General features: G+C 71.9%; 59 protein-coding genes (1 of these 59 only partly in view). 25 read left to right on the forward strand and 34 right to left on the reverse strand.

All coding sequences use genetic code 11. The features are described from left to right. Positions 1 to 121: 121 nt before the first annotated feature. From ACIBD9_RS28515 to ACIBD9_RS28530, 4 genes are all read right to left on the reverse strand, one after another. Positions 122 to 682 carry a dihydrofolate reductase family protein gene (locus tag ACIBD9_RS28515; RefSeq protein ID WP_396722261.1) on the reverse strand — a complete coding sequence of 187 codons (561 nt, stop codon included), beginning with the start codon at positions 680 to 682 and terminating at the stop codon, positions 122 to 124. Between the two features lie 4 nt (positions 683 to 686). After that, positions 687 to 1,175 carry an SRPBCC domain-containing protein gene (locus ACIBD9_RS28520; RefSeq protein ID WP_396722264.1) on the reverse strand — a complete coding sequence of 163 codons (489 nt, stop codon included), beginning with the start codon at positions 1,173 to 1,175 and terminating at the stop codon, positions 687 to 689. Further along, the gene (locus ACIBD9_RS28525; protein ID WP_396722265.1) at positions 1,175 to 1,585 is read right to left on the reverse strand and encodes an ArsR/SmtB family transcription factor; all 411 of its coding nucleotides are present in this window, start codon (positions 1,583 to 1,585) and stop codon (positions 1,175 to 1,177) included. The genes ACIBD9_RS28520 and ACIBD9_RS28525 overlap by 1 nt, the downstream gene beginning before the upstream one ends. 98 nt (positions 1,586 to 1,683) lie before the next feature. Then, entirely contained in the window at positions 1,684 to 2,613 is a 930-nt protein-coding gene (locus ACIBD9_RS28530) for a LysR family transcriptional regulator (RefSeq protein ID WP_396722266.1), read from the reverse strand. A gap of 127 nt (positions 2,614 to 2,740) precedes the next feature. On the opposite strand from ACIBD9_RS28530, the gene ACIBD9_RS28535 reads away from it, so the two are divergent. Together ACIBD9_RS28535 and ACIBD9_RS28540 are read left to right on the forward strand one after the other, a co-directional pair. Then, complete coding sequence (locus tag ACIBD9_RS28535; protein ID WP_396722268.1) at positions 2,741 to 4,000, forward strand: MFS transporter; 1,260 nt, start codon at positions 2,741 to 2,743, stop codon at positions 3,998 to 4,000. Beyond that, the gene (locus ACIBD9_RS28540) at positions 4,000 to 4,572 is read left to right on the forward strand and encodes a GNAT family N-acetyltransferase (protein WP_396722269.1); all 573 of its coding nucleotides are present in this window, start codon (positions 4,000 to 4,002) and stop codon (positions 4,570 to 4,572) included. Before ACIBD9_RS28535 ends, ACIBD9_RS28540 begins: the two co-directional genes overlap by 1 nt. Positions 4,573 to 4,606: 34 nt before the next feature. Here ACIBD9_RS28540 and ACIBD9_RS28545 read toward each other — a convergent pair whose 3' ends face one another. Beyond that, a complete protein-coding gene (locus ACIBD9_RS28545) occupies positions 4,607 to 5,347 on the reverse strand; it encodes an SDR family oxidoreductase (protein ID WP_396722271.1) in 741 nt (246 codons plus the stop codon). 133 nt (positions 5,348 to 5,480) lie between these two features. Between ACIBD9_RS28545 and ACIBD9_RS28550 the strand changes: the two genes are divergently transcribed. Next, positions 5,481 to 5,963, forward strand: coding sequence for an RrF2 family transcriptional regulator (locus ACIBD9_RS28550; RefSeq protein ID WP_387166595.1), 483 nt, complete (start codon positions 5,481 to 5,483; stop codon positions 5,961 to 5,963). Between the two features lie 7 nt (positions 5,964 to 5,970). Here the strand turns inward: ACIBD9_RS28550 and ACIBD9_RS28555 are convergent, their stop codons facing one another. Further along, positions 5,971 to 7,524 (reverse strand): ArnT family glycosyltransferase, encoded by a 1,554-nt coding sequence (locus ACIBD9_RS28555; RefSeq protein WP_396722273.1) that lies wholly within the window; start codon positions 7,522 to 7,524, stop codon positions 5,971 to 5,973. Positions 7,525 to 7,646: 122 nt separating this feature from the next. Here ACIBD9_RS28555 and ACIBD9_RS28560 point away from each other — a divergent pair, with 122 nt between their 5' ends. The 3 genes from ACIBD9_RS28560 to ACIBD9_RS28570 are packed head-to-tail and all read left to right on the forward strand — an operon-like array spanning position 7,647 to position 9,793. Continuing rightward, entirely contained in the window at positions 7,647 to 8,678 is a 1,032-nt protein-coding gene (locus ACIBD9_RS28560; RefSeq protein ID WP_396722275.1) for an aldo/keto reductase, read from the forward strand. Next, a complete protein-coding gene (locus ACIBD9_RS28565; protein WP_396722277.1) occupies positions 8,675 to 9,181 on the forward strand; it encodes a DinB family protein in 507 nt (168 codons plus the stop codon). The genes ACIBD9_RS28560 and ACIBD9_RS28565 overlap by 4 nt, the downstream gene beginning before the upstream one ends. A 24-nt stretch (positions 9,182 to 9,205) precedes the next feature. Next, positions 9,206 to 9,793 (forward strand): GNAT family N-acetyltransferase, encoded by a 588-nt coding sequence (locus tag ACIBD9_RS28570; RefSeq protein WP_396722279.1) that lies wholly within the window; start codon positions 9,206 to 9,208, stop codon positions 9,791 to 9,793. Positions 9,794 to 9,802: 9 nt separating this feature from the next. On the opposite strand, the gene ACIBD9_RS28575 is transcribed toward ACIBD9_RS28570, so the two are convergent. The 7 genes from ACIBD9_RS28575 to ACIBD9_RS28605 form a co-directional block, all read right to left on the reverse strand. Further along, positions 9,803 to 11,086: an MFS transporter gene (locus ACIBD9_RS28575; RefSeq protein ID WP_396722281.1), complete on the reverse strand. Its 1,284-nt coding sequence runs from the start codon at positions 11,084 to 11,086 to the stop codon at positions 9,803 to 9,805. 145 nt (positions 11,087 to 11,231) lie between these two features. Continuing rightward, positions 11,232 to 12,500, reverse strand: a complete 1,269-nt coding sequence (locus tag ACIBD9_RS28580; RefSeq protein WP_396722283.1) for a hypothetical protein — start codon at positions 12,498 to 12,500, stop codon at positions 11,232 to 11,234. Then, entirely contained in the window at positions 12,497 to 13,018 is a 522-nt protein-coding gene (locus tag ACIBD9_RS28585; RefSeq protein ID WP_387166613.1) for a SigE family RNA polymerase sigma factor, read from the reverse strand. The genes ACIBD9_RS28580 and ACIBD9_RS28585 overlap by 4 nt, the downstream gene beginning before the upstream one ends. Positions 13,019 to 13,158: 140 nt before the next feature. Then, positions 13,159 to 14,052, reverse strand: coding sequence for a hypothetical protein (locus ACIBD9_RS28590; protein ID WP_396722285.1), 894 nt, complete (start codon positions 14,050 to 14,052; stop codon positions 13,159 to 13,161). Next, the gene (locus ACIBD9_RS28595) at positions 14,039 to 15,226 is read right to left on the reverse strand and encodes a hypothetical protein (protein WP_396722287.1); all 1,188 of its coding nucleotides are present in this window, start codon (positions 15,224 to 15,226) and stop codon (positions 14,039 to 14,041) included. Before ACIBD9_RS28595 ends, ACIBD9_RS28590 begins: the two co-directional genes overlap by 14 nt. A 183-nt stretch (positions 15,227 to 15,409) precedes the next feature. Continuing rightward, positions 15,410 to 15,655, reverse strand: coding sequence for a flavin reductase (locus tag ACIBD9_RS28600; RefSeq protein ID WP_396722289.1), 246 nt, complete (start codon positions 15,653 to 15,655; stop codon positions 15,410 to 15,412). Continuing rightward, entirely contained in the window at positions 15,655 to 15,921 is a 267-nt protein-coding gene (locus tag ACIBD9_RS28605; RefSeq protein ID WP_396722291.1) for a hypothetical protein, read from the reverse strand. The genes ACIBD9_RS28600 and ACIBD9_RS28605 overlap by 1 nt, the downstream gene beginning before the upstream one ends. 116 nt (positions 15,922 to 16,037) lie before the next feature. Here ACIBD9_RS28605 and ACIBD9_RS28610 point away from each other — a divergent pair, with 116 nt between their 5' ends. Then, a complete protein-coding gene (locus ACIBD9_RS28610) occupies positions 16,038 to 16,805 on the forward strand; it encodes a DUF5753 domain-containing protein (protein ID WP_387166848.1) in 768 nt (255 codons plus the stop codon). Further along, a complete protein-coding gene (locus ACIBD9_RS28615) occupies positions 16,796 to 16,987 on the forward strand; it encodes a DUF397 domain-containing protein (RefSeq protein WP_396722292.1) in 192 nt (63 codons plus the stop codon). The genes ACIBD9_RS28610 and ACIBD9_RS28615 overlap by 10 nt, the downstream gene beginning before the upstream one ends. A 92-nt stretch (positions 16,988 to 17,079) precedes the next feature. Here ACIBD9_RS28615 and ACIBD9_RS28620 read toward each other — a convergent pair whose 3' ends face one another. After that, positions 17,080 to 18,312 carry an MFS transporter gene (locus ACIBD9_RS28620; protein ID WP_396722294.1) on the reverse strand — a complete coding sequence of 411 codons (1,233 nt, stop codon included), beginning with the start codon at positions 18,310 to 18,312 and terminating at the stop codon, positions 17,080 to 17,082. Positions 18,313 to 18,380: 68 nt separating this feature from the next. Between ACIBD9_RS28620 and ACIBD9_RS28625 the strand changes: the two genes are divergently transcribed. The 7 genes from ACIBD9_RS28625 to ACIBD9_RS28655 all read left to right on the forward strand — a co-directional run bounded on the left by ACIBD9_RS28625 (position 18,381) and on the right by ACIBD9_RS28655 (position 24,490). Beyond that, positions 18,381 to 18,896 carry a MarR family winged helix-turn-helix transcriptional regulator gene (locus ACIBD9_RS28625; protein ID WP_396722296.1) on the forward strand — a complete coding sequence of 172 codons (516 nt, stop codon included), beginning with the start codon at positions 18,381 to 18,383 and terminating at the stop codon, positions 18,894 to 18,896. A gap of 74 nt (positions 18,897 to 18,970) precedes the next feature. Further along, on the forward strand, positions 18,971 to 19,486 hold the full coding sequence (locus ACIBD9_RS28630; protein ID WP_396722297.1) for a DUF2087 domain-containing protein: 516 nt from the start codon (positions 18,971 to 18,973) through the stop codon (positions 19,484 to 19,486). A gap of 278 nt (positions 19,487 to 19,764) precedes the next feature. After that, complete coding sequence (locus tag ACIBD9_RS28635; protein ID WP_396722299.1) at positions 19,765 to 21,450, forward strand: ABC-F family ATP-binding cassette domain-containing protein; 1,686 nt, start codon at positions 19,765 to 19,767, stop codon at positions 21,448 to 21,450. A gap of 30 nt (positions 21,451 to 21,480) precedes the next feature. Then, on the forward strand, positions 21,481 to 21,975 hold the full coding sequence (locus ACIBD9_RS28640) for a GNAT family N-acetyltransferase (RefSeq protein WP_396722301.1): 495 nt from the start codon (positions 21,481 to 21,483) through the stop codon (positions 21,973 to 21,975). A 102-nt stretch (positions 21,976 to 22,077) separates the two neighbouring features. Next, positions 22,078 to 22,503 (forward strand): Hsp20/alpha crystallin family protein, encoded by a 426-nt coding sequence (locus ACIBD9_RS28645; protein WP_396722303.1) that lies wholly within the window; start codon positions 22,078 to 22,080, stop codon positions 22,501 to 22,503. Between the two features lie 71 nt (positions 22,504 to 22,574). Then, entirely contained in the window at positions 22,575 to 23,573 is a 999-nt protein-coding gene (locus ACIBD9_RS28650; RefSeq protein WP_396722304.1) for a tyrosine-type recombinase/integrase, read from the forward strand. Positions 23,574 to 23,644: 71 nt separating this feature from the next. Next, positions 23,645 to 24,490, forward strand: a complete 846-nt coding sequence (locus ACIBD9_RS28655; protein WP_396722306.1) for an LLM class flavin-dependent oxidoreductase — start codon at positions 23,645 to 23,647, stop codon at positions 24,488 to 24,490. A 79-nt stretch (positions 24,491 to 24,569) separates the two neighbouring features. On the opposite strand, the gene ACIBD9_RS28660 is transcribed toward ACIBD9_RS28655, so the two are convergent. Continuing rightward, the gene (locus tag ACIBD9_RS28660) at positions 24,570 to 25,661 is read right to left on the reverse strand and encodes a PQQ-binding-like beta-propeller repeat protein (RefSeq protein WP_396722308.1); all 1,092 of its coding nucleotides are present in this window, start codon (positions 25,659 to 25,661) and stop codon (positions 24,570 to 24,572) included. Positions 25,662 to 25,692: 31 nt separating this feature from the next. After that, positions 25,693 to 27,396: an acyl-CoA dehydrogenase family protein gene (locus ACIBD9_RS28665; RefSeq protein ID WP_396722310.1), complete on the reverse strand. Its 1,704-nt coding sequence runs from the start codon at positions 27,394 to 27,396 to the stop codon at positions 25,693 to 25,695. A 146-nt stretch (positions 27,397 to 27,542) separates the two neighbouring features. Here ACIBD9_RS28665 and ACIBD9_RS28670 point away from each other — a divergent pair, with 146 nt between their 5' ends. Together ACIBD9_RS28670 and ACIBD9_RS28675 are read left to right on the forward strand one after the other, a co-directional pair. Beyond that, on the forward strand, positions 27,543 to 28,001 hold the full coding sequence (locus ACIBD9_RS28670; RefSeq protein ID WP_387166650.1) for a hypothetical protein: 459 nt from the start codon (positions 27,543 to 27,545) through the stop codon (positions 27,999 to 28,001). Continuing rightward, a complete protein-coding gene (locus ACIBD9_RS28675) occupies positions 27,988 to 29,208 on the forward strand; it encodes a low temperature requirement protein A (protein WP_396722312.1) in 1,221 nt (406 codons plus the stop codon). Before ACIBD9_RS28670 ends, ACIBD9_RS28675 begins: the two co-directional genes overlap by 14 nt. Here the strand turns inward: ACIBD9_RS28675 and ACIBD9_RS28680 are convergent. The 7 genes from ACIBD9_RS28680 to ACIBD9_RS28710 all read right to left on the reverse strand — a co-directional run bounded on the left by ACIBD9_RS28680 (position 29,175) and on the right by ACIBD9_RS28710 (position 36,681). Then, the gene (locus ACIBD9_RS28680) at positions 29,175 to 29,891 is read right to left on the reverse strand and encodes a thymidine kinase (RefSeq protein WP_396722314.1); all 717 of its coding nucleotides are present in this window, start codon (positions 29,889 to 29,891) and stop codon (positions 29,175 to 29,177) included. The two genes, ACIBD9_RS28675 and ACIBD9_RS28680, sit on opposite strands and share 34 nt — an antisense overlap. A 56-nt stretch (positions 29,892 to 29,947) precedes the next feature. Beyond that, positions 29,948 to 31,342, reverse strand: a complete 1,395-nt coding sequence (locus ACIBD9_RS28685) for an MFS transporter (protein ID WP_396722316.1) — start codon at positions 31,340 to 31,342, stop codon at positions 29,948 to 29,950. 17 nt (positions 31,343 to 31,359) lie between these two features. Then, a complete protein-coding gene (locus ACIBD9_RS28690) occupies positions 31,360 to 32,127 on the reverse strand; it encodes a glycerophosphodiester phosphodiesterase (RefSeq protein ID WP_396722319.1) in 768 nt (255 codons plus the stop codon). An 80-nt stretch (positions 32,128 to 32,207) separates the two neighbouring features. Continuing rightward, a complete protein-coding gene (locus tag ACIBD9_RS28695) occupies positions 32,208 to 33,410 on the reverse strand; it encodes a serine hydrolase domain-containing protein (protein WP_396722321.1) in 1,203 nt (400 codons plus the stop codon). Positions 33,411 to 33,562: 152 nt separating this feature from the next. Further along, complete coding sequence (locus ACIBD9_RS28700) at positions 33,563 to 34,207, reverse strand: response regulator (RefSeq protein ID WP_396722411.1); 645 nt, start codon at positions 34,205 to 34,207, stop codon at positions 33,563 to 33,565. 2 nt (positions 34,208 to 34,209) lie between these two features. Continuing rightward, positions 34,210 to 35,538 (reverse strand): sensor domain-containing protein, encoded by a 1,329-nt coding sequence (locus tag ACIBD9_RS28705; RefSeq protein WP_396722323.1) that lies wholly within the window; start codon positions 35,536 to 35,538, stop codon positions 34,210 to 34,212. Between the two features lie 369 nt (positions 35,539 to 35,907). Beyond that, the gene (locus ACIBD9_RS28710) at positions 35,908 to 36,681 is read right to left on the reverse strand and encodes a lysophospholipid acyltransferase family protein (RefSeq protein ID WP_396722325.1); all 774 of its coding nucleotides are present in this window, start codon (positions 36,679 to 36,681) and stop codon (positions 35,908 to 35,910) included. 151 nt (positions 36,682 to 36,832) lie between these two features. Between ACIBD9_RS28710 and ACIBD9_RS28715 the strand changes: the two genes are divergently transcribed. The 3 genes from ACIBD9_RS28715 to eis all read left to right on the forward strand — a co-directional run bounded on the left by ACIBD9_RS28715 (position 36,833) and on the right by eis (position 40,636). Beyond that, positions 36,833 to 38,248, forward strand: coding sequence for a cytochrome ubiquinol oxidase subunit I (locus ACIBD9_RS28715; RefSeq protein ID WP_396722328.1), 1,416 nt, complete (start codon positions 36,833 to 36,835; stop codon positions 38,246 to 38,248). Positions 38,249 to 38,262: 14 nt separating this feature from the next. Beyond that, complete coding sequence (gene cydB, locus ACIBD9_RS28720) at positions 38,263 to 39,261, forward strand: cytochrome d ubiquinol oxidase subunit II (RefSeq protein WP_396722329.1); 999 nt, start codon at positions 38,263 to 38,265, stop codon at positions 39,259 to 39,261. 184 nt (positions 39,262 to 39,445) lie between these two features. Beyond that, positions 39,446 to 40,636, forward strand: a complete 1,191-nt coding sequence (gene eis, locus ACIBD9_RS28725) for an enhanced intracellular survival protein Eis (RefSeq protein ID WP_396722331.1) — start codon at positions 39,446 to 39,448, stop codon at positions 40,634 to 40,636. Here the strand turns inward: eis and ACIBD9_RS28730 are convergent. After that, complete coding sequence (locus ACIBD9_RS28730) at positions 40,627 to 41,094, reverse strand: MarR family winged helix-turn-helix transcriptional regulator (RefSeq protein WP_396722334.1); 468 nt, start codon at positions 41,092 to 41,094, stop codon at positions 40,627 to 40,629. The genes eis and ACIBD9_RS28730 overlap by 10 nt on opposite strands. A gap of 96 nt (positions 41,095 to 41,190) precedes the next feature. Here ACIBD9_RS28730 and ACIBD9_RS28735 point away from each other — a divergent pair, with 96 nt between their 5' ends. Next, complete coding sequence (locus tag ACIBD9_RS28735; RefSeq protein ID WP_396722337.1) at positions 41,191 to 41,643, forward strand: MarR family winged helix-turn-helix transcriptional regulator; 453 nt, start codon at positions 41,191 to 41,193, stop codon at positions 41,641 to 41,643. 6 nt (positions 41,644 to 41,649) lie between these two features. Here ACIBD9_RS28735 and ACIBD9_RS28740 read toward each other — a convergent pair whose 3' ends face one another. From ACIBD9_RS28740 to ACIBD9_RS28750, 3 genes are all read right to left on the reverse strand, one after another. Continuing rightward, positions 41,650 to 42,333 (reverse strand): hypothetical protein, encoded by a 684-nt coding sequence (locus tag ACIBD9_RS28740; protein WP_396722339.1) that lies wholly within the window; start codon positions 42,331 to 42,333, stop codon positions 41,650 to 41,652. 83 nt (positions 42,334 to 42,416) lie between these two features. Then, positions 42,417 to 42,878: a peroxiredoxin gene (locus tag ACIBD9_RS28745; RefSeq protein WP_396722341.1), complete on the reverse strand. Its 462-nt coding sequence runs from the start codon at positions 42,876 to 42,878 to the stop codon at positions 42,417 to 42,419. Positions 42,879 to 42,923: 45 nt separating this feature from the next. Further along, a complete protein-coding gene (locus ACIBD9_RS28750; RefSeq protein ID WP_396722342.1) occupies positions 42,924 to 43,757 on the reverse strand; it encodes a patatin-like phospholipase family protein in 834 nt (277 codons plus the stop codon). An 87-nt stretch (positions 43,758 to 43,844) separates the two neighbouring features. On the opposite strand from ACIBD9_RS28750, the gene ACIBD9_RS28755 reads away from it, so the two are divergent. Next, the gene (locus ACIBD9_RS28755; protein ID WP_387166683.1) at positions 43,845 to 44,573 is read left to right on the forward strand and encodes an SDR family oxidoreductase; all 729 of its coding nucleotides are present in this window, start codon (positions 43,845 to 43,847) and stop codon (positions 44,571 to 44,573) included. 64 nt (positions 44,574 to 44,637) lie between these two features. On the opposite strand, the gene ACIBD9_RS28760 is transcribed toward ACIBD9_RS28755, so the two are convergent. The 3 genes from ACIBD9_RS28760 to ACIBD9_RS28770 form a co-directional block, all read right to left on the reverse strand. Further along, complete coding sequence (locus tag ACIBD9_RS28760) at positions 44,638 to 44,763, reverse strand: hypothetical protein (protein WP_274527293.1); 126 nt, start codon at positions 44,761 to 44,763, stop codon at positions 44,638 to 44,640. Then, positions 44,760 to 46,208, reverse strand: coding sequence for an OFA family MFS transporter (locus ACIBD9_RS28765; protein ID WP_396722345.1), 1,449 nt, complete (start codon positions 46,206 to 46,208; stop codon positions 44,760 to 44,762). The genes ACIBD9_RS28760 and ACIBD9_RS28765 overlap by 4 nt, the downstream gene beginning before the upstream one ends. Positions 46,209 to 46,485: 277 nt before the next feature. Next, positions 46,486 to 47,913 (reverse strand): DHA2 family efflux MFS transporter permease subunit, encoded by a 1,428-nt coding sequence (locus ACIBD9_RS28770; protein WP_396722347.1) that lies wholly within the window; start codon positions 47,911 to 47,913, stop codon positions 46,486 to 46,488. 104 nt (positions 47,914 to 48,017) lie between these two features. Between ACIBD9_RS28770 and ACIBD9_RS28775 the strand changes: the two genes are divergently transcribed. Then, positions 48,018 to 48,695 (forward strand): TetR/AcrR family transcriptional regulator, encoded by a 678-nt coding sequence (locus tag ACIBD9_RS28775; RefSeq protein ID WP_396722412.1) that lies wholly within the window; start codon positions 48,018 to 48,020, stop codon positions 48,693 to 48,695. A 31-nt stretch (positions 48,696 to 48,726) separates the two neighbouring features. Here ACIBD9_RS28775 and zwf read toward each other — a convergent pair whose 3' ends face one another. Then, positions 48,727 to 50,106 carry a glucose-6-phosphate dehydrogenase gene (gene zwf / locus ACIBD9_RS28780; RefSeq protein WP_396722348.1) on the reverse strand — a complete coding sequence of 460 codons (1,380 nt, stop codon included), beginning with the start codon at positions 50,104 to 50,106 and terminating at the stop codon, positions 48,727 to 48,729. A 192-nt stretch (positions 50,107 to 50,298) separates the two neighbouring features. Between zwf and ACIBD9_RS28785 the strand changes: the two genes are divergently transcribed. Continuing rightward, complete coding sequence (locus tag ACIBD9_RS28785) at positions 50,299 to 51,918, forward strand: beta-N-acetylhexosaminidase (RefSeq protein WP_396722350.1); 1,620 nt, start codon at positions 50,299 to 50,301, stop codon at positions 51,916 to 51,918. A 118-nt stretch (positions 51,919 to 52,036) separates the two neighbouring features. On the opposite strand, the gene ACIBD9_RS28790 is transcribed toward ACIBD9_RS28785, so the two are convergent. Continuing rightward, on the reverse strand, positions 52,037 to 52,963 hold the full coding sequence (locus tag ACIBD9_RS28790; RefSeq protein WP_396722352.1) for a PhzF family phenazine biosynthesis protein: 927 nt from the start codon (positions 52,961 to 52,963) through the stop codon (positions 52,037 to 52,039). Between the two features lie 85 nt (positions 52,964 to 53,048). Between ACIBD9_RS28790 and ACIBD9_RS28795 the strand changes: the two genes are divergently transcribed. Continuing rightward, complete coding sequence (locus tag ACIBD9_RS28795; protein WP_396722354.1) at positions 53,049 to 53,831, forward strand: alpha/beta fold hydrolase; 783 nt, start codon at positions 53,049 to 53,051, stop codon at positions 53,829 to 53,831. Positions 53,832 to 54,100: 269 nt separating this feature from the next. Here ACIBD9_RS28795 and ACIBD9_RS28800 read toward each other — a convergent pair whose 3' ends face one another. Both ACIBD9_RS28800 and ACIBD9_RS28805 read right to left on the reverse strand, forming a co-directional pair. After that, positions 54,101 to 54,607, reverse strand: a complete 507-nt coding sequence (locus tag ACIBD9_RS28800; RefSeq protein ID WP_396722355.1) for a DUF523 domain-containing protein — start codon at positions 54,605 to 54,607, stop codon at positions 54,101 to 54,103. Then, a protein-coding gene (locus tag ACIBD9_RS28805) for an HAD family hydrolase (RefSeq protein ID WP_396722358.1) crosses the window boundary here: on the reverse strand, positions 54,601 to 54,903 show its 3' portion. 369 nt of this gene lie beyond the right edge of the window; the window shows 303 of its 672 coding nt (coding positions 370-672); the start codon falls outside the window, past its right edge — the gene reads right to left on this strand; the stop codon is at positions 54,601 to 54,603. Before ACIBD9_RS28805 ends, ACIBD9_RS28800 begins: the two co-directional genes overlap by 7 nt.

Raw genomic sequence — 54,903 nt, forward strand, 5'->3', positions numbered from 1 at the left:
GGCGCTGATCGCGCGGGGGGGGGGGGGCGCCGGGCGGCGTCGGGGGGGGGGGGGGGGGGGGGGGGGGGGGGGGGGGGGGCGCCCCCCCCCCGGGGGGGGGGGGGGCCCCCCCACGACCGTCTCAGGTGCGGATGCCGTAGTGCACGTACACCACACCGTTGCTGAGTCGGCGGTTGCCCAGTAGCTCCAGGACGAAGCGCTTGTCGCTGGGCAGCCCGGGCTTGCCTCCGCCGGTGAGGATCGGGTGGATCAGCAGGTGGCACTCGTCGACCAGGCCGGCCCGGAATGCCTGCGCCGCGAGGTGCGCGCCCCCGATGGTGAGGTCACTGGTGGCCGAGGCTTTCATGTCGCGTACCGCGGCGGGGTCGAAGCTCGTTTCGAGCCGGGTCCTGGCGGTCGAGGTCGCGTCCAGCGTGGTGGAGTAGACGACCTTGTCCGCTGCCTGCCAGACGTCGGCGAAGTCGGCCGTGAGCTTCGACTGTGCGGCCAGGGCGGGTTCGGTCTCCCAGAGGGCCATCGACTCGTACAGGCGCCGCCCGTAGAGGTAGGTGCCCATGGGCCGAACCAGGTCGGTGATGAACGCGAGGTACTCGTCGTCGGGTGGGGTCCAGTCGAATCTGCCGTGCTCGTCCTCGATGTAACCGTCGAGGGACACGTTGGTCAGGTAGATCAGCTTGGCCATGGTGCTACACCTCGACGTCGACTGCGACGGGGTGGGCATTCCTCAGTGTGGCGTCCAGTTTGGAGAAGGCCTCGTTCCAGCCCTGGCCGGCGGGAGCGGCAAGCTGCTCGGGGAGCCACTGACGGATCTCGAGTCGCGTCCGTCCATCGGTCTCGTCGTGGAACTCGACCCGCATCCTTGTCTCGTGCGGCTCAATTCCGTCCGGTAGCTGCCCGGTGACGTGCGCGACGCCGTCGAGTAGTTCGCCGTCGACGACGTCGGTGAGGTCGATGTGGACCTCGACCCGAAGGGCGGGTTGGGTCGGGAAGACCTCGGTCCACCGCTGGTAGCCGCCAGGGCGGACGTCGAACTTCATCTCCTCGCGGGGCAGTGAGTTGCCGATCGGCCCCCACCATGCCGCCAGGTGGTCCGGGTCGGTGAAAGCTCGGTAGACCAGTGCCCGTGGCGCGTCCACCACGCGTGAGATGACGATTGGCGGCTTGTCGCTGTCCATCAATTCTCCTTCTCGTGAGCCCTGCCTGGGGATTCCCTGGCGGGGGTCGCCGGGTCGTGGGCCGTTCGGTCCGTTGCCCGCCCGGCTGCCTGCACGGCCGCGAGGTGGGCGTCGAGGCGGGTGAGGGAGGTGTCCCAGAACCGCCGGTAGCGCTCGATCCACTCGGCCGCTTCGCGCAGCGGGGCGGCCTCGATGCGACTCATCCGCAGCTTCCCCGAGCGGGTGCGGGAGATGAGACCGGCGCGTTCAAGCGCCTTCAGGTGCCGCGACACCGCCGGCATCGAAATCGGCAGCGGAGCGGTGAGCTCGGTGACCGTGGCGTCGCGGTCGGCCAGCTCGGCGAGGATCGCCCGCCGAGTCGGGTCGGCGAGCGCCGAGAAGACCGCGCTGAGTTGATCGCTGCCAGCCACCGAGGCCTCCCATCACTTAACCAACACGTTAAATGTAGTGCCGAACGAACGCCTGTCAACACGCCGGGACATCGCGCCGCGACGCCGGAGCCCGCGCGCTAACCCCAGGGCGGTAGCCAGATTTCCATGTCGGGCGTCTGCGCCCGCCGGGACTCGAGGTAGTCGCGCAGTGCGCGCAGCGCGGGGTGCGGGTTGTCGTCACGCCAGATGAGTGACATGGGGTAGATGGGCGCCGGGCCGCGTACCGGGATGCGCCGCAGGTCGTAGCTGTCCGGCCAGAGGTACCGGGTGCGAACGCCAGCGAGGGTCGCCAGCTCCGCGGAGTCGGCGATCTCGGCCAGCAGCGCCTCGTTGCCGAAGACCGGCCCGACCAGGTCGATGGTGAGGCCGAACGCGGCGGCGAGTTCGTCGTAGTAGTCGGCCCACTCGGTGCCGGGGGCCATCCCGGGCATCCAGATGCGGTGCTCGGCGAGTTGTGCGGGCGTGACGGTGCGGGCGTTGGCGAGCGCGTGGCGGGGACCGACGAGCAGTTCGTGGTGCTCGTCGATCACGCGCATGGTTCTGATCGCGGCGGGCAGGTGGCGCGCGGCGACGGTGACGGCGTGGAAGGTGGCGTCGACCGCCCCCGCCTCGACGGCGGCCATCGCGGCGCGCATGCCGGCGTCGAGGGTGACGACGTCCAGCTCGATGCGGGGATGCGCGCGGTGGAAGTCCTGCAGCAGCACCGCCGGTGCGATCCGTCGGCTGTGCACGTCGACGCGCAGTGCCCGTCGACCGGGGCGTACGGAGGCGTCGGCCCGCGCCTCGGCCCGGAGCAGCTCACGGGCGTGCGGCAGGAAGGTCTGACCGTCGACGGTGAGCTGGGTGCCGCGCGCGGTCCGGGTGAACAGCCGTACCCCGAGGTCCTTCTCCAGTGCGGCGATCCGCTTGGAGACGGCCTGCTGGGTGATCGACAGCGCGGCGGCGGCGTCCTGGAACTGGCCGGCGTCGGCGGCGGCGACGAAGGTGCGGACGGCGTCGAGATTCACCCGGCACACCCTACGGACACAACCTCTGGTTGTGACTCGCCCCGGAGTCGGTTGTTTGATCGCGGGTCACCGGCGTTGCTTTGATCCTCGCGGTCAACGGTGGGTTGTTGCGGCGGGAGGTGCGGGCGTGTCCGGGAGGCGATCTTTGGGTCGGCGGTTCGGGTGGTTGTGGGCGTCGTACGCGGTCAGCGCCTACGGCTCGGGGCTGGGGTTCGGGGCGTTGCCGTTGATCGCCGTGCTGGTGTTGCGGGCCAGCCCTGCTCAGGTGTCCGTGTTGGCCGCGCTGGGACCGGCGGTGGGCGCGCTGCTCGCGTTGCCGCTCGGTCCGTGGGTGGAGTTCCACCGCAAGCGGCAGGTGATGATCGCGATGGACCTCGCCCGGTTCGCGGTCCTGCTGACGATCCCCGTCGCGTACGCGTTGGGCCGGCTCAGCTTCGGGCAGTTGCTGGTCGTCTCGGCCGTGGTCGCCACCGCCAAGATCGCCTTCAACGCGGCCAGCGGCGCCTTCGTCAAATCTCTCGTCCGGCCGGACGACCTGCTGGTGGCGAACGCCCGGTTCGAGTCGACGACCTGGAGCGCGATCGCGCTCGGGCCGCCGCTGGGCGGCGCGGCGGTCGGCCTGTTCGGGCCGGTCGTCACCATCGTGGCCGACGCTCTCAGCTACCTGCTCTCCGCGCTGGGCATCACGGCCATCCGTGGCCACGACGAAGACCATCCCCGGCGCACCGGCAGAGCCCGAGTCCGGGCCGGTGAGCTGCTGGACGGCTGGCGGCACCTGCTCACCCACCGTGGCCTGCGGGCGCTCTACCTCAACCAGTTGCTCGTCGGCGGGCTGATCATGGCCACCGAGCCGCTGCTGGCCGTGCTGCTGCTCGGTGAGCTGGGTTTTCCGCCCTGGCAGTACGGCCTCGCCTTCGCGGTGCCGTGCGTCGGCGGCCTCATCGGGTCACGTCTGGCCCGTCGGGTCGTGGCGCGCTACGGCCAACACCGCATTATCCGCACGGTGGGGACGCTGCGGGCGATCTGGCTGATCGGTCTCGCCGTCGTCCAGCCCGGCGTCGTCGGTCTCGCCACGGTGATCGCCGTCGAGTTCGCGATCATCATCAGCATGAGCCTGTACAACCCGGTGCTCGCCACCTACCGCCTGGAACAGACGCCGAAGGATCGCACCGTCCGTACCCTGTCGGCCTGGTCGATCGGCAGCAGCGCGACCATCGCCACCCTCAGCGCGCTCGGTGGGCTGCTCGCCGAGGCCACCAGCCCCCGCACGGCGATCACGGTCGCCGGGCTGGTGATCCTCGCGAGCCCGCTGCTGCTGCCCCGACATCCGGTCGTCGACCGTGGCCGGGCACCGGAGCGCTCCGCGCGGGTCTCTACGATCGCGTGATGCTCCAGCCGACCTACCCGATCCGGACCGCACGGCTCCTCCTGCGTCCGGTCACGATCGACGATCTCGACGACGTGTACGCGTATCAGCGCCGACCCGACGTGGTGCGCTGGATGCTCGGCGCGGAGCCGCGTACCCGTGAACAGTCTCGGGTGTCGGTGCTCGCCATGGCGGGCGAGGACGCGTGGCGCGCGGAGGGTGACTGCCTGACGGTGGCCGCGGTCACCGACGCCGGGCTGATCGGGATCGTGGAGTTGGTGTGGCGCAGCCAGACCGACCGTACCGCCGAACTCGGGTTCGTCTTCCACCCCGACCATGGCGGTCGCGGGTTGGCCACCGAGGCCGCTACCGCCGTGCTGGACTGGGGCTTCACCGAGGCCGGGCTGCACCGGGTCTACGGCCGGTGCCACGGTCGCAACGATGCGTCGGCCCGGCTGATGACGCGACTCGGCATGCGCCAGGAGGCCCGCCATGTCGAGAGTTACCTGTTCAGGGGGGAGTGGGCCGACCAGCTCGTCTTCGCGATCCTGGCGAACGAGTGGCAGGCCGGGACCCGCACGCCGCCGTCGTGATCGTCTGCAACGGCGACGTGCGGGCGTCGACACCTCAGGCCTGGCGGCCGAGCCACTCCCGGTAGGCGGTGGGCGCGATGACGGCGTCGTCGCCTGCGATGAGGACGTCGCCGGACACGGCGGCGAACATGCCGGCGGTGTTGTCGGTGGTGACGGTGCGCTGGTCACCGCGGGCGGCGAGGGTGATCCGCCCCAGCTCGTCGAGGGCGAAGACGTCGGGCCCGGCGACGTTGCGGATGCCCTGCAACGGCGCGCCCATGCTGACCTCGGCGACGGCCTGTGCCACGTCGGCGGCGGCCATCGGCTGAACCGGCGTGCTGGGCAGGCGGACGGTGGTGTCGTCGGCCGTCCAGGACAGGATCGCGTCGACGAACTCGAAGAACTGGGTGGCGCGGACGATCGAGTACGGAACGGGTCCGGCCGTGAGGATGTCCTCCTGGAGCACCTTCGCGCGGTAGTAGTCCAGGTCGGGCACCTGGTCGACGCCGACGATGGAGAGGATCACCGCGTGGCCGACGCCCGCGCGGGCGGCTGCGGCCAGCAGGTTGTCCATGGTCGTCTGGAAGAAGGCGGGCGAGGCCTCGTCGAAGGTCGGCGAGTTGGTCAGGTTGACGACGACCTCGGCGCCGGCGAGCCCGTCGGCCAGGCCCTGCCCGGTGAGCAGGTCCACTCCGGTGGACGGCGAGAGCGGCACCGCCTCGTGACCCGCGGCCTGCAGAATCTTGACGACCTGCGACCCGATGAGGCCGGTCCCGCCCAGTACGGCGATCTTCATGCCCATGCACCTTCCCGTGACTATGTGGTCGTTTGTCCGGCTGGCGAAACGCCCGCCAAACTCGGACCTCTCTTGTCCGGGAACTATACTCGGACATGATGAGTCCGAGTAACGGGGTGACTAGGGTGACGTCATGAAGATGTCTGGCGGGGTCGAGTGGGCGCTGCACTGCTGCGTGGTGCTCACTGCCAGCCACACGCCCGTTGCGGCGGCCAAGCTGGCGGAACTGCACGACGTCTCCAGCAGCTACCTCGCCAAGCAGCTCCAGTCACTGGCCCGCGCCGGCCTGATCCACTCCGTGCAGGGCAAGTCGGGCGGCTACGTGTTGACCCGCGCACCGGAGAGCATCACCCTGCTCGACGTGGTCCGCGCCGTCGACGGGCCCGGCCCGAGCTTCGTCTGCACCGAGATCCGCCAGCGCGGCCCGTTCGCGACGCCGGCCGACGCCTGCACCACGCCGTGCCCGGTCGCCCGCGCCATGTGGGCGGCCGAGGACGCGTGGCGCCAAGCGCTCGCCGCGGTCACGATCGCCGATCTCGCCCGCGACGTCGACGCCACCTCCGGCCCCGAGGCCTTGGTCGGCATCCAGGCCTGGCTGACCAGCGGAGCTGGCTGAACCACGGTCAGCCGGTGTGGCGTACCTCGGTGTCCCAGATCTGCGCCCACGGACGCCGCAGCTCCCGGCACACCAAGATTGGGCCGCCGTTCTCGTCGTTGTCCACCTCGACCCGCTGGTCCACCCGACCGGCGAGTGTGCACTGCTCGAACCAGGTGTTCAGCTGGTCGGGGCGCTCCCACCCGACGGCGATGACCACGTCCGCGTCGGCGGGCGGCCGACCGAAGTCGACCATGCTGTTGTGCCCGGAGTACGCCCGGGGGAGCTCACGGGCCGGACCGTAACGCGCCAGTGCGCCGGCCTCGCCGTAGTTGGCGGTCAGGACGACCGCCCGCGACCGCTCCTCGGGCGGCAGGCCACGATGGACCCTCGCGACCGAGTCGGCGAACTCCGGCCAACCGATCGTCTCGCCGGCGTCGTAGTTGACGTCGACCACGAAACCGGGCAACCGGTCGGCCGGCAGCACCGGCAGCAGCAGCACGACGTTGGGCAGTAGGAACGGCACCACACCCAGCGCGAGCAACCCCCGACGCCACCAGAGCGACCCGCGCGACGCCCACGCCACGGTGACCAACGCACCGGCGGCGGTGAGGACCAGCAACAGCGGCGCGTCGTAGTAACCCTTGCCGCCGGCGACCAGCACGATGCCGACCACCACCAGCCACGCCCAACCCACCGCCCGGTAGGACCGCCACGCCGGTCGGCGCAGCAGCGCGACGAGGCCGGCGATCCAGATCGGTACGGCGTACGGGCTGATGATGACGAACTGGAGGGTGAACGCGTCGAGCCGGCCACTGTAGGAGCTGTCGCCGTCGGAGATGGACGCGGCCACGCCGAGCTGCGGAAAGCCATTGGCCGCCTGCCAGATCAGGTTCGGCGCGGCCAGCAGCACGGTGATCCCGGCGGCGGCGAGCACCCACCGGTCGCGCAGCAGCCGACGCGGCCCGGCGATGAGCACCCCGGCGACCAGGCCCACGGCCAGCAGCGCCGGCAGCAGCTTGCTGAGCATGCCCACACCGAGCGCCAGCCCGATGCCCAGCGCCCAGCGGCTGTCACCGGTGCGCAGCAACCGCACCGCACACCACGCCGCGACCAACCAGACCAGCAGGTCGACGGTGGTGGTGCTGAGCAGGTGACCGCTGGCGAGCACGATGCCGGACAGCGCGGCGAGCACCGCCGCGAGGAGTTGCGCGCCCCGGCCGGCGCCCAGCTCCCGGGCGATGGTGGCGACCAGCAGCACCGCGCCGCCGGCCAGCACCGCCGACGGGGTACGCAGCACCACCAGGTTGCCCGGCGCGATCGTGTCGAGCAGCCGGGCCAGCGCCGGGACCAGCGGACCCTGATCGACGTAGCCCCAGTCGAGGTGCCGGCCGGCGAGCAGGAAGTACAACTCGTCACGGTGATAGCCGTAGCGGCCGGCGAGCAGCAGCAGCGTCCCGGTGGTGGCGGCGGCCACCAGCCACGGGCCGCGGGTGGGCGCACCCGGCGCGGGTGGCACCGACGACGGCGGCGTCTGGGTGGGCTGGTGCGGGCGGTCGATGTCGGTCGCGGGCTCGCTCACGGGCCCATGATGACCGGCGGCGTCGCCGCGCGGGTGCCCGTACGGCGTTCGGCACCGTCCCGAATGCGGGTGGTCAGGACGAGTGCGAAGATCGGCTTTGTCACTCGGACCGAAAGGACGATATGCGCTATCGCACTCTGGGCAGCACCGGCACCGTGGTGTCGACCCTGTGTCTGGGCACGATGACCTTCGGCGCGGAGACCGACGAGGCCGGCAGCTTCGCCCAACTCGACCGGTTCGTCGAGGCCGGCGGCACGTTCATCGACACCGCCGACGTCTACTCCGCCGGCATCTCCGAGGACATCGTCGGGCGTTGGCTGCGCAGCCGACCCGACCTGCGTGACCGCCTGGTGATCGCCACCAAGGGGCGGTTCCCGATGGGTCCGGGGGCCAACGACGCCGGCCTGTCCCGGGTGCACCTCACCCGCGCCCTGGACGCCAGCCTGCGGCGACTCGGCGTCGACGCCATCGACCTGTACCAGGCGCACGCCTGGGACCCGCTGACCCCGCTGCCGGAGACGCTGCGGTTCTTCGACGACGCGGTCCGCGCCGGCAAGATCCGCTACGCGGGGGTCAGCAACTTCACCGGCTGGCAGTTGCAGAAGGCCGCCCTGCTCACCCAGCACCTCAACCTCACCCCGATCGTGACCCTGCAACCGCAGTACAACCTGCTGGCCCGGGAGATCGAGTTCGAGTTGGTGCCGGTCTGCGAGAACGAGGGCATCGGCATCCTGCCGTGGTCGCCGCTGGGCGGCGGTTGGCTGACCGGCAAGTACCAGCGCGACAGCACGCCCACCGGCGCGACGCGGCTCGGCGAGAACCCCCAGCGCGGCGTCGAGGCGTACGCGGGTCGCAACGCCGAGGAGCGGACCTGGCGGGTGCTCGACGCGGTCCGCCAGGTCGCCGAGAACCGGGGCATGTCCATGTCGGCGGTGTCGCTGGCCTGGCTGGCGGCTCGACCGGCGGTCACCTCGGTGATCCTGGGCGCGCGGACCACCGAGCAGCTCGACGACAACCTGACCGCCGCCGACCTGGTCCTCGACGCCGAGCAGATGCGGCTGCTGGACGAGGCGAGCGCCCCGCTGGTGGGCGACTACCCGTACGGCGGCGCGGGTGTGCGCCAGCGCGCCCGTGACCTGCCGACCGGGTCATGACGTCGTTCCCCGAGCCCACCACCCCGGCCGGTAGCCGCACCGAGGTCTTCCTGCGCTACCTGGACTACTTCCGGGAGTCGGTGGTGGCCAAGGTGTCGGCGCTGGCCGAGCCGGAGCTGCGGCGCAGTCGGCTGCCGTCCGGGTGGACCCCACTGGAACTGCTCACCCACCTGCGCCACGTCGAGCTGCGCTGGATCGAGTGGGGTTTCCAGGGGCGGGACGTCGCCGAACCGTGGGGCGACCGCCGCGACGACCGCTGGTACGTCGCCCCCGACGAGACCCGCGCGGATCTGGTAGCGGCGCTGCGGGCGCAGGGCGCGCACACCACCGCCGTGGTGACGGCACACGACCTGGCCGAGATCGGGGCGCCGGGCCCGCGCTGGAGAGGCGCGGACCCGGCGTCGCTGGAGCGGGTGCTGTTCCACCTGGTCCAGGAGTACGCCCGCCACCTGGGTCACCTCGACGTGGTCGCCGAACTCGCGGGCGGCCCGACCGGAGAGTGAGCCCTCCGGCTCGATAATGGGCAAATGCCAGTGCTCGTCGCGCCCGCCCTGCCCGCCGGTAGCCTCGCCGCCCAGGAGCAACCCCACCTTCCGGTACGACCAGGGCTGGCGCTGCGGCCGTGGCGTGACGACGACGCCCCGGCCGTCCGGGCTGCCTTCGACTGTCCGGCGATCCAGCGGTGGCACGTCCGGCGCATCGACGGCGACGACGAGGCGCGGGCCTGGACGGCGCAGTGGCCGAGCCGTTGGCGTGACGAGACAGCCGCCAGTTGGGCGATCGTCGACGCCGACGACCGACCGCTGGGTCAGGTGGGGTTGCGGGGCGTGCTGCTGGACGAGGCGTCGGCGCAGCTGTCGTACTGGTTGCTGCCCCCAGCGCGTGGTCGGGGCATCGCCACCGAGGCGCTGCGGACACTCACCCGGTGGAGTTTCACGCGGGCCGGTCTGCATCGGCTGGCCCTGGAGCACTCGACGGCCAATGCGGCGTCCTGCCGGGTGGCCACGCGGGCCGGCTTTCCGGCGGAGGGTGTGCTCCGGGGGTCGGTTCGCCACGCCGACGGCTGGCACGACATGCACCTGCACGCACGGCTGCGCACCGACGGCCCGATCTGACCACCCGAGCTACTCGATGGTCGGCGCGGATGGTGTCGGCGTCGCGCCAACCTCGTCGCTGCGTCGCATCGCCCTCGGCAGTCGCAGCGCGACGACGCCAGTGGCCAGCAGGCCGCCGACGCCCGCGACTATCAGGGTCACCGGGGCGGACGTGGCGTCCAGCAGGACACCGCCGGCGAGGTAGGACGCCGCGGCGGCGACCCCGATCGCACCGTACAGATTGCCGAAGACCCTGCCGAGCATGCCCGCTGGCACCGTACGTTGCAGCAGCGTGCTGGAGGCGACGTCCATGGCCGCCAACCCGAACCCACGGATAGCTTGCAGGCCGATCGCGGCAGCGACGGCCCAGGCGAACCCGGTCAGCAGGTTGCCGACACTGCTGACGGCGAAGCCCGCGATCAGCAGCAGTGGCATCGACGCCCGGGTGCCCCACCTGGACAACATGGCGTAACCGGCCACCAGCCCGACACCGACCGCCCCCAGCAGCAGGCCGACCGCGGATTCGCCGACGTGAAAGGTCTCCTGGGCCAGCAGCACCAGGGCCACGTCGTCGACCCCGTTGAATGCGACCACCGCAGTGAAGCCAAGGAAGATCACCCGCACCGCCGGAACACTCAACAGATAACCGATGCCCGCTCCGGCCTGTCGCAGCAGGGACGGCTGGTGCCCGTCGCCGGCTGCCGCCGGAAGTGCGGGGAGCGTCGCGAGCAGCACGGCCGAGACCAGGAACGACACGGCGTCGACGAGCAGCACACCACGCAGTCCGACCAACGGGAACAGGGCCGCGGCGAGCAGGGGGCCGACCGCCTCTGCCGCGTTGGAGCCGAACCCGAGGGTGGAGTTGGCGGTTTCCAGGTCACTGTCACCGACCAGTGCGGGCACCGCCGCCCGAGACGCCGGTTGGAAGAGCTGCGACGCGGTGGCGCGAATTGCGACGAGAGCCAGCAGCATCGGCAGCGCGGGCATTGTCAGCACGATGACCAGCAGGACCACAGCTTGGATGAGTTCGCAGACGACCATCAACCGTCGGAGATCGAGCCGATCAGCGAGGGCGCCGGTGAAGGGACCCAACAGGGATGGAGCGAAATCTCCGACAAGGAGCAGAAGCGCGACCGCCAGACCCTTACCCGTCGTCTCGGCGACGTGGAAGATCAGCGCGACAAGGCTGAGTGAATCGCCCGCGTACGAGACGAGCCTCGCCGAGAAGAGGGCTCGGAATGGCCTGTTGCGGCGAAGCAGCTGGGTGGGACGCAACGGTGCAGCGTCTGCCGTGGCGGACGCTGCACCGGACATCTCGAATCTCCTCACTGAGGGCTGCGGTGAGGCGTCGTGCTGCCGATACACGGGACGGGTGACACCGTTCACCCACCAGCCCGTAGGTGAAGGTAGCCATCACAGCGTCGGTGAGCGCGGTATTTACGGTTGTCGGGGAGCTGATTCAGGAAGCGACCGGGACGTTGGTGGTGGTCCCGTTGGCGTCGGTGACCCGTACGTCGGTCGCTGTCGCGGGCAGGAGTGCCGCGTTGCGGCCGGCGGCCTGCCACTGGCCGTCGCCGATCCGGTAGCTCAGCGCCGAGCCCTCGGCGGCGACGAGAACGCCCTGGTCGTCGGGTAGTCGTAGCCGCACAGGCAGGGGTGCCGACCAGTCCGCGGTCGTGCTGGCCACCGCTTCGAACGGGAGATACTTGCGGGCGAGCAGCGCGATGACGCGGGACGGGTCGTCGTCGTACTGGACGGTTTCCACGAGGAGCCGCCGCCCGTCGGGGGTTGCCCCGTAGACCCACAACAGTGGAGAGCCGTTGTGCGTGTGCACTCCGACAGGGTCGATGTATTCGGCGAGGGCTTCGGTTGGCGCGTTCACCTCCTTCACAGCCGGGTCGGTGCCCCAGACCTGCTCCGCGCCGGGCAACGTGTGGCGAAGAAGCGGTGGTGCCGGCCGATCCTTGTTGTCGGGGAAGTAGATCTCGCTCGTGCCGTCGATGTGAATCGAGTTCTGCCGTTCAACGGGAAGCCTGGAGAGCGCGACGGTGAGCTTGGTGCGCTGTGGCGGCACCGACAGCACCGCCGCACCGTCCTGGAATGCCACCGGCTCGAAGGTCCGCTTGACCTTGCCATCGGGCATGGACCGCAGTTGCGCGCTGAACTGCACCGGTTGCCCGAAGTCCAGCACGAGGAGCACGTCGCGCTGCGGTCCGAGTAGTGCCGCCTGCTCGAGGCCGTCTGTTTCGGTGTCGGTGGCCTGCGTCAGGGTGCGGACGCGCGGGCCGCCGGCGGTGGGTTCGACGAACCCCACGGTCGTGCCGTGCGCGGTGGCCTGGGCGACGTAGGCGGCCGGGCCAGCAGGCGTACCGCCTGCCCACACGACGTGCGGCTCACCGCGCGTCCGATCTCCGACGTCCTCGATCCGGCGCTGCCACACCTCGCGGACCTGCCGCAGATATCCCTCGTCGGCGGCCAGATCACCGCGAGTGGGCTGGTCGAGCAGCGGGGATGCGACAGGTGCATCTCCGGCGGTGCCGGGCAGGTCGAGGACGCCGGCCACGGGCACGGCCACCACGGCCGCGCAGACCGCCGCCAACACGGCCCGTCGACGCACCACCCGCCGCCGCCCACCCCGACGCACCTCGGCGAGCAGGCCCGGTGGGCTGACCAGGTCATCCGTCACGCGATGCAGGATGCCGCGTACGTCACTGTCGTTCATGGTCATCGCGAACTCCCGGTTCCAGTGATGGGCATGACGAGGCTCGATCCGGCCAGCACCTCTCGCAGCCGAGCCAACCCACGAGAGGCGTGACTCTTCACCGCACCCTCGGAGCAGCCCATCGCCGCAGCGACGTCGACGACCGGCAGGTCTTCCAGGTAACGGAGCACGACAGCGGCCCGCTGCCGAGCCGGCAACGCCCGCAGCGCCCCGACGACCAGCTCGCGAACCGCCACCGCGTCGGCGTGGTCCCGGGCAACCCCGTCGTGGTCGCCCAGCGACTGTTCCGGACGCCGGGCACGCCAACGCCACCGGTTGATCGACCGATTGACCAGCGCACGTCGCGCGTACGCCTCCGGGCTGCTCTGCACCCGACGCCAGCGCACGTACATCTGCTCCAGCACCTCCTGAAGCAGGTCCTCGGCGGCGTGCCGGTCCCCGGTCAGCAGGAAGGCGACCCGCAACAGCACCGCCGACCGTGTGCGAACGAAGTCGTCGAACTCCGCCCCGCGCGAATCCCTCATCTGACCTCCCGGCCTCGTCAACCAGCAAGACACCACGTCGGCTCGCGAGGTTTACCGGTCCGGCAACTTCGCCCAGGGTCGGACCCGGTGGAGGGCGCTGGCCGGTGATCCGGGCGGCGCAGCTGGCGGACGGCCGGCTGTCAGTAGGGGCAGGTCCGCCCGTCGCGCACCATCTGCGCGTACTCGGCGCCGGTGATGCGTAGCCGGTCGGTCTTGGTGCCGTCCTTGGCTCGACAGCCGTTGAACGAGCTCAGGTAGACCCAGGTGTGGGCCGAGTCATCCGCGCGTCCGGTCACCTCGAACGGCTTGTCGCCGGGTGCCGAGATCACCATCGTCTGGCGTCGTCCGTCGGCGAGGTAGTCCAACTCCAGTCGCCACCGGCAGTGTTGCTTGGCGCTGAGCGCTCGTACCTGAATGACGTTCTTCTCGCCCTTGGGCAAGGTGATCTTGTGGGTGGCGAAGAACGGGGCGCCGGCATCCTTGCCGCCCCGATCCTCGACGAGCATGCGGGGATTCGGTCGATCCACGCGGGTCACGAGGACGACCTTCTCCGAGTCGCCCTGGGATTCGTTGGGCTCCTGGATCCCGGTGAGCGGGGGGCGGCAGGGCTCGACGAGGACGGGCCGGAGGTCGACGGCCTCGGCGGCCTCGTCCCGGGTGCCCACGAGTGTGATCTCCCAGGTGCTCCGTTCGATGTCGACCGCGCCGGCCTCGACGGTCGGGTCGTCCGGCCGCTTGGCGTCCAGGCGAGCCAGGTCGGCGCCGGCGGGGTAGACGTAGTCGAGTGCACCCTCCTGCGGGTAGGGAACGTGCTTCAGGTCGAGGACGACGACTGGCCCCCGGCCGGCCAGCTGCTCGGCCAGCTCGTTCGCCGGCTTCCACTGGTTGATCATGCCGAGAACGACGGCGCCGAGCCAGGCGGCGACGGCGCCGACCACGATCGTCAGCAGCCAGGTGACGGGCCGTTTCCACCAGGCGACAGGTGCCGGCGCGGGGACTCTACGGCGACGCGGACGCTTGTTACGTGGACTCATGGACCGGAGTCTCCTGCGCATCGATAGACGTGTCGGTGGACGTGTCGGTGTCGAGGATCCGACGGGCCAGCAGCACGGGTAGCGCGACGACCCAGCCCCAGGCCGCGCCGAAGCGCAGCGCGGAGGTCAATTGCAGGCCCAGGGACTCCCAGGGCGCGCAGACGGTCGGGGAGTCCGAGATGGCGCAGCCGACCACAACGTCGGACGTCGCGGTCAGCCCGGCCGCCGCGATCGTGGCGCCCCAACAGACGACGACGAGCCCGAGGCGGTGCCCGGAGTTCGACAGGCCGGCGAGCAGCGCCCACAGCAGGAGCCACAGCACCACCAGCAGGGCGAGGGCGAGCACCGACCTGTGCACCCACACGTCCATTGACAGGGGGTTCGGCTCGATCTCGTGGGTCAGCCGGTATCCCAGGTCATCGCGTACCCGTGGCGGCGGCGACAGGGCGGGGCGGTACAAGAACTCCCTGAGCAGTCCCAGGAAACCTCTCCCGGTGTAGCTCTCCCACACCGCCTGGGTGCCGTTGACCAGCAGGAGCACCAGCACCGGAAGGACACCGGCCAGGGCGAGGTTCGCGCTGCGTCCCCGCACGTCGCCGATCAGCGCGAGGCGGGCCGTCGGCTCCGCATCGTCAACCGCGTCCTCGCCCTCGTCCGTGTCCTGGGCCTTGTCCGCACCTTCGTCGGTGTCTTTGTTCAGCCGGTCCAGCAGCAGCATCGCCAGGCTGGTGCCACCCACCAGGGATGCGTTCGTGAACGCCAACAGGCAGCCGAGAAAGAGGGCGTCGGACGTCCAGCCGGTCAGCGTCAGGTGCGCGCTGGCGAGGAGCGTGGAATGGTCCAACGCCTCGTTGGCGTACCAGCCGGCGGGGGCGGTGTGCACACGGACCACGAGGGCGGCCCACCAGAGCAGGTCCCCGATCGCCGTGGCGGTGAGGGCGGCGGCCGCGCCGGTCATCGCCGCGACGAACGGGCGTGTCCGCTGGGTGACGAGGCCGCAGGCCAGGTACGTCGACACCGCGATCAGCAGGATCACGACCCAGCGGATCAGTGGTGTCACCGCGTCCATCATGGGAGCGGTCGTGGCGTCGAGAGGTGCGAAGAAGACCATTCCCTTCCCGAGGAACGTCGGAAGGTCGACCGCGGTCCGCGCGACGGTGAACGAGTCCGTCATGGCCCGAGTCTTGGCGGTGACCACCACATACAGGCAGATGGGGCCCGCCGTCGAGAACACGGCGACGAATATCCTGAATGGCCGGCTCATCTTGCCGGCCTCGTCCCGGTGCGGGTCGTCACGCCGTCAGTCTCTCGCATCGCACTGACTCGTACAGACCCGTGCAGGCGGCTGACGACCGCCTCAGCGGGTCTGCGCCCAGCCGACGAAACGCGGGGTCAGGTCGGGCAGCGCCACGTCCGGGTTGAGCTTGGCGAGATCGGCGTTGGCTTCCTCCTGGACCTTGGCCAGGTGGATCAACAGCCCCGGCCGGTCCCCGCGGTACTCGGCGAGCAGGCGCAGCTTCGCTGCCGAGCACGGCCACAGGATGCCGCAGACCGGGCAGCGCCACGACGGCCGCAACGGGGAGTGTTTCGGACGCTCGGGCATCAGCCCACCCCCACGGTTGCGCAACGAGACTGGCGGGCCTCGACCCGCACCCCGGCGCGCATCACGAACAACTCGCGCCGGGCGACCGCTACGCCCTTCCTGCCCAGCTCGTACGCGTCGAGCCAGAGCCAACCGTCGTAGGTGTACCGCTCGGGCAGCTCGCGGATGACCCGAACGACTATCGGTTTGCGGAATTGCACGCTCGCGGCGGTGGTCAGGAGGACCACGTCCCCGGCCCGGAGAGTGTCCGGTACCTCGTTCTGCACAGCTTCCTCCTCGTTGCGGTGGCGTCTACACCGCACTGTGCCGGGGGTTGCTGGACAAACACACAGCGTTAACTAATCTCTTCAGGGCAGTGGATTTGTTCCAGGGGAGGGACGGCATGAACCACGCCTTTGTCGCAGCGCTGGCTGCGGCGGGTCACACCGCCGAGAGCCTCGCAGGTCAGCTCGGCGTGCACCCGAAGACCGTCGCCAGGTGGGCAAACCCGGGGCACATTCCCCAGAGTCGACACCGGGCGACGGTGGCAGGGCTGCTGGCGAAGGACGCCGACGCGCTGTGGCCGGACGTGGTTCGTCGCCGTGAGCCGGTGTGGTTCCGGCCGTGGGTCGACCTCGAACGCGAGGCCGTGACGCTGCGGTCGTTCCAACTCGCGTGGGTGCCCGGGCTACTGCAGACCGAGGCGTACGCGCGGGCGACCCTGGCCGGTGGGGTGCTGACACCGGAGGCGGTCGCCGAGTTCGCCGAGGCGCGGATCAACCGGCAGGCGATTCTCGGCCGGGGTGGCGGACCCCTGCTGATCGCCGTGCTGGACGAGGGGGTGCTGAGGCGGCGGGTCGGCGACGACCGGGCGTTGATGGCGGTGCAACTCGCGCGTCTGCTCGGGCACGCCGAGGCGGGCACCGTGCAGCTGCACATCGTCCCGGCGGACGCGCCCAGCTACCCCGGGCTCGACGGACCGTTCACCATCGCCGACATGCCGGACGGGTCGCGGGTCGCGCACGTCGACAGCGCGGCACAAGCGCAGATCCTCGATCAAACGTCGGATCTTGTTAGCCTGGAGCGGCGGTGGGAGCGTATTCGCGGCGAGGCCCTGCCCCGAGGGCGTTCGTTGGACCTTCTCAGAGAAGCGGCAGCCTCATGGACATGACCGGTGCGCGGTGGCGGAAGAGCACGAAGAGCGGCGGCAACGGTGGTGACTGTGTCGAGGTTGCCGACAACCTTCCGGGCGTGGTCCTGGTCCGTGACACGAAGGACCGTGACGGCGCCACGCTGACCTTCAGCCCGCAGTCGTGGCGTGGCTTCGTCGCCATGGCCCGCGACGCCGGCTGACCGACCACATCGCACAGAGGCTCCCGGCGCTGGTCGGGGGCCTCTGTCGTGGCCGGGCCCGGCCGTCGGCCGCGCACCGGCGATCGATCCGATCAACGGATGGCGGCGGGCTCGGCCGGTTGCGGTTGCGGGGTCGCCGGCCAGGTGAGTCGGCGTACGCCGGGAACGAGGGCGGTGCCCGCGCAGGAGGCGAGGACCAGCACGCCCGCGACGGCCAGCGGCACGGGTGCGCCGAACGCGTCGGCGGCCAACGGGGCCAGTGCGTAGCCCAGCGGCATGGCGCCCAGCGACACCAGCCAGTCGTACGAGGTGACCCGGGCCAGAACCTCCGGCGGGAAGTGGTGCTGCACGACTGTCTCCCACACCGGATTGAGGTAGCCGAGGGCGGTCAGCGCCACCGCGTACGCGGCGATCACCGCTGGCGCGGGCGCGGCGACGGCGAGCAGGAACAGCGGCGCGGCGTAGCAGGCCAGCCCGAGGTTGGCCAGCAGCACCGGCCGGTGCAGCCGAACCCGCCCGGCCAGCAGCGAGCCGGTGAGCATCCCGATCGCGCCGGCCTGCAACAGCAGCACCCAGGTCGTCTCGCCGCCCAGGCGGTCGATGGCGACGGCAGGCCCGAGGGTCATCAGCACGGCGGCGGCGCCGTTCCACACGCCGTGCCCGAGCAGGCTGGTCCAGAACCAGTCGCGGGCGCGCACCTCGCCGAAGCCGTGCCGCAGGTCAGCGAGGACGGAACGGCGGGGCACCGGCACGTGGCGGACCCGTACCAACGCGAGCAGCGTGGCGCTGAGCGCGAACGACGCACCGTCCAGGATGAACGCCCAGCCGGGGCCGGCGGCCCAGATCAGCGCGCCGGCCAGCGCCGGCCCGGCGAGGCGGCTGGTGTTGGCGGTGACCCCCATCAGGGCGTTGGCCCGCTGCCGCTCGGCCGGTTCGACGGTGCCGGCGACCAGCGGAGACGCGGTCGGAATGGCGAACGCCGACGCGATGCCGCCGAGCGCGGACGCCACCACCACGGTGGTCAGCGACGGGTCACCGCCGAGCAGCTCCACGCCGACCGCGACCTGGGTCGCACAGCGGACCAGGTCGGCCAGGAGGGCGACCCGGCGGGCGTCGAACCGGTCGGCCACCACCCCACCGAACGGCAGCAGGAGCAGCCGGGGGACGACCGCCGCGGCGAGGACGACGGCCAGCGCGCCGGTGGAGCCGGTGGCCCGCAGCACGGCCAGCGCCAGGGCGGCGGGCACCACCGCGTCGCCGAGAGCGGAGATGGTGCGACCCAGGAACAGCAGCCGGAAGGAGTGGTCGCGCAGTGGGTGAGCCATGACCACAACGTACTTCGACATCGAATATTTCGGCAGCGAATATTTTGGTGCCGAGGTAAGCTGGCGCGGTGACCACCACTCCGGACGCCGTCGACCGGCACATCGAGCGCTGGCTGCCCGTGGTGCCCGACCTCGACGCGGACGTCGAGGGGGCGGTGACCAGGATGATCCGGCTGACCCGGCATCTGCGGGCCGTCAAGGAGCGGGTCCTGGTCGACCTCGACCTACCGGCCCACGAGTACGACACGCTGCACGCCCTGGCCGGCCGCGGTGGTCGGGCGGCCCCCTCGGACCTGGCCGCGGACCTCGCGATGGCCCCCGCCTCCATCACGGCGCGGGTGGACGCGCTGCTGCGGCGGAACTTCGTACGCCGGATTCCGTCGACAGTCGACCGTCGGCGCGTCGACGTGGAACTCACCGAGGCGGGTCAGACCGCGTGGCGCGGGGCGATGGAGGTCCAGGGCGCCGAGGAGCACCGCCTGCTCGGTGCCCTCACCGCGACCGAACGGCGACACCTCTCCGACCTGCTGCGCCGGGTGCTGCTCGTCGCCGAGCAGCCGGAGAGCGCGCCGCAGCCCGACTGAGCGGACCGCCGATCGACCGGGCGGGCCGAAAATCGCCTGGCAGCCCGCGTACCGCCTATGCGAGGGTGACCGGCGTGACTGCGCATGCGCTGGCCGGGGCCCTGGCCGACGACGGACGGCGACGCATCTTCGCGGCGATCGTGCTGGGTGCGACAAGCGCGACCGAGGTCGCCGAGCGGACCGGCCTGCCGGCGCGGGTGGTGCTCACCGGGGTCCGCCGGCTCACCGACGCGGGCCTCGTCACCGGCGCGGACGGCGCGCTCGCGGCCGACGAGGTGTCGCTGCGGGCCGCCGCGCGCGAGAGCCGCCCGGCCGACGACGCCGAGCCCGGCGTCGACCCGGTGCTGCGGACCTTCCTGCGGGCGGGCGTCCTGGTGGGTCTGCCGGCGCAGCGGGGTCGGCGAAGGGCCCTGCTCGCGCACATCGTCGAGCAGTCGTTCGAGCCGGGCACCCGCTATCCGGAGCGGGCCGTCGACGACGCGCTCAAGCCGTGGTGCGCCGCGGGAGGGTCGGATCACGCGACACTGCGCCGGTATCTGATCGACGAACAGTTGCTCACCCGCGAGCACGGCATCTACCAGCGGCTCTGATCGTCCGCCGCGCGAACCGCCCCCGCCGGTAACCGCCTGCTGGTGTTGCCGCGCGCCCACCTCGTGTCGCGCCTACCCCCGGGTGGGCGAAACCCTTGGGAGTTGGTGCGCCGAGGTTGCTAGCATCGCCGTCATGGCACGGGGTATCTGGTCGCAGAAGGTCCGCTCCGCCCGCTGACGGCGGCGCCCTTCCTCTGCTGATTTCGCGCTCGCCGTCCCGGTTCCCGCCGGGCGGCCGTTAGCTGCTGCCCGGCTCCATCGCGAGCTGCGGAGCACCGTTGAACCTCACCCCGAACCCCGAAACCATGTCCCGGCCCGTCGAGGCCGGCAGCGCACACGTGCGCGCCACCGACGTCACCGTGACCCGCGGGTCCCGTCGCGTCCTGACCGGCGTCTCGGTCACCGTCTCCGCCCGGTCGCGGGTGGCGGTCGTCGGCGAGAACGGTCGCGGCAAGACGACGCTGCTGCACGTCCTCGCCGGGCTGATCACGCCGGACGACGGCACCGTGCAGCGGGCCGGCACGATCGGCCTGGCCCGCCAGGAACTGCCCGCCCGCGACGGCGAGACGGTCGGCACCCTCACGTCCGAGGCGCTGGCCGCGTCGCTTGCCGCCCTCGCCGCGCTGGACGAGGCGACCCTCGCCCTGACCGCTGGCGATCCGAGCGCCGCGGACCGCTACGCCACCGCGCTCGACGCGGCCACCCGGCTCGACGCCTGGGACGCCGAACGCCGCGTCGACGTGGCACTGGAGGCCCTTGACGCCTGCACCGACCGCGACCGTCCCCTGACGACGTTGTCGGTGGGGCAGCGCTACCGGGTGCGGCTGGCGTGCCTGCTGGGCGCGCGGCACGACGTACTTCTGCTCGACGAGCCGACCAACCACCTCGACGCCGACGGCCTGGACTTCCTGACCCGCCGGCTACGCCAGCACGACGGCGGTCTCGCGATCGTCAGCCACGACCGCGCGCTGCTGCGCGACATCGCCGACCGGTTCCTCGACCTCGACCCCACCCACGACGCAAAGGCGCGGCTCTACGCCGGCGGTTACGACGCCTGGCAGGACGCGCGGCGCCGGGAGCGGGAGCACTGGGAGCAGGAGTACGAGCAGCAGCAGGCCGAGCATCGACGGCTACAGGACGCGGTGTCGAAGGCCCGCGACCGGCTCTCCACCGGCTGGCGGCCGGACAAGGGGACCGGCAAGCACCAACGCCAGTCCCGCGCGCCGGGCGTCGTGCAGGCCCTGAACCGGCAGCAGGACGCGCTCCAGGCACACCGGATCGACGTACCGAAACCGCCACCGACGCTGCGGCTGCCCGACCTCGCCGTACGGCCGGGCGCGCCGCAGGTACGCGCGCAGGGCGTCGCCGTCGACGGGCGGCTCGCCGGTCCGGTCGACCTCACCATCGACGGCAGCGACCGGCTGCTCGTCACCGGACCCAACGGTGCCGGGAAGTCCACGCTGCTCGCGGTGCTGGCCGGAGCGCTCGAACCCACCGACGGGTACGCCTGGACGGCGGGGGAGGCCCGGGTCGCCCGGCTCACGCAGGAGACCGCCGGGCAGGCCCCCGACCTCACCGCCGACGAGGTGTACGCCCGCCACGTGGGAGGCCTGGTGTCGCGGGAGGTGCTGCCCGCCGCCGAGGCCGTGTCGCTCGGATCGCTCGGGCTGCTGGACTCCGCCGCGACGCGTACGCCCGTCGGGCGGATGTCGCAGGGGCAGCAGCGCCGTCTCGACCTGGCGCTGGTGCTGGCCGGGCGGCCCACGCTGATCCTGCTCGACGAGCCGACCAACCACCTGTCGTCGACCCTGGCCGACGAGCTGACCGCCGCGATCCGCGCCACGAGCGCCGCCGTCGTCGTCGCCACCCACGACCGGCAGTTGCTGCGGGACCTGGCCGACTGGCCGCTGCTGCGCATCGGCGAGCCCTCGGGACCGGGTGCGCGAACCCGGGCGACCGGGTAAAGCCGTTGACCGGGCGGTGATGATCAACAGGTGACCACTACCGCCCGGCCCACCTGGACGACCAGCACCAGCCGGCCCGACCACCCCGACGCGGTGCTCCTGCTACGCGAGTACATGAACGAGATGGTGGTCCGCTACCACCGTCGCCCGGCCCTGCCCGGCGAGGTCGACGCCGCCCTGGCCGAGATGCCCAGCGACGACTTGACCGAACCGAGCGGGCTGCTCCTGCTCAGCCACCACGGCCCCGACCTGGCCGGCTGCGCCGGACTGCGCTGGCGACCCGGCTGGGCCGAGCTGACCCGGGTGTTCCTCCGCCCCGAGCATCGCGGCGCCGGCGGGGGTGCCGTCCTACTGGCTGCCGTCGAGGAGCGGGCCCGCGCGGCCGGAGCGGACCGGATCCGGCTCGACACCCGGCACGACCTGGTCGAGGCCCGCGCCCTGTACGCCCGGCACGGCTACGTCGAGATCCCCGCGTACTCACAGGGCCCCTACGCCGACCACTGGTTTGAGAAACGGCTGCACTGAGCAGTTGACGCCGGCGGACGGACGCGCTAAATAAGAAGAGGAAGTTGAGTCACCCCGACTCAACCCATCACCTTCGGCCAGGAGAACCGAGGAGGCATGACGATGTTGATGCGTACCGACCCGTTCCGCGAGATCGACCGGCTCGCCGAGCAGTTCTTCGGTACGGCGGCCCGTCCCGCGACGATGCACCTGGACGCCTACCGCGACGGCGACCACTTCTACGCCGCGTTCGACCTGCCCGGCGTCGATCCGGACAGCATCGACTGCACCGTCGAGCGCAACGTACTCACCGTCCGCGCCGAGCGTCGCCGGCCCGCTGGCGACGGCGTCGAACTGGTCGCCGCCGAACGCCCGATGGGCACCTTCACCCGGCAGCTGTTCCTCGGCGACACGCTGGACACCGACAAGTTGGAGGCCGGCTACGAGAACGGGGTGCTGACGCTGCGCATCCCGGTCGCCGAGCGCGCCAAGCCCCGCCGGGTGACCATCCAGTCCAACGGCGCCGCCCGCCGAGAGATCAACGCCTGATCCGACACGGTGACGGGTGGGACCGGCGCGCCTGCACGCCGATCCCACCCGAGGCTGAGAGCCTTTTTCACATGGTGTTCTCCGACGCTCCGGTGCTCGCCCGCCCGTCCGCGCCACCGGCGTTGCCGAGCGGGCCGGTCGAGGTCACCGAGGCGTGGCTGCGCAACCGGCGGCTGTCCGAGCACACCCGCGACGCCTACCGACGCGACGTCACCGGCTGGCTCAACTGGTGCGCCGGCCGTGACCTGGACCCGCTGCGGGCCACGTTCCTGCACGTCAACGAGTACGCCCGCGTCCTGGAGAGCAGCGTCGGCGCCCGCAGCGGTCGCCCACTGACCCCGGCGACCGTCGCACGCCGACTCTCGGCGCTGTCCAGTTGGTACGACTTCCTCGTCAAACTGGGCGCTGTGCCGGCCAACCCGGTCTCCGGCGCCGACCGCCCCCGCGTCGACCGGGACCACTCCGCCACCGTCGGGCTCACCCCCGAGGAGGTGGACGCCCTGCTCAGCGCCGCCGACGCGGACACCGGCGCGACCGCCGTACGCAACCGGGCGGCGCTCGCGCTGCTCGCCGACCTGGGTCTGCGGGTCGGGGAGCTGATCTCGCTGGACCTGACCGACCTCGGCACCGAACGCGGCCACCGCAGCGTTCGCTTCGTCGGCAAGGGCGGCAAACAACGTCGCCGCGCCCTCACCCCCGGCACCGGGTACGCCCTGGACGCCTACCTGGCCCAGCGGGCCGCCACCACCGGGGTGCCGGTGCCGCAGCTCACCGGCCCGCTGCTGGTCACCGCCAGCGGCGCCCGGCTGGACCGGCACTCGGTGTTCCGGATGGTCCGTCGGCTCGCCCGCGCCGCCGGCATCCCGGCCTGGGCGAAGCTGTCCCCCCACTCGCTGCGGCACGCCTTCGCCACCACGGCCCGCTCGGAGGGCGTGCCGTTGGAGGACGTGCAGGACGCCATGGGGCACGCCGACCCGCGCACCACCCGCCGCTACGACCGGGACCGGCACAACCTCGACCGCGACCCGGCCTACGCGGTGTGGGCGGCCCGCTCGCGTCGTCGCGGCTGAGCAGCGCGTGCGCGTCGGCCCCGCGACACTCACCGCGACCGAGTGTCGGGCCCCCGTCCTACGGTCCGGGGATGAGACACGGTCTGGAGATTTCCTGCGGCGGGGCGACGGTTGCGGTGTCCACCCTGGTCGAGCTGGGTGAGTTGGCCGAACGCGCCGGCTGGGACGGTGTGTTCCTGGAGGACTATCTGATCCACTACTCCGGCGACGAGCCGTTCACCTACGACCCGTGGCTGGTCCTCGCCGCGATCGCCGGGCGCACCGACCGGGTGCGACTTGGCACCACGGTCACCGCCCTGCCCCGGCGTCGCCCGGCGAAGTTGGCGCGGGAGGTGCTCACCCTCGACCACCTCAGCGCGGGCCGGGCCACCGTGGCGGTCGGTGTCGGCGACCCCGGCGACCGGGGCCTGGCCGCCTTCGGCGAACAGACCGAGGTGTCCGTGCGGGCCGCGATGCTCGACGAGGGTCTCGACCTGCTGACCGGGCTGCTCAGCGGGGAGCCGGTCAGCCACCGGGGCACCCACTACCGCGCCGACGGGGTGGCGCTGCGACCTGCGCCGGTGCAGTCACCACGGGTGCCGGTGTGGGTCGGCGGCAGCACCCAGGCCGGGGCGGTGCGCCGACGGGCGGCCCGCGCCGACGGCATCGTGCCGTACAAGCTCACCGACACCGACGGGTGGTCCGACTTCACCCCGGACGAGGTTCACGACCTGACGAACGCCCTGCCATCGACGCGCGCCGACGGTCAGCCGTTCGACGTGGCGGTCGGCGGCCGGCGGCGCCGCTCCGACGAACACACCGAACGGGCCTACCTCGGTGAGCTGGCCGCCGCCGGCGCCACCTGGTGGCTGGAGTTCGTCCCGGCCGGCGATCCGGCGACGATGCGCGCCGCCGTTGCCCGAGGCCCCCTGCGCTGACCCGGGTTCAGGGGGCGTCGAGGGGCCAGAACGTCACGCGGGCCGTGCCGTCGCGGCAGACCAGGCCGGCGCCGACCCGTCAGCAGTCGGTCAGCCCCGCCGGAAGCACCCCGGACACCCGACGACCGTCACGTCCCACCGTGGCGACCAGGGAGCGCTTGCCGTCCGCCGCCGTCCCCAGCACCACCAGGGGTTCCGCGGCGACCCGTGGGCCCGCCACGGTGCGCCAGCGCGCCCCGGCCGGCCACGTCCACACCCGTGCCCCGGTGCCCGCGTCGATCGCCCAGCGCCCCTGCTCGTCCTGGCCGCAGATCAGGCCCTGGCAGGGCCGCAGGGTCAACTCACCCGGTGGCGCCGGCGCCTGCCAGCGCGGTGCCAGCCCGGGCAGGTCGTACCCGGTCAGCGCCACCGCGCCGCCGCTCGGGTGACGCAGCACCAGGTGGCCGCCGACGACCTGCGGGTTGTCCGGGCCGTAGTCGGCCGGCGGAAGCTGTCCCCGCCCGCGCTCGGTGCCGTCGCGGGCGTCGAGCAGCCGGGCCAGCCCGTCGTCCTGCACCAGCAGCACCCGCCCGGGCAGCGCCCGCAGCACCGCCGTGGAGGGCAGCGGAACCGACCACCGGGTCGCGCCGGTGGCCGGGTCGACGCCGTGCACCGTGCCCTCGACCCGCCGTCCCGGTTCGGAGGCGCTGCGCACCTCGCTCACCGCGACCGCCGCGTTCCCGGCCGCGTACACCCGCTCGGGTCGCCGCCACACCGGCTGGCCGGTACGCATCGACCGCGCGGTGGTCACGCGCGCCCCGCGCGCCTGGTCGCGTTCGACCAACAGCAGCAGGTCGCCGGCCACCTCGGCGGACCACCCGGAGGCGGGCGGCACCGGCACCTGCCACCGCGGAGGGCCGGCCGGCGCGGCCGAGTCGTACGCGCTCAGCGTCGGCGGGGTCGGGTCGGGGTCGACGACCAGCAGCAGCGGCCCCGCGCCGAGCACTGTCGCCCGGGCGGGCACCGCCGGCCCGACCTGGGGCGTCAGGCGCGCGGCCGGGGCGGCACCGCCGAGCAGCGCACAGACCGCCACCAGCACCGCCACCCACCAGCGGCGGGACACCTGCGGCGGTGGCCGTCGCTCGTCCAGGGGCGCGCCCCGGTCGTCACCCAGCTCGATCAGCACCGACATGGGCGCCCACCCGTCCGCTCGCGTCGGCCGTTCAGCAGAGCAGGTCGAGGTGGTGGTGGGCGTCCTCGGCGATCTCCTCGTGCCGCAGCCAGCGGCGCGCCCACAGCCGGGCGGCCAACTCCGCCTGCTCGTCACCCCACGCGGCGTGCTCGACGAGCAACGCGGTGGTCAGCGCGTACGCCAGGCGCAACGCCAGACCACGGGCGCCCGCGAGCACCGTCGGCGCACCCGGGTCGAGGGTCACCGCGCTGATGGTCTCCGCCAACTGCGCGGCGGCGGTGGCCAGGGTGTCGGCCAGCACCGGCGACAGCGGCCGCGCCAGGTCGACGGCGGCGGCGAGCCGGCTCAGCAGCGGCGCCCCGGCGTCCTCCCGGGTCAGCGCGCGCAGCACGTCCAGGGCCAGCACATTGGTGGTGCCCTCCCAGATCGGCAGCACCTGGGCGTCGCGCAACAGCCGGGGCACGCCGGTGTCCTCCACGTAGCCGGCCCCGCCGAAGCTCTCCACGTACTCGCTGGCGGAGCTGACGGCGAGCCGACCGGTGGCCAGCTTCGCCAACGGCGCCACGATGCGCAGCTCCGCCGCGGCCTCCGGGTCGGCGCCGACCTCCACCCGACCGAGCAGGGCGAAGGCGTGCCCGGCGAGGGCGAACGCGCCCGCCGCGTCGACCGCGAGGGTGCCCAGGGTGGCCCGGTGCAGCGGCGAGGACACCAGCGGGCCGCCGGCGACGTGCCGCACCTCCGCGTACGCGCGGGCGTAGGCCAGACCCCGTCGCATTCCACCGGCCGCCGCCGCCGCGTTGTGCACCCGGGTCACCACGACCAGGGTCATCGCCCGGACGAGACCGGGCACCGCCGGGTCACCCAGCGGAAGGGCGTACGCGTCGCGCAGGCCGATCTCGGCGGTGGGCAGCGCCCGGGTGCCGAGCTTGTCCTTGAGGCGGTGCACGGTGACACCCGGTGCGGGTGCGCCCGGCGCCGCGCCGTCGGCCAGCGGTGAGTCGACCGCGTACCGGGGAACGAGGAACGGCGCGAGCACCCGGCTGCCCCGCCCGGCGCCCTCCGGCCGGGCCAGCGCCACCGCCATCGCCGCGTCGGCGGCGGAGCAGAACCACTTCTCCCCGGTCAGCCGCCAGGAACCGTCCGCGGCGGGTCGGCCGAGCGTGCTGGAACGGCCCAGGTCGGAACCGCCCTGCGACTCGGTCATCCACTGCCCGCTGGTGATCGCCGTGGCCGGGTCCGTGGAGATCAGCCGGGGCAGCCACGCGTCGCGGACCGTGGCGTCGACGTCGGGCATGCTGAGCAGCGCCGCCGCCCCGTCGGCCATCGCCACCGGGCAGGAGAACGTCGCCGACTCCGGCCCGTACAGGTGCAGCAGGGCGTGTTGCACGACCCGCGCGGCGGCGCCCCAGGTGCCCCGGGCGTCCGGCAGGTAGGGCAGCGCGACCACGGCGTGTCGGGCGGCGGCGGCGCGCTGCGCCTGCCAGCCGGCGGAGGTGTCGATGCGGTCGATCCGGGCACCCCACGGGTCGTAGCGGACCAGCGTCGGCGGGTGCGCCTCCGCGTCGGCGTGCGCCGCACGCAGCGGCCCGGTGACGTCGGCCGCCAGGTCGGCGAGACGGCCCTTCGCGGCGGCGTGCCCGCCCGGGCCGAGGTGACGCTCCAGCCAGGACCGCAGCAGGCCATCGCCGGCGTACGGGTCGACGGGGGGTGGTACCGGCTGCACGAAGCGGCTCATCGATCGACTCCTGGCACTGCTCGGGGGTGTGCGCCGACGGTAGACGATGCGGGGCCACCGCGAACAGGGCACACCCGCCCATCGGGCGCACCCAGTTTCCGGCTTGTCGCCCGTCGGAGCGAGCGTGTTCTCTACGGTCGGTAGTCGTGGGTGCGGGCCAGCCGTGGAGCCGACCGGCCCGACGGCACCGCCCGATGCGCACCGGGTTGGCGTTCGCCGGGTTCGGCGTGGCGCTGTGCTGCGTGGGGGTGGCCGGGCTGGGCGCCTGGAACCTGCAGACCGTCCGGCAGGCCGCCGGACCGATCCGGGAGACCGCCGACGGTTTCCTCAACGAGGTGACCCTCGGCGACAGCGACCGGGCGTACGAGCGGCTCTGCGAGGACGCGCGCAGCCGGTGGAGCGCGATCGGCTTCACCAGTTGGGTGCGGACGCCGCCGATGGTCACCGACTACGAGATCACCGACGTGTCGGTCGCCACCCGCAGCGGACGACCGCACGGCACGGTGACCGTGAAGGTGACCCGCGACGGCGGGCTCAGCGAGGAACGTCGCCTGCCGGTCGTCCGCGAGGACGGAAACTGGCGGGTGTGCGGTGACCCCTTCTGAGGCCCCGGTCGTCCGTCCGAAGCGGCCCTGGTTGCTGCGCGAGCGTCGGGGGGTGGAGCCCACCACGTCGATGGAGCTCTTCTTCGACCTGGTCTTCATCTTCACCACCACCCAGTTGGCGCACTATCTGATCGCGCACCCGGACTGGCGTGGCGCCGGGCGCACCGCGCTCCTGCTGGCGCTGGTCTGGTTCGTGTGGATCTACACGGCCTGGGGGACGAACTGGCTGCGACCCGACCAGGCACCGGTGAGGGCCCTGCTGATCACGCTGATGCTGGGCAGTCTGCTCCTCTCGGCGGCGATCCCCGAGGCGTTCGCCGGCGCCGGGCTGGTCTTCGCGCTGGTCTACGTGACGTTGCAGGTGGGCCGCACCGGGTTCGCGATCTGGGCGGTGCAGGGCCAGCCGTGGCTGGTCGACGGGTTCCAGAAGACGCTGCCGTGGTTCGTCGGAACATCGCTGCTCGTGGTGCTCGGCGCCGTGGTCGGTGGCGCCTTCCAGGAGGCGCTGTGGGCGGCGGCGATCGTGATCGAGGTGATCGGCCTGTCGGCCGGGTTCCCGGTGCCCGGTCTGGGCCGTAGCCCCGCCGAGCGGTGGATGGTGGAGGGTGGGCACCTGGCGGAGCGGTGCCAGGCGTTCATCCTCATCGCCCTGGGTGAGTCGATCCTCGTCACCGGGAACACACTCGCGCAGCACCTGGACCTGAGGATGGTCGGTGCGTTCGTGCTGGCGTTCGCCGGTTCGGTGGCGTTGTGGTGGGTGTACTTCGCCCGGTCGGCCCCGGCCGCAGCGGAGGTCATCGCGCGCGCCGGTGAGCGCACCGGCGCGTTGGGCCGGCTGGCGTTCAACTACCTGCATCCCGTGATGGTGGCCGGCATCATCGTCACCTCGGCGGGCGACGAGCTGCTCCTGCGCGAACCCGGTGCCCCCGCCGGCACGGTCGCCGCGCTGTTCACCCTGGGCGGCCCGGCGCTGTTCCTGGCCGGGCACGCCGGGTACAAGGCGGTGCTGTGGCGGACCCTGCCGACCAGCCGGATCGCGGCGGTGCTGCTGTTGCTGGCCTTGATCCCGTTGTGTGTCGGGCTGGGAGTGCCGGTGGCGGCGTGCGCCACGGTGGCGGTGGCGGTGACGGTCGCCGTGATCCTGGCCGACCGGGTGACCCGGGAACGGGCGTCTCAGTCGCGGGGGCCGAGGTCGCCGCTGCGGTAGTGCCGGCGGCAGAGCACCTGGTAGCGCACCTCGGCGGTGTCGACGGTGTCGCCGATGACGACCTGGGCGCCCTCGCGGACGACCCGCCCGTCGACGACGCGGGCGTTGAGCAGCCCTTCGCGGCCGCACCAGCAGAGCACCTCGACCTGGATGCGGGCCACCTCGTCGGCCAGCTCGAACAGGCGTTGCGCGGCGGGGAACAGCCGCGACCGGAAGTCGGTGGCCAGGCCGAACGCGAACACGTCGACGTCGTAGCTGTCCACCAGCTCGGCCATCTGCTCGACGTGCTCGACGGTGTAGAAGCACGCCTCGTCGCAGATCAGGTAGTCGACGCGTACCCCGTCGGCCCACCGGCCGCGCACCAGGGCCCGCAGGTCCAGGTCGTCGGTGACCTCGATGGCCTCGTGGGCCAGGCCGATACGGGTGGTGACCTGCGGTCCCAGCGACCGGTCGATACGGGTGGTGACCAGCCCGCGCCGGCCCTGCCGGGCGTGGTTGTAGTTCATCTGCAACGCCATCGTGGACTTGCCGCAGTCCATCGGCCCCCAGAAGAACTTCAACGCCGCCGCGTGCACCGGACGCCCGTCGAGCCCGCGCGCGGCCGCGCACCCGGCCGGGGCGTGTGGCTGGCCGGGGAACGGGTGGGCCAGGCAGGTGGGTGCGGCGGGGGCGTCGTCAGTCACGGTCGGGCAGCCTAGCCGATCGACCGCCCCTGATCTGCCTGGTCCGGGACCCGTGCTCAGAGCACCCGGGGTGGCGTGTTACCCGCGGCCACGATGGCACGGCGGATCGGCACGGCGGCCAGGAGCAGGAACCCGACCACGAAGAAGATCAGCAGTGAGACCAGGCCCACCCGGTACGAGGCGGTGAGTTGGAACACCAGGCCGAAGGCGAGCGGGCCGAGCCAGCTGGTGCCCTTGTCGCTGATCTCGTAGAAGCCGTAGTACTCGCCCTCCTTGCCGGCCGGTATGAGCTGGCTGAACAGCGACCGGCTCAGCGCCTGGCTGCCGCCGAGAACCAGGCCGATGGCCGCGCCGAGGACCATGAACGGCACCGGCGCCTCGGCCGGCAGCCGGAACGCGCCGATGATCACGCCGGTCCAGAGCACCAGGCTGAGCAGCACGGTCTTCCAGGCGCCGATGCGCCGGGCCAACGCGCCGAGGCTCAACGCGCCCCCGAAGGCGAGGAACTGCACCAGCAGGATGGTGATGATCAGGGTGCTCTGTTCCAGGCGCAGTTCCTCGGTGCCGTACTGGCTGGCCAGGGTGATGACGGTCTGGATGCCGTCGTTGTAGACCAGGAACGCCAGCAGGAAGAACAGCGTCAACGGGTACGCCTTGATCTCCCGCAGGGTGCGGCCCAGCTGCCGGAACCCGTCGGTGAGCACGTTGCCCTGCCGGGCCAGTGCCACCGCCGCGCTGGGGCGTTCCCGCAGCCAACGCAGTGGCACGAGGGTGAACACCGCCCACCACACCCCGGCGGAGACGATCGACCAGCGGGCCAGGTCCAGGGTGCGCTGCGGGTTGTCGTCCTCGCTGAACAGGGTGACCGCGACCAGGTTGAACGCCAGCAGGAGACCGCCGCCCAGGTAGCCCAGCGCCCAGCCGCGGCTGGAGATGCCGTCACGTTCGTCCGGGCCGCCGAGCTGCGGCAGGAACGAGTTGTAGACCACGAGGGCCGCGCCGAAGGAGATGTTGGCGATCAGGAAGAGTGCCCCGCCGAGCAGGTAACGGTCTCCGGTGACGAAGACCATCGCGATGGTCGCGCCGGCGCCGGTGAACGCGGCCCCGCCGAGCAGCCGCTTCTTGTGCGCCGACCGGTCGGCGATCGCCCCGATCACCGGCAGCACGAACACGGTGAGGAACACCGACAGCGAGATCAGGTACGGGTAGTAGGAACCGGCCGCCACCCGGATGCCCAGCGGGTGCACGTACCCGTCGCAGGTGTCCGCGCCCAACTCGCAACCGGCGGCCAGCTCGGCGACCGTGGTGATGAACGGGCCCAGGAACACCGTGATGACCGTGGTCTGGAACGCCGAGTTGGCCCAGTCGTAGATGTACCAGCCGCGCCGCTCCCGGCGAGTGCTCGCCGGAGGCGGGGTGTCGTCCACCGTGGGGGTCACGGTCTCGGCCATCGGGGGTCCTTCGACGCTCAGGCGGCCCAGTGGCCGCGGCTGCGGTAGACGTCGCGCAGCACGCCGACGTGATCGGTCATGATGCCATCCACGCCACGATCCAGTAACTCGTGCATCTGGGCTGGTTCGTCGATCGTCCAGACGTGCACCTGCAGGCCGATGCGGTGGCAGTAGTCGAGGAACCGGCGGTCCACCACCGGCACCCGCCCGTAGCGCGGCGGCACCTGCGCGGCGACCACCGACGGCGGCAGCCGCAGCGGACGCCCGTGCAGGGACGCCAGCCGCAGCCGGGCGACGCCGCGCATGCCCAGGCTGGTGGCGACCCGTCCCTCGGTGAGCGCCCGCAGCCGGGTCAGCCGGGCGTCGCTGAACGAGGCGAGCAGCACCCGGTCGGCGGCGCCGACCCGGGTCACGGTCGCGACCGTCGGCTCGACGCCGCCGTCGGCCTTCACGTCGATGTTGAAGCGGACCTGCGGCCACGCGCCCAACACCTCGTCGAGCCGGGGTACGACGGCAGCGCCGCCGACGCGTACCGAGGCGAGGTCGGCCCAGCTCATCTCGGCGATGCGCCCCGCCTCACCGGTGACCCGGTGCAGCGTCGGGTCGTGGAAGATCACTGCCACGCCGTCCGCGGTGGCGTGCACGTCGGTCTCCACGTACCGGTAACCCAGCCCGATGGCCCGGGCGAACGCCTCGGTGGTGTTCTCGTCGCCCTCGGCGGCGCCGCCACGGTGGGCGAACGCCAGCGGCGCGGGTGCGTCGAGGTAGGCGAATCGGGTCAACACGCGACGCAGTATGCCCGCGGTTGATGGCCGGCGGGTGGCCGGGCGGCGTCTGTCGCCCGCTCGCGCCGCCGCGATGACCGTCAGCCGCAGATCAGGTCGTCCAGCAGTGTCATCTGCCGTTCGATGATCGCCACTGCCGGGCCCGGGTCGGCCAGCTCGCTGGCCAGATACAGGACCGTCGAGCGGCGCCCGTCCAGGCTGACGGCGGCGAGGGTGCTCATCCCGGGCATGGAGCCGACGTGCGCCCAGGAGCCGCCGCACCGGTTGGGTATCCACATGATGCCCAGCCCGTAACGGATGCCTGGCCGGATTCCCTGGAACCCGTCGGCCAGCACGGTGTGCTGCAGTTCGGCCACCTGTGCGGGTCGCAGTAGCTGACCGCGACCGACCGCCTGCCAGAAGCGGACCAGGTCGGTGGGGGTGCTGACCAGGCCGCCAGCCGAGGCCGTCACGGTCGGATTGAACACGGTCGTGTCGACCATCGGCCCGCCGGGTGCGAACTGCCGGTACCCGTTGGCGTGCGGCCGAGGCAGGGTCGGCTGGTCACCTGGGTAGAACGTGTGGGTCAGGCCCAGCGGCCGCAGGATCCGCGACCGCACCTCGGCATCCCAGCGATGCCCGGTAACGCGTTCGATGAGCATCCCGGCCAGCAGGTAGTTGGTGTTCGAGTAGCTCCAGCCGGTGCCGGCGACGAACAGCGGCGAGTGCCGCATCGCGGTCGACACCTGCTGCGCCTCGCTGTAGTGGTCGAAGCGGTGCGCCAGGAACCCGTCGGCCGACTGCAGGGCGACGAGGTCGCCGGTGGCGTCGTAGAGGCCGCTGGTGTGCTGCAAGACCTGGCGGATGCTGACGTTCCGGCCGTCGTTGCCACTGCCGGTGACGATGCCGGGCAGCCAGCGTTCGATCGGGTCGTCCAACCGGATCCGGCCCTCGCCGACGAGTTGGAGCACCACCACCGACACGAACGTCTTCGTGGTGCTGCCGATCCGGAAGTACCCGTCGAACGGCACCGGCGCGCCGGTGACCAGATCGGCCACGCCGCTGCGCGCCACGGTCACCCGGCCTCCGTCGCGGACCAGTCCCTGCGTCCCGGACACGCCCAGGCCGTGCAGTTCATCCAGGCCCTCCTGGAGCACCGTGGCGATGGACCGGTGATCCGGGTTGGGGGGCGCCGTCGACCCGGACGCCGGGCCGACCGTGGTGGCCAGCACTGCCGCGACGGTCGCGGCCGCCACGACGCCGCGCCATCGCACCGCCTGCCGCACTGCGAAAACTACGCTCACATCAACGCTCCCGTCTGGATGACGACCATGCCCCGAAACGGTACGAAGATCTTCGATGTCCGCACCAACCGGAAAACCTCAGAATTGGTGTGGGGGTTAGCCCCCAGCACCGGAGAAGGAGAGCTTCGGCGTTGGCGCGTGTCGGCGCGGACCTACGGACTCAGGTATCGCAGGACCGCGAGGACGCGGCGGTTGTCGGCCTCGTCCTGGGGCAGCCCCAGTTTGTCGAAGATGCTCGCGACGTGTTTCTCCACGGTTCCGCCACTCACCACGAGCGCGTCGGCGACGCCGGCGTTCGAGCGCCCCTCGGCCATCAGCGCGAGCACGTGGCGCTCGCGCGGGGTCAGTGCCGCCACGCCGTCGGCGCGGCGGCTGACGCGCAGCAGTTGACCGACGACCTCCGGGTCGAGCGCCGTGCCACCGGTGGCCACCCGCTGCAGCGCGTCGGCGAACTCCGCGACGTCGGCCACCCGCTCCTTCAGTAGGTACCCGACGCCCGCCGCGTTGCCCTCCAGTAGTCGGGCCGTATACCTGGTCTCGATGTACTGCGACAGCACCAGCACCCCTGTGCGGGGGTACCGGCGGCGGATTTCGAGTGCGGCGCGCAGCCCTTCGTCGGTGTGCGTCGGCGGCATCCGGATGTCGGCCACCACGACGTCGGGCTGGTGCTCGGTCACCGCGGCCAGCAGTATGTCGCCATCGCCCACGGCGGCGCACACCTGATGGCCGTGGTCCTCGATCAGGCGGGCAAGCCCCGCCCGGAACAGGGCCGCGTCCTCGGCGATCACGACGCGCACACTCATGCGCGCAGCGGAAGCTCGACGGTGACCGTCGTCGGGCCACCGGGCGGGCTCGCGATGGTGAGCGCCCCGTCGACCACGGCGACCCGCTGCGCCAACCCGGACAGGCCGGTGCCCCGGGTCGGATCGGCGCCGCCCGTGCCGTCGTCGGCGACGCTGAGCCGCAGCACTTCCCGCCCCCCGGCCACCCGGATGACGATGGTGTTCGCGAAGCTGTGCTTGGCGGCGTTGGCCAGCAGTTCTGCGGCGCAGAAGTACGCGATGGTCTCGATCGCGGGGGTGGGCCGAACCGGGATGCCGATCTCCAGCTCGACCGGGATCGCACCGTCGGCGGCCAGCGAGGCGAGGGCGTCGGCCAGCCCGTTGTCGAGCACCGGCGGGTGGATCCCGCGGGTCAGGCTGCGCAGTTCACCGAGCGCGTCCTTCGCGCCGCGCAGCGCGGCGTCGACCAACTCGCGGACGGCGGCGGCGTCCGCGACCTCGTCGCCGTCACCGAGCTTGCGGCGGGCCATGCCGAGGTTCATGGCCAGGGTGGCCAGCCGGATCTGCGCGCCGTCGTGCAGGTTGCGTTCGAGCCGGCGCAGCAGGGCGGCGGAGTCGTCCACGGCCGACGCCCGGCTCAACTCCAGGTCGTGGACCCGCTGCGCCAGCCGCCCTGGCCCTAGCAGACCTCGGATCAGCCAGGCGTCGGCGGACGTGACGAGTCTGGTCACCCAGGGCGCGGCCAGCAGCATCGCCGCTCCCGCCGCGGCGGCGGCGAACGTGCCGCCGAGGGTCGCGACGCGGAAGGTGCCGTCGCCGAACAACCCGAACGGCGTGAACACCGGCACCGGGTCCAGCCGGGCTCCCGGCGGGTGGTTGCGGAAGGCCCCCCACAGGAGCGGGTAACTCAGGTTGACCAGCCCGCCGATCCAGAAGAACACCGCGTACAGCTCGATCAGGCTGACCGGCAGCTTGGCCAGCAGATACCCGATGACCCGCCAACCGGCCCCGTCGCGGAAGCCGGGCCGGGCCCGACCGGCATGGCTCGACCGCATCGGCGGCGGCGCCGCGACTCCGACCCCGAGCAGCCGAGTCGCGAGCGTGCGCTGCAGGGCGCCGAGCCTCCGGGCCGCCGTCGTCGACACCAGCAGCACGAGCAGCAGCCCCACGCTGACAACGGCGATGGCCACGTCGCTCGGGGCGGGGTTACCCCGCGCGTCGCTGCTGACCAACCAGCTCAGGTCCACTGCGGCAACGACGAGTGCCACCGGGTTGAGCACGAGAAACGGCAGCCCGGCGAGGCAGAACACCAACTCGCGGCCCGCGCGCTGGCTGAACGGGGCCACGCCCGCCGCGTGGGCGCCCCTCCACAGGCGCCTGCCCCGACTCTGGACGCCCGGCGGCGGGTCCGCGGTTGGCGTGCGCAGCGCAAGGCCCATGCCGTCATCCTCCTCCCCGCCCACCAAGCGCCTCTGCCCACGCGTCCCGCTTGGCCAGCAGCCAACCGCCGATGGCCGGTGCGAGCACGGCGTACGGGCACAGCACGCCGCGCCCGGCCCACGCTCGCTACGGAAGATCACGCTAGGCGCGCGGTTGTCCGGGCGGAAGCTGGCTGACAGCCGTCTCCCGCTGGGGGATTTCCCCCAGGCCGGCCGGCTGGGGTTACGCGAGCGGCTGGTGGTCCACCGGAACGGGAGTTGATCTCGACGCCGACCTCAGGCTGAGTGGCGGTGGTGAGTTCGGCTGGGGTCGGTGGGGCGGCCGGGGTCGACGTGGCGGGGCAGGTCCGGCTCGTCGGGGCGCAGCGGGGCCAGGGTGTCGGTGATCGCGTCGATGATCCGGCCGGTGGCCCGGCGGGCCGCGCCGGGGTTGGCGGCCGACGTCTCGCCCAGGTCGACGGGGGTGCCGAAGTGCACCCGGATCACCGGCCGACGCCACAGCGAGCGGGCGATGCCGCGCAGCATTCCGCGGGGCGCCTGGTAGGGCAGCACCTCGTGCGAGCCCCACTGGGCGACCGGGACAACCGGGGCACCGCAGGCCAGGGCGAGGCGGGCGGCGCCGGTCTTGCCGCGTTCGGGCCACAGGCCCGGGTCCAGGCCGATGCGCCCCTCGGGGTAGATGAGGATCACCGAGCCGCGGGCGACGGCCGTGGCGGCGTCATCGAGGGCCCGGTGCACGGCGCTGGTGCCCCGGTCGACCCGGATGTGCCCGGCGTGGCGCATGGCGGCGCCGAAGACCGGGACGCGGAACAGTCCGGCGGTCGCCATGATCCGCGGGGCGACGCCGCGGGCCCGGCAGGCGGCGGCCATGACCACCGGGTCGAACGGGCTGATGTGGTTGGCGGCGAGCACCAGCGGGCCGCGACGCAGGTGCGCCGGGACGTCGCCGGTGACCTCGAGGCGGGCGAGCAGGCCGACCAGGCCCCGCGCCAGCAGCAGGGCTGCGCGCCAGATCAGCGGCGGCTGCCAGGTGGTGTGTGCGGTGTTCATCAGCGCGCCATCGTCGCACGCGCCAGCGGTGCCGCGAGGGCGGGTCGGGTGATCAGGGTCATTGGTCCCGGGAGGGTGCGGGCCGGCCAACCATCTACGACGAGCAGTAGTATTTACTACGTCTCGTAGTATGGATGGTTGGGGGTTTCAGGTGGACGCGTTGGACGTTGCCCGCTGGCAGTTCGGTGTCACCACCGTCTACCACTTCCTCTTCGTACCGCTGACCATCGGCCTCTCCGTGCTGGTGGCCATCCTGCAGACGATGTGGCACCGCACCGGTAATGAGCGCTACCTCAAGCTCACCAAGTTCTACGGCAAGCTGTTCCTGATCAACTTTGCCATGGGTGTGGTCACCGGCATCGTGCAGGAGTTCCAGTTCGGCATGAACTGGAGCGACTACTCCCGCTTCGTCGGCGACGTCTTCGGCGCGCCCCTGGCCATCGAGGCGCTTGTCGCGTTCTTCCTCGAGTCCACCTTCATCGGCCTGTGGATCTTCGGCTGGGACCGGCTGCCCAAGCGGGCGCACCTGGCCAGCATCTGGGCCGCCGCGATCGGCACCAACCTCAGCGCGTACTTCATCCTCGCGGCGAACTCGTTCATGCAGAACCCGGTCGGCTACCGGATCAACCCGGACAGCGGGCGCGCCGAGTTGACCGACTTCCCGGCCGTGCTGACCAACAAGGTCGCCCTGATCACCTTCCCGCACACCCTGGCCGGCTCGTTCCTGGTCGCCGGGTCGCTGATCGTCGCGGTCGGCCTGTGGCACGTCATCCGCAACCGCGACTCCGCCGACACCGGCGCGTACCGCTTCGCCACCAAGTTCGGCTCCTGGGTGGTCCTGGTCGCCTCCGCCGCCGTGCTGTTCACCGGCGACATCCAGGGCAAGATCATGACGGACGTGCAGCCGATGAAGATGGCCGCCGCCGAGGGCCTCTACACCACCGAGAGCCCCGCCTCGTTCTCCGTGCTCACCATCGGCAGCCTGGACGGCACCCGCGAGGTGTTCGCCCTCAAGATCCCGTACCTGCTGTCGTACCTGGGCACCGGCGACCCGAACGGCACCGTGCACGGCATCAACGACCTGCAGGCCCAGTACGCCACCCAGTACGGCGCGGGCAGCTACACCCCGATCATCCCGGTCACCTACTGGAGCTTCCGCTTCATGATCGCCTTCGGGATGGCGGCCGGCGCGATCGCCCTGCTGGTGCTCTGGACCCAGCGCAAGGGCCGCACCCCGAGCAGCAAGTGGCTGCTGCGCGCCGGGCTGGCCATGCCGGTGCTGCCGTTGCTCGCCAACTCGTTCGGCTGGATCTTCACCGAGATGGGCCGCCAGCCGTGGATCGTCTTCGGCGAGATGCTCACCCGCAACGGGGTGTCCCGCAGCGTCTCGCTGACCGAGGTGCTCACCTCCTTCACCGCCTTCACGCTGATCTACGCCACCCTCGCCGTGATCGAGGTCAAGCTGCTGCTGCGCTACGCCAAGGCCGGCGTGCCCGACGTCAGCGAAGAGCATCCCATCGACGACACCCAAGACGACGCCGAGCGCCCGCTCGCCTTCGCCTACTGACCCCGGAGCCCATCGTGGAACTGACCACCATCTGGTTTCTCCTCGTCGCCGTGCTGTTCACCGGGTACTTCATCCTGGAGGGCTTCGACTTCGGCGTCGGCATGCTGCTGCCCGTGCTCGGCCGCGACGACCGGGAACGCCGCGTCCTGATCAACACGATCGGCCCGGTCTGGGACGGCAACGAGGTGTGGCTGATCACCGCCGGTGGCGCCATGTTCGCCGCGTTCCCCGAGTGGTACGCCACCCTCTTCTCCGGCTTCTACCTGCCGCTGCTGCTGATCCTGCTGGCCCTGATCGCCCGGGGAGTCGCCTTCGAGTACCGGCACAAGCGCCCCGAGGCGTCCTGGAAGCGCCGCTGGGACACCGCGATCGTGGTCGGCTCTCTGCTGCCGGCGATCCTGTGGGGCGTCGCCTTCGCCAACATCCTGCGCGGCGTGCCACTGGACGCCGACCACGAGTACGTCGGCGGCCTGCTGGACCTGCTCAACCCGTACGCCCTGCTGGGCGGCGCGACCACCCTGGCGCTGTTCCTCACCCACGGCGCGGTGTTCCTCGCCCTGAAGACCACCGGCGACATCCGCGAGCGCGCGGGCGCCCTCGCGGTGCGCCTGGGTGTCGGCGCCGCCGTGCTCGCGGTCGGGTTCCTGACCTGGACGCTGAGCATCCGCTCCAGCGCGGCCGCCGTCGTGCTCGCCGTCGGCGCGGCCCTCGCCCTGCTCGGTGGTCTGGCCGCCGCCCGGGTACGCCGGGAGGGCTGGGCGTTCACCGGCACCGCCGTGGCGATCGGCTTGGCCGTGGCGACCCTGTTCGCGGCGCTGTTCCCGAACGTGCTGCCCTCCACCCTGGACGCGGCCGGCACGCTGACGGCCACCAACGCCGCGTCCACCCCGTACACCCTGAAGATCATGACCTGGGTGGCGGTGATCTTCACTCCGGTGGTGCTGGCCTACCAGGGGTGGACGTACTGGGTGTTCCGCAAGCGCATCGGCGTCGCCAACATCCCGCAGCACTGACCGCCGGGGGCGTGCCGCGCGGCCAACCCCGTCGATCATGGACTTGTGGTGCCCAACTTGCGGTGCCGAGGGTCATTTGTCGCCCACCACAACTCCATGATCGGCGCGGGGTGGGCTGGGCCGGCTACCGCCCCCCGGCGATAAATCGGCTGTCGGTGCGGACCCGCCTCGCTACGGTGTGCCGATGCCCGCCACCGTGCACGTACGCGAACTCACCGCCGACGACCTCGACGCCGCCTGGGAGCTGGGACGGTTCGCGTTCGGCTCCGACCCGCAGCCCCCGGCCACGCCCGCGTCCGCGGCGGCGCCCGGCCGGACCCGTTACGGCGCGTTCGACGACGCCGGTCGGCTCGTCGGCAAGGCCGTCGACCTGCACCACGACCAGTGGTGGTCCGGGCGGGCGGTGCCGGCCGCCGACGTGGCCGGGGTGGCCGTGGCACCCGAGGCCCGTGGTCGGGGTGTGGCGCGCTCCCTGCTCACCGCGCTGCTGCGGGGCGCCCGCGACCGTGGGGCGGCGATCAGCGCGCTCTACCCGACCGTCGCCGCCCCCTACCGGGCCTGTGGGTGGGAGGCCGCCGGGGTGCTGCGCACCGTCGACCTCGCCACCGCCGCGCTGCCCCGGCACCGGCCCGCGTCGCACCTCACCGTCCGGGCCGCTACGCCCGCCGACCTGCCGGCCGTCGCCGACGTGTACGAGCGGGTCACCCGCCACCGCAACGGCATGCTGACCCGCCGGGGTGAGCTGTTCGACACCGCCGACCGGGGCCTGCCCGGCGACGGGGTCACCCTCGTCGAGGCCGACGGTGAGCTGGTCGGCTACGCCACCTGGCAGCGGGGCCGGGGCTACGGGGCCGACTCCGTGCTCACCGTCGACGAGGCCCTGGCCGTCACCGCCGAGGCCGCCCGGGAGCTCGTCGGGGTGCTCGGCAGTTGGGCCAGCGTCGCGCCTACGCTGCGGGTGTGCCCGCTCGACGGCGACGCCGTCAGCACCGTCCTGCCGTTGGAGTCCGCCCGTGACCACGAGCGGGACCTGTGGATGCACCGACCGGTCGACGTCGCCCGGGCGGTGAGCACGCGGGGGTGGCCCGCCCACGCCCGGGGCGCCGTCGACTTCCACCTGACGGACTCGCTCGCCGACTGGAACAGCGGCACCTGGCGGTTGGCTGTCGCCGACGGCGCCGCCGAACTGACCCGCGTCGACGGGGAGGCGGACCTGCGGTTGGACGTCCGCGGTTTCGCGCTGCTGTACGCCGGGGCGGCGCGGGCCCGGTCGGTCGCGCAGACCGGTCTGCTGCACTGTGCCGGTGACGCCGACCCGGCCGCTCTCGACCTGCTGGGCGTCGGAGGCCCGGCACAACTTCTCGACTACTTCTGACCGACCGGACCCCGCACGCGGGCCGCGGCCAGTTCGGCGTTCGCGCGCTGGGTCACCAGGGTGAGCGCCCGAGCGGCGGCGCTCGCCTCGTCGGTGGGGATGCCCGCGTAGAGGCGGGCGCTGATGTCCGCGACGGCGTCGGCGATGCGGGCCTGCACGGCGTGACCGGCGTCGGTGAGCCGCAACCGTGGCGCGCCGGCGTCGTGGTCGACCTGGGCGAGGTTCGCGTCGACGAGGGTGGCGAGCACCCGCTGCACCTCCGGTTCGTCGACCTTGAGCGTGCTGGTGATCCGCTGGGTGAGTGGCGCGGGTTCGACCGGGCCGTTGGCGAGGACGTTGAGGGCGACCACCTGCTTGAAATCGACGCCGAGGGGAGCGGTGGCCCGTTCGAGCAGGGCCCGGGTGGCGTAGTGGGCCTGGCCGATGACCTGGCCGTTGAGGGTGGGGACGGTGGACATGACGCCTCCTTCAATACGTTGGCTCAGCCAACGTTGGTCGCACCAACGTAACACCTAATCGTGGGTCGCGCCAACGATTCCTGATAGGCTGCGCCCATGGACCACGCAGCCCCGCAGTCACCCGCCGGGCTCAGCACCACAGCGAGCTGGCTGCTCAACCAGACCGCCAGTCACGCCACCCGTCTGCTCAGCGAGGGCTTCGCCGCGCACGACCTGCGCGGCTACCACTACCGGCTGCTCGCCACCCTGGCCGAGGACGGACCCGCGAGCCAGGCCGACCTCGGCCGGCGCTGCGGCATCGACCGCAGCGACGTGGTGGCCGCCATCAACGACCTGGCCGGCCGAGGGCTCGTGGTACGTGCCCCCGACCCGGCCGATCGCCGCCGCAACGTCATCAGCGCCACCGACGCCGGCGCCGACGAGGCCCGCCGGATGGGCGCGACCCTCGAACGCGTCCAGGACGACCTGCTCGCCCCGCTGTCCGCCAGCGAGCGCGAGCAGCTGATGCGACTGCTCACCCGACTGCTGGACCACCACAGCCGGCACTGACCCGCCTCAGCGGGCCTCGCGCAGCTCCGCCAACCGGGCCTCGATCTCGGCCAGCTCGGCGCGCAGCTTCTCGGCCTGCTGCTCCGCCTCGGCCCGCTCGGTGCCGAGGATCTGCTCCACCGCCTCCTGCACCCCCGGCACGTCGACCAACGCCACCATCTTCAACGCCTCCGCCGGCTTCACCACGTACGGCTTCGCGAGGGCCTTGCTGCCCTGCTGCGCCGCGACGGTCCACTCACCGTCGGCGTACGCCAGGGTGACGGTGAGACCGGCGGGGCCCTTGGGCTTGACGGCCTTGACCGCCCGCCGCGCCGGCGGCTTCTCCGTCTGCTCCACCTTCGGTTCCTCCTGTCGCTGCGCGGGCACCCGCGGCGTGTCCAACACGAACTCCGGCGCCGCCACCGCGGGCGGCTCGGGCTCGGGCTCCGGCTTCGGCTCCGCCACCCGACGAGTGACGCCCTTGGGCGCCACGGCCAGGTCGGCGGGGGAGAACGGCAGCTCGTCGCGGCCGAAGCGCACCACCACGAACTCGTCGGACACCTCGGGGTCGGTCAGCTCGATCACCTGACCGACCTGACCGGCGATCTGCCCCGCCGCCGCGGTGAACACCACCCGCGGCTTGCGCCCGGCCGCCAACGACTCCCGGATGCTCTGCACCTCGCTAGTGGACAAACCCTGGCCGGCATCCATCACAACCCTCTTCCGTACACCTGTTTGATTGCTGTCTTGATACCAGCCGGCTGCGACACCCGCCGCACGGGGTTCACGCCCGCTCAGCCGCCCAGTGCCCGCAGCGCCCGGTCCGCGTGCTCGTTCATGCTGACCTCGCTGTGGATCACCTCGATGACCCGCTGGTCGGTACCGATGACGAAGGTCATCCGCTTCATGCTCAACGGCCCCAACGGCACCCGCCGCTTGACCCCGAACTGCTGCGCCACCGCGCCGTCGGTGTCCGAGAGCAGCGGATAGTCGAAGCCGTGCAGTTTGGAGAACTCGGCCTGCTTCGCCACCGGGTCGCGGCTGATGCCCACCCGCGTCGCGCCCAGCGCGGTGAACTCCGCCGCGAGGTCGCGGAAGTGGCAGCTCTCCGCCGTGCACCCCCGGGTCATCGCCGCCGGGTAGAAGAACAGCACCACCGGCCCGGCCGCCAAAAACTCCGACAGCCGCCGCGGCGTGCCCGTCTCATCCGGCAGCTCGAAATCCCGCACCACGTCGCCGACACCCACACCCGCCACCGCGCACCTCCGTCGTCTGATCGACCGCGCGGTGAGCGTAAGCGATCACGCCCAGAGCGCCGCCACCTCGTCGGCCACCACGTCGGCCTGGGTCCGCCCGGCCCGCGCCGCGCCCGCCCGCCGCGCCGGGTCCAGCACGTTACGGCCGATCGCCGTGCGCGCCGCCGCGTCCGGCGTCAGCACCACCACCCGCGACCCGGCCGCCCGCAACGCGTCCACCTGCGCCGCCAGCCGTGGCATCGGCCCGAACGCCGCTGACGTCGGCGCGAGCACCAGCACCCTGCGCGCGTCCGCGGCCAGGTCCGCGTTCACCGTCGAGCGCATCCCACCGTCGACGAAACGGCGCGCGCCGATCGTCACCGGCGGCCACACCCCGGGCACCGCGCAACTCGCGCCGACCGCGTCCACCAGGGACACCCCGCTGTCGCGGTCGAACACCACGAACTCACCGGACGACGCGTCCACCGCCGTGACCAGCAGCCGCCGCCGCGGCCACTCCCGGTCCGGCAGCCGGGCCTCGATCACCGCACGCCGCGACGCCTCCGACGGGGTACGCGCCGCCACCGCCATCGCCCCGATCCGCGCCCGCGAGCGCACCGCGTCACGGGTCCGACCACCGGCCCAGATCAGCCGCGCCAGCGTCGCGAAGCCCAACCGTGCCGCCAGCTCACTCGACGGCGGCGCCAACTGCTCGGCGTAGAAACGCTCGACGGGCAACCCGGAGCACACCTGCGCGCCGACCACCGAACCCGCCGACGTGCCCACCACCAGATCCGCCTCGGTGACCGGCACGCCCCGCTCGACCAGCCCGGCCAGCAGCCCCAACTCCCAGGCCACCCCGGTCACCCCGCCACCGCCGAGCACCAACGCCCGCTGCATGTGACTCTCCTCTCGACGACCGCCCCGCGCCGGTCACGGTAGCGTCGGAACGACCAACGCGCAGCCGTCAGTTTCCCGGGAGGCACCGTGGCACCCGTCACCGTCATCACCGGCGGCGGCCGGGGCATCGGCGCGGCCACCGCCCGCCGGCTCGCCGCCGCCGGTCACCACGTCGCCCTGTGCTACCGCCGCGACGAGGCCGCCGCCACCGCTGTCCTGGCCGACCTGCGGGCCGCCGGCGCACAGGCCATCGCGGTACGCGCCGACACCACCGACCCCGAGCAGGTGCACGCCCTGTTCGACGCGGCCGCTCAGCTCGGCCCGCTCACCGGCCTGGTCAACAACGCCGGCGTCACCAGCCTCATCGGGCCCTTCACCGAGCTGCGCGTCGAGGACCTGCGCCGGGTCGTCGACGTCAACCTCGTCGGTTACGTCCTTTGCGCCCAGCAGGCCGCCCGGCGGCTCACCGACGGCGGGGCGATCGTCAACGTCTCGTCGGCGGCCGCGACCCTCGGCAGCCCGGGGGAGTACGTGCACTACGCCGCCGTGAAGGCCGCCACCGACACCCTCACCGTCGGCCTGGCCAAGGAACTCGCCCCGAAGGGCATCCGGGTCAACGCCGTGGCTCCCGGCATCGTGCGCACCGACATCCACGCCGACTCCGGGGTGCCCGACCGCGCCGAATCCGCCGTCGGTCGGATCCCGCTGGGCCGTGCCGGCGAACCCGACGAGATCGCCGCCGCCATCGCCTGGCTGCTCGGCCCGGACGCCTCGTACGCCACCGGGACCGTGCTGCGGGTCGCCGGCGGCCTCTGACCACGCGGTTCGCTCGGTCAGAGACCGCCGGGCGTTCACCCGGTCGGAGACCGCCGGACCCGACTCAGTGGGTGAACAGTTTCGCCGCGGTCATCACGGTCTGCGCGACCCCGTAGCCGAGCAGCGCCGCCACCACCAACCAGGAGATCCACAACCGGGCCTGCTGCCCGGGTCGGCTGTCCTCGCTCATCGCGTCCCACTCCTCTGCGCCGTCGTGTCCTCGTCCACGTCCCGATCCCGGTTCTCGTCCGCGCTCTGTTCCGCGTTCTGTTCCGCCGCTGGTTCGTGGTAGCGCTGCGGCACCGGCCGCACCAGCAGGTTCGCCACGAAGCCCACGGCCAGCACCCCCACCATCGTGAACAGCGCCGGCCGGTACGCCGCGGCGGTCAACGAGCCCGGCTCGCCCTGCGCGTCGAGGAACCCGTTGACGATCAGCGGACCGGCGATCCCCGCCGCCGACCAGGCGGTCAGCAGCCGGCCGTGGATCGCGCCGACCTGGAAGGTGCCGAACAGGTCCCGAAGGTACGCCGGCACGGTCGCGAACCCACCGCCGTAGAACGACAGAATCACGCAGGCCAACAGCACGAACAGGGCCGTCGAGGTCTGCCCGACGAGCGCCAGCAGCGCGTAGAGCACCATGCCGACACCCAGGTACACCAGGTAGATCGGTTTGCGGCCGATGACGTCCGAGGTGGACGACCACGCGAACCGGCCGGCCATGTTGAACAGCGACAGCAGACCGACGAACCCGCCGGCCGCCGCGACGGTCACCGCCGAGGTGCCGTTGTCGCGGAAGAAGTCCTGGATCATCGGGCTGGCCTGCTCCAGGATGCCGATGCCGGCGGTCACGTTGCAGAACAGCACCACCCACAGCAGCCAGAACGAGCGGGTCTTCACCGCGTTCGCCGCCGACACGTTCGCCGTGGTGACCAGCGGCTTGGCCGCCACGCTGGCCGGGTCGAAGCCGGCCGGCCGCCAGCCCTGCGCCGGCACCCGTACGTTCGCCACCCCGAACATCATGATCACGAAGTAGCCCAGGCCGAGTGTCACGAACAGCCACACCAGGGCGCTGCCTGACGCGGTCGACCCCGCGTTGGCCGGGTCGTAGCCGGCGTCGTAGAACGACAGCAGTTGCCGCGACAGGGGCGAGGCGACCATCGCCCCACCACCGAACCCCATGATCGCCAACCCGGTGGCCAGCCCCGGCCGGTCCGGGAACCACTTGATCAGGGTGGAGACGGGGGAGATGTAGCCGATGCCCAGCCCGATGCCGCCGAGCAGCCCGTAGCCCAGGTACAGCAGCCACAGCTGCTTCGTGGCGATGCCCAGCGAGCCCACCAGGAAACCCGCCGCCCAGAAACAGGCGGACACGAACATGGCCTTACGCGGCCCGTTCGCCTCCACCCACGTCCCGGCGACCGCGGCGGACAACCCGAGCATCACGATCGCGATGCTGAAGATCACCCCGATCGCCGTCTGGCTGGTGTCGAAGTGGGCGATCAGGGAGTTCTTGTAGACGCTTGTGGCGTAGACCTGACCGATGCAGAGGTGGATGGCCAACGCCGCCGGGGGGATGAGCCAGCGGCTGTAGCCGGGCGGCGCGACGGTGTGCCGACGATCGAGTGCGGAAAGCATGCGCTGCTTCCTCTCCGATGAGGACGAGAAACGTCGCACCCAACGTGCCCCCACCACTCGTGCCCGGCAAACCTCACCGTCGCCGGACGGTCGCCCCGCTGAGCTGAGCGGTCAGTCAGCGCGCCGCACGACGCGCACCCCGTGCGACGTGATCGACTCGGCTTCCTGAAACTCGGGGTGTCACGGCGGGCCGGACGCCCCTACGTGCGGGGAAACCGAGTCGATCACGCCGGCGCCGCAGGCCGGCGCGTGGCGTCCCGGCCTCCAGCGTGCCGGCTCAGGCGGCGACCGCCGCCTCGGCGACCCGCTCGGCGTCGGGGCGCAGTTGCGGGGTGGCCAGCGAGATGACCAGGTTGACGATCGCGAAGACGGCGGCGATCAGCAGCCCACGGTGGAACCCGTCGACAAGCGCCTGCTGCTGACCGGCCCCGCGACTGAGCGCCTCGGTGACGTGGGTGACCGACAGCGTGGTGACGATGGCCAACCCCAGGGCGCCGCCGACCTGGTACACGGCGGTGACCACACCGGACGCGGCGCCGGCCTCATGGTGTTCGACGTCGGAGATCGCGGAGATCTGGGCGGGTACGCCCAGCGTGGTGATGCCCAGGCCGAACAGCAGCAGGCCGGGCAGCAGCTCGCCGGCGTAGGAGCCGGTGGCGCTCGCCCCGCTGAGCAGCAGCAGGCCGGTCACGCTGAGCAGCGCGCCGACGATCTGCAGGGTGCGGGTGCCGAGTCGGTGCACCAGTTGGGTGGCGAGGGCGGCGCCGGCGATGGCCGTCGCGCCCATCGGCAGGAACTGCAGGCCGGCGGTCAGCGGCGAGGCGCCGCGTACCTGCTGCAGGTAGATCGCGGTGAGGAAGAACATCGACAGGAACGCGGCGCCGTTGAGCGCCAGCGCCCCACTGGAGACACTCAACGCCCGGGAGCGGAACAGTCGCAGCGGCACCAGCGGCGCGGCCGAACGCGCCTCGACACCGACGAAGACCGCCAGCAGCGCGACCCCGCCGATGAGGGTGGCGAGCACCTGCGCCGAGCCCCAGCCGGCGGACTCGGCCCGGACCACGCCGAACACGACGGCGAGCAGGCCGGTGGTGCCGAGGACCGCGCCGAGCGCGTCGAAGGTCCGGGGGCCGGGCTGGGAGTGCCGCACGGCCGCCACGAAGGTCGGCACGATCGCCACGAGCGCGATGACGATGGGTACGTTGACGAAGAACACCCACCGCCAGCTCAGCGCGTCGACGAGCAGGCCGCCGGCGACCACGCCCAGGGTGCCGCCGAGCCCGGCGAGGGCACCCCAGATGCCCATGGCGATGTTGCGCTCCCGTCCGTGCGCGAAGGTGATGGTGAGGATGGCCAACGCCGCGGGGGAGAGCAACGCGCCGCCCAGGCCCTGCACGGCGCGCGCGGCGATCAGCAGGCCGGGCGAGGTGGCGAGCCCGGCGAGCAGGGACATCGCCCCGAACAGCACCAGGCCGGCGATGAAGACCCGGCGGGCGCCGAGCAGGTCGGCGGCGCGACCGCCGAGCAGCAGGAAACCACCGAAGAGCAGGGTGTACGCGCTGATCACCCATTGCAGGTCGTCAGCGGTGAAGCTCAGGTCGGTCTGGATGTTGGGCAGTGCCACGTTCACGATCGTCACGTCGAGGATGACGATGAACTGCGCCACCGACAGCACCGCCAGAGTTGCCCAGGGACTACGTCGCATGCCTACCCCATCGGGAGAGAAGACGTCACGCACAGCGCGGTATACGCCGTACATCTACAACGTATACGTAGATGTGTACGTAGTACACTGGTCTCGTGGCCAGTATGAGCAAGGACACCCCGCAGCGTCTCGACCCCACCGCGATCGTCACGAGCGCGCTGCGCATCGCCGACGCCGAGGGCCTGTCCGCGATCACCATCCGCCGGCTGGCCCAGGAGCACGGCGTCACCCCGATGGCGCTCTACCGGCACTTCCGGGACAAGGGCGACCTGCTCGACGCGCTCGCCGCACGCCTGCTCGCCGACATCCGCCTGCCCGAGCCGAGCGCCGCACCCTGGGACGAGCAGGTCCGCGCCATCCTGGCCGCCTGCCTCGCCGTGCTGCGCCCACACCCCACCGTCGCCGGGCTCGTACCCACCCGCATCCTGCTGTCCGAGCCGGGCCTGATCCTGGTGGAGCGCATCCTCGCCCTGCTCGACGGGGCGGGCTACCCCCCGGAGCAGGCCACCGAGATCGGCAGCCAGGCCCTCTGCTCCCTGGTGACCCTCGTCGCCACCGAACCGGGCGCCATGGGCAGCACCGACCCGGACACCCGCGACGACGCCATCCGCGCCAAGCGGGCGGCGCTGCAGGCGTTGGCGCCGCAGCGCTTTCCGCACGTCCTCGCCGCCGCCGACGCGCTCACCCTCTGCGGGGACCGGGACGGCTACTACGACCTGGGCATCGAGTTCGCGGTCGCCGGCATCCGCGGCATCCGCCCGGCGACCCGTACCACCGGCTGACCCCACCGCCCGCGAGCGGTGCGGCCCGCCGCTACCGCAGGTCGGGCAGGTGCCAGCCGCCGGCCAGCGCGTCGGCGTCCGCCGGACCCCAGCTGCCCTTCTCGTAGGACTGCACCGCCGCCGCCAGATCCAGGATCGGCTCGACGATGCGCCACTCCTGCTCGATCGTCTCGGCCCGCGCGAAGCGCAGGTGCTGCCCGTCCATCGCGTCGTCGAGCAGCCGCTCGTACGCCTCCTGCCGGCGACCGAGAGCCGAACCGAAGTCGACGGACAGGTCCACCGGACGGCTCGCCACCTCAGCACCCGGGCTCTTCGCCTGGATCGACATCGTGATGCCGTCACCGCGGCCGAGGCGGAAGCGCAACAGGTTCGCCGCGGTCGCCGTGCCCCCCTCGGCGGGGATCAGTGAGCGCTGCGGCTGCTTGAACTCGACCACGACCTCCGTCGCCGTGCCCGGCAGCGACTTGCCGGTGCGCAGGTAGAAGGGCACGCCCGCCCAGCGGGGGGAGTCGACAGTCAACCGGGTCGCCACGAACGTCTCCGTGTTCGAGTCCGCCGCCACGCCCGGCTCCTCGCGGTAACCGGCGTACTGCCCCCGGACGGTGGACTCCGGCGACAGCGGGGCGATCTGCCGCAGCACCGCGGCCTCCGCCTCCCGGAACGCCGCGGTGTCGTCGCTGGCGGGCGCCTCCATCGCGATGAGCGCGACGACCTGCAGGATGTGGTTCTGCAGCACGTCCCGGGTCGCGCCCACCGTGTCGTAGAAGCCGGCCCGGCCCTGCGTGCCGAAACCCTCGGCGAGGGTCACCTGGATGTTGTCGATGTGCTCGTTGTTCCACAGCGGCTCGAAGAGTCGGTTGGCGAACCGGAAGGCGTAGAGGCTCTCGACGGCTTCCTTGCCCAGGTAGTGGTCGATGCGGAACACCCGCTCCGGCGCGAAGGCCACGCCCAGCGTGCGCTCCAACTCGCGGGAGGACTCCAGGTCACGCCCGAACGGCTTCTCCACGATCACCCGACCCCGGTCGGCCAGACCCACGGCCGCCAGGCCCTCGACGACGGAGCCGAACACCGCCGGAGGGATCGCCAGGTAGAAGACCGGCCGCTCGGCGTCGCGCAGCCGCTCGGCCAACCGCTGGTACGTCGTCGGGTCGGCGTAGTTGCCGGAGATCATCAAAAGGTTGTCGGCCAGCCGGTCGAACGTCTCGTCGTCGATCTCGTCATGGGCCTCGGTGACCGACTTGCGGGCCATGGTGACCAGCTGCTGATCATCCCAGGGGGAGCGGGCCACGCCGATCACCGGAACGTCGAGACGGTCGCGCCGGGTCAACTCGTACAGCGCCGGGAACAGCTTCTTCGAGACAAGGTCTCCGGTGACGCCGAAAAGCACTACCGCGTCTGAGCGCACGTGCATGGCACTTCCCATTCGATCATCCGAACCTGATCTTCCGAACGGACAACGGCACGACCCACTCCAGGAATTCCCCAGCGTGTGGCGTACGTGAGGTCGGCGACAACACTGTCTCGACGAGGCCTTATGTTAAGGAAGGTTTACAGTACAGGCGGAACGCCGGTAGCCTGCGACTCTAATCGACGAAGGTCGATCATGACGAGGCCTGGAGGTACCGTGCGTCGCCGACACACCACCACACGGCTGCTGGCCCTAGCCGCACTCGCACTCCCACTCATCCTGCCCGCCACCCCCGCCTCCGCAGCGGCACCCACCACACCAGCCCGACAGCTCGACGACGTCATCCCCGCACCGGTCGAAACCCGCCCCGACGCCCACAACACGTTCCGGATCACCCCCCTCACCGTCATCCGCACCACCCCCGGCTCAGCCGCCGCCCGGCGCATCGGCGACCAACTCGCCACGACACTGCGCCCCGCCACCGGCCACCCCCTGCCCGTCCTGCCCGTACGCTCCACCCCGCTACCCGAGATCGCCCTGCTCATCGGCGGCGCCGACGACCGCATCGGCCAGCAGGGCTACCAACTCGACGTCACCCGCCGCGGCGTGACGATCCGCGCCAACACCCCCGCCGGCCTGTTCGCCGGCACGCAGACACTGCGCCAACTACTCCCCGCCGAGATCGAGGCACCCGACCGACAGCGGAGCACCTGGACCGTCCCCGGCGGACGAATCGTCGACTACCCACGCTTCGCCTACCGCGGCGCGATGCTCGACCTCGCCCGGCACTTCCACACCGTCGACGACATCACCGCCTACGTGGACCTGCTCGCCCAGTACAAAATCAACTACCTGCACCTGCACCTGACCGACGACCAGGGCTGGCGCATCCAGATCGACTCCTGGCCCCGCCTCACCACCGTCGGCGGCGGACCCGGCACCGGAGTCGACGGCGTCGGCCCCGGATACCTCACCAAAGCCGACTACCAGGCCGTCGTCGCCTACGCCGCCGCCCGACACATCACGATCATCCCCGAGATCGACATGCCCGGGCACACCAACGCCGCCCAGTCGACGTACCCCGAACTCAACTGCGACGGCGTCGCACCGCCCCCGCGCACCGACATCGCCGTCGGCTACAGCTCCCTCTGCATCAACGACGAGCTCACCTACCGCTTTGTCGAGGACGTCATCCGCGAACTCGCCGCCATCACACCCGGACCATTCCTGCACATCGGCGGCGACGAAGCCCACGCCACCACCGACGAGGACTACCGCACCTTCATGAACCGGGTCCTGCCCCTGGTCGCGAAGTACGGCAAACGCGCCTCCGGATGGAACGAGATCACCCAGGCCGACCTGTCCACCGACGTCGTCGCCCAGTTCTGGGGCACCGGCACCACCAACGCCAGCCTCGCCGCGGCCGCCGCCCGCGGCAACAAAATCATCATGTCCCCGGCGAACAAGTCCTACCTGGACATGAAGTACGACGCCAACACCCGCCTCGGCCTACGCTGGGCCGGCCTCATCGAGGTGTCCGACGCCTACGGCTGGGACCCCGCCACCCGGGTCACCGGCGTCGGCGAGAACGCCATCCTCGGCGTCGAGGCCCCGCTGTGGTCCGAGACGCTGCGCACCCTCGACGACATCGAGTACATGGCCTTCCCCCGCCTGCCCGCCATCGCCGAACTCGGCTGGTCCACCACCGCCAGCCACGACTGGGAGTCGTTCCGGACCCGGCTGGGGGAGCAGGGACCCCGCTGGCGACTGCAACAGGTCGACTTCTACCCGTCCCCACAGGTGCCCTGGCTCTGAGCCGTACCCACCTCGCACGCTGTTCGTGGGCACCGGCCGACCCGGCCGGTGCCCACGACGATCAGCGACCGCAGACGGTGTCCAACGCCTCCAGCGACGGGTTTCACCGCACCGCACGTCATCTGGCGTGATACGGATACGGCACCGCACGGACAATCATCGCGTCGGCCCCCACCAGGACCCGCGCCCCGGTGGAACTCGGACGGGCAGAGGCGATGATGGTAGCCGGTTCGCCGAGGACGTCACCCATGTCGACGGTCAACTCGGTGAAGCCGCTACCCGCCATCCGGGCGGCCAGGCAGGCGGTGCTGTTCACATTGGCGATGTCCTCAGGAACCCCAATCGACGGCGCGAACATCCGGGCCACCACACCACCCGTACGGGTGGGGTGCGAATAGACGTAGCAGCCCAGCAACCCCAACCTGTCGCACGCCGCCCGGAGCCGGTCCAGGCGAGGGCCCAAGGCCACGACCGCACCAGGTGTGGTGACCGGCACCAACATCCGCGCCCGCCCCAACGACGCCACACACGCCCCGGAAACAAGGTCGCCCGCAGCGACACCGAGGGCGTCGACGACGAGCCCAACCTCGAACGAGGTCGCGTCCCGTACGGCCACCGGACCCGGGTCGAACGAGGCACGGATCTGGTCACCGTCGCGGACCGCGCGACCGACGAACGTACGCCCCGACACACGCAACCTGAACTCGTGCTCGCCACCGCCACGACGCCCGGCGAGGTACGCCACCGCCGCCACCGTCCCATGCCCACACGCGGGCAGTTCCCCCTCGGCGGCGAAGAACCGCAGATCCACAGGCTCGTCGCCCACGACCCGCCCCACGAACACGGCATGCGACGTGCCCATCCGGACCGGCACACGGCTGCGCTCGGCGTCGCTCAACACGTACTTCGCATCCGGTGTGGGGGAGAGAGACTCATCGACGACAGATGTTGGGCTGCCCCCACGCCCGCCCCGAAGGCAGGCGTTGACGATGGTCACCACAACCGAGTCGTCGGAAGCGGCCACCACCGCACTGTCGTCACCCACGACGCCACCACCCCACTGGTTCCGTGCCATCACCGTCCACCCACGTCGTACGCACCAAGCCAACACCCTCAGTAGCATCTCGACCATGAACCTGGCGGTCGATCAATCAGCGGAAACCGGACCACCTGTGGTGTGCCTACCCATGTTCAGCATGAGCCGCGCCGCCACGGCCGCCGCCTTCCGCCCCGCCCTCGCCGGCACCGGCCTGCGAGAGATCTACCTGGACCTGCCCGGCCACGGCGACACCCCCGCCAACTGCCCACCCACCTCCCAGGCGGTGCTGGACACCGTCTGCGCCTGGCTCGACCACCACGTCGACACGCCAGTCCTGCTCGCCGGTGGCTCCTACGGCGCGTACCTGGCCGCCGGCATCGCCCGCCAACGACCCAACCTCGTCCGCGGCCTGCTCCTCGTCTGCCCCGGCGTCACCATCACCCGCGACAGCCGGGACCTGCCCGACGACCCACCACTCGACGCGCCCCCGGGCTGGCTCGACGCCGCTCCCACCGAACTGCACGCACACCTCGACGCCGCCCTGGGCCACCGCACCCCAGCCGTCGTCGCGACGGTGCTCGCGGCAATGAACGCCGGTGGCCCCGGCGACGCGACCTTCCAACAGCAGCTGCAGACCGGCCCCGACTACGCGCTACCCGACGAGAGCGCTGAGGTCGTCTTCGACGGGCCGGTCAGCGTGATCACCGGCCGACAGGACCGAATCATCGGCTACGCCGATCAGTTCCGCGCCATGCGCCACTATCCGCGCGGCACCTACACCATGGTCGACGCGGCCGGACACTACCTGCCGTACGAACAACCCACCCTGCTGCGATCGTTCACCCAGGACTGGCTGCGCCGCACGCGAGGCTGAGATGTGTCTGTGGGGGAGCGGACCCCGCCAACGAGGGTGACGGGGTTCGTCAGCCTCGAATCACTCATCCGAAGCGTTTGATGCGTACCCCTTCCGGGCGCCTGCCGCCGCTGCTCATCCACCGGCTCAGCGACCGCCGCGACAAGATCACCACGTTCCTGACCCGTCAGGAACCCCGCGAGGCACCATGACACGGCGGCGGATGAGCCGACGCGCGCATCTGTCGTTGTGAGTGCGTGAGGTGATACCGCACGCTGCGTCGAGCGGGGTCAGCCGTTACCGTGCTGCCGTTCCTGCTCCGCCAGAGCAGCCGCTGCCCTGTCCAGGTCGTAGTGAGAAAACACAGGGATGCCCCGGCGGCGCAACGCCTCGGCCGCGACGCCACGCCCAGCGACAGTGACGCCGGTGAAGGTTCCGTCGTGAACGTAGGTGCTACCGCAGGTAGGGCTGCCCTCGACCAGGATGGCGAGCCCGACGCCGGCCTGCAGTGCCTTGTCGACCGCCCGCTGCGCCGCCGCCTGGAACAGTTCGGTGACGTCACGGCCCGATGCTTCGTGCACTTGGGCGCGGCCGTCGAGGACGTCGGCCGCGCTGCCGCCGACGATCTCGGCTGCCGGGCGCGGCACCGGGAATCCGACGACCAGTTCTGGACACAGCGACACGAGGCGCCCTTCAGAAGCCCACCGCTGCCAGATCGGAGAGGCGACCGGCACGCCAGTCTCGTTGAACCGGATCGGTGCGCCGCCCAGGCAGCCGCTGACCAGGATTTTCAACACGGCAACACCTGGGGCAGCAGCGCCGTCAGCGTCGCCGCCGTGTAGGTTGCCGTGACCCCCGGCGGCAGGCCGACTCCAGCACGGTCGAGGAATGCCGTGTCGATACCCAGAGCGGCGGCTCCGGCGACATCGGATGATGCGGAGTTGCCGATGTGGATCACGTCGCCGGGGCCCAGGCCGAGGCGGGCCAGCGCGAGCTGGAACGGTTCAGGGCGGGGCTTGTATGCGCGGGCTTCTTCGCTGGTCACCGCGGCGGCGACGGCAATGCCGTGCCACCGCAGCACCGCCGTCAGGTC

This window comes from Micromonospora sp. NPDC050784 (assembly GCF_044456765.1).
Lineage (GTDB): Bacteria > Actinomycetota > Actinomycetes > Mycobacteriales > Micromonosporaceae > Micromonospora > Micromonospora foliorum.

Excerpts from the sequence above, each read along its gene's own strand:
- ACIBD9_RS28570 (WP_396722279.1), top strand. The coding sequence starts at position 9,206 with ATGCCAGTGCTCGTCGCGCCCGCCCTGCCCGCCGGTAGCCTCGCCGCC.
- ACIBD9_RS28750 (WP_396722342.1), bottom strand. The coding sequence starts at position 43,757 with ATGCAGCGGGCGTTGGTGCTCGGCGGTGGCGGGGTGACCGGGGTGGCC.
- ACIBD9_RS28765 (WP_396722345.1), bottom strand. The coding sequence starts at position 46,208 with ATGCTTTCCGCACTCGATCGTCGGCACACCGTCGCGCCGCCCGGCTAC.
- ACIBD9_RS28795 (WP_396722354.1), top strand. The coding sequence starts at position 53,049 with ATGAACCTGGCGGTCGATCAATCAGCGGAAACCGGACCACCTGTGGTG.
- ACIBD9_RS28560 (WP_396722275.1), top strand. The coding sequence starts at position 7,647 with ATGCGCTATCGCACTCTGGGCAGCACCGGCACCGTGGTGTCGACCCTG.
- zwf (WP_396722348.1), bottom strand. The coding sequence starts at position 50,106 with ATGCACGTGCGCTCAGACGCGGTAGTGCTTTTCGGCGTCACCGGAGAC.
- ACIBD9_RS28595 (WP_396722287.1), bottom strand. The coding sequence starts at position 15,226 with ATGACGGACTCGTTCACCGTCGCGCGGACCGCGGTCGACCTTCCGACG.
- ACIBD9_RS28785 (WP_396722350.1), top strand. The coding sequence starts at position 50,299 with ATGACGAGGCCTGGAGGTACCGTGCGTCGCCGACACACCACCACACGG.
- ACIBD9_RS28685 (WP_396722316.1), bottom strand. The coding sequence starts at position 31,342 with ATGGCCGAGACCGTGACCCCCACGGTGGACGACACCCCGCCTCCGGCG.
- ACIBD9_RS28660 (WP_396722308.1), bottom strand. The coding sequence starts at position 25,661 with ATGTCGGTGCTGATCGAGCTGGGTGACGACCGGGGCGCGCCCCTGGAC.
- ACIBD9_RS28610 (WP_387166848.1), top strand. The coding sequence starts at position 16,038 with ATGAACCACGCCTTTGTCGCAGCGCTGGCTGCGGCGGGTCACACCGCC.
- eis (WP_396722331.1), top strand. The coding sequence starts at position 39,446 with ATGCCCGCCACCGTGCACGTACGCGAACTCACCGCCGACGACCTCGAC.
- ACIBD9_RS28730 (WP_396722334.1), bottom strand. The coding sequence starts at position 41,094 with ATGTCCACCGTCCCCACCCTCAACGGCCAGGTCATCGGCCAGGCCCAC.
- ACIBD9_RS28520 (WP_396722264.1), bottom strand. The coding sequence starts at position 1,175 with ATGGACAGCGACAAGCCGCCAATCGTCATCTCACGCGTGGTGGACGCG.
- ACIBD9_RS28770 (WP_396722347.1), bottom strand. The coding sequence starts at position 47,913 with ATGCGACGTAGTCCCTGGGCAACTCTGGCGGTGCTGTCGGTGGCGCAG.
- ACIBD9_RS28515 (WP_396722261.1), bottom strand. The coding sequence starts at position 682 with ATGGCCAAGCTGATCTACCTGACCAACGTGTCCCTCGACGGTTACATC.
- ACIBD9_RS28565 (WP_396722277.1), top strand. The coding sequence starts at position 8,675 with ATGACGTCGTTCCCCGAGCCCACCACCCCGGCCGGTAGCCGCACCGAG.
- ACIBD9_RS28775 (WP_396722412.1), top strand. The coding sequence starts at position 48,018 with ATGAGCAAGGACACCCCGCAGCGTCTCGACCCCACCGCGATCGTCACG.
- ACIBD9_RS28760 (WP_274527293.1), bottom strand. The coding sequence starts at position 44,763 with ATGAGCGAGGACAGCCGACCCGGGCAGCAGGCCCGGTTGTGGATCTCC.
- ACIBD9_RS28580 (WP_396722283.1), bottom strand. The coding sequence starts at position 12,500 with ATGACCATGAACGACAGTGACGTACGCGGCATCCTGCATCGCGTGACG.
- ACIBD9_RS28710 (WP_396722325.1), bottom strand. The coding sequence starts at position 36,681 with ATGAACACCGCACACACCACCTGGCAGCCGCCGCTGATCTGGCGCGCA.
- ACIBD9_RS28650 (WP_396722304.1), top strand. The coding sequence starts at position 22,575 with ATGGTGTTCTCCGACGCTCCGGTGCTCGCCCGCCCGTCCGCGCCACCG.
- ACIBD9_RS28540 (WP_396722269.1), top strand. The coding sequence starts at position 4,000 with ATGCTCCAGCCGACCTACCCGATCCGGACCGCACGGCTCCTCCTGCGT.
- ACIBD9_RS28590 (WP_396722285.1), bottom strand. The coding sequence starts at position 14,052 with ATGAGTCCACGTAACAAGCGTCCGCGTCGCCGTAGAGTCCCCGCGCCG.
- ACIBD9_RS28655 (WP_396722306.1), top strand. The coding sequence starts at position 23,645 with ATGAGACACGGTCTGGAGATTTCCTGCGGCGGGGCGACGGTTGCGGTG.
- ACIBD9_RS28550 (WP_387166595.1), top strand. The coding sequence starts at position 5,481 with ATGAAGATGTCTGGCGGGGTCGAGTGGGCGCTGCACTGCTGCGTGGTG.
- ACIBD9_RS28545 (WP_396722271.1), bottom strand. The coding sequence starts at position 5,347 with ATGAAGATCGCCGTACTGGGCGGGACCGGCCTCATCGGGTCGCAGGTC.
- ACIBD9_RS28575 (WP_396722281.1), bottom strand. The coding sequence starts at position 11,086 with ATGTCCGGTGCAGCGTCCGCCACGGCAGACGCTGCACCGTTGCGTCCC.
- ACIBD9_RS28645 (WP_396722303.1), top strand. The coding sequence starts at position 22,078 with ATGTTGATGCGTACCGACCCGTTCCGCGAGATCGACCGGCTCGCCGAG.
- ACIBD9_RS28615 (WP_396722292.1), top strand. The coding sequence starts at position 16,796 with ATGGACATGACCGGTGCGCGGTGGCGGAAGAGCACGAAGAGCGGCGGC.
- ACIBD9_RS28665 (WP_396722310.1), bottom strand. The coding sequence starts at position 27,396 with ATGAGCCGCTTCGTGCAGCCGGTACCACCCCCCGTCGACCCGTACGCC.
- ACIBD9_RS28620 (WP_396722294.1), bottom strand. The coding sequence starts at position 18,312 with ATGGCTCACCCACTGCGCGACCACTCCTTCCGGCTGCTGTTCCTGGGT.
- ACIBD9_RS28585 (WP_387166613.1), bottom strand. The coding sequence starts at position 13,018 with ATGAGGGATTCGCGCGGGGCGGAGTTCGACGACTTCGTTCGCACACGG.
- ACIBD9_RS28600 (WP_396722289.1), bottom strand. The coding sequence starts at position 15,655 with ATGCCCGAGCGTCCGAAACACTCCCCGTTGCGGCCGTCGTGGCGCTGC.
- ACIBD9_RS28740 (WP_396722339.1), bottom strand. The coding sequence starts at position 42,333 with ATGGATGCCGGCCAGGGTTTGTCCACTAGCGAGGTGCAGAGCATCCGG.
- ACIBD9_RS28735 (WP_396722337.1), top strand. The coding sequence starts at position 41,191 with ATGGACCACGCAGCCCCGCAGTCACCCGCCGGGCTCAGCACCACAGCG.